46 protein-coding genes, 7 tRNA genes and 1 pseudogene are annotated in these 46,492 nt (G+C 60.2%); 30 read left to right on the top strand and 24 right to left on the bottom strand.

The window, feature by feature from the left end; translation table 11 throughout:
- Window positions 1-210 (bottom strand): annotated as a pseudogene (locus B097_RS13690) (IS256 family transposase); the annotation flags it as partial.
- Here B097_RS13690 and B097_RS12485 point away from each other — a divergent pair.
- From B097_RS12485 to B097_RS0104390, 3 genes are all read left to right on the top strand, one after another.
- Entirely contained in the window at window positions 136-537 is a 402-nt protein-coding gene (locus B097_RS12485; RefSeq protein ID WP_280523389.1) for an ATP-binding cassette domain-containing protein, read from the top strand. The pseudogene B097_RS13690 and the gene B097_RS12485 sit on opposite strands and share 75 nt — an antisense overlap.
- A gap of 147 nt (window positions 538-684) precedes the next feature.
- A complete protein-coding gene (locus tag B097_RS0104395; RefSeq protein ID WP_147287136.1) occupies window positions 685-1,164 on the top strand; it encodes a hypothetical protein in 480 nt (159 codons plus the stop codon).
- Between the two features lie 102 nt (window positions 1,165-1,266).
- Window positions 1,267-2,682, top strand: coding sequence for a hypothetical protein (locus B097_RS0104390; protein WP_018581329.1), 1,416 nt, complete (start codon window positions 1,267-1,269; stop codon window positions 2,680-2,682).
- 13 nt (window positions 2,683-2,695) lie between these two features.
- On the opposite strand, the gene B097_RS0104385 is transcribed toward B097_RS0104390, so the two are convergent.
- Both B097_RS0104385 and B097_RS0104380 read right to left on the bottom strand, forming a co-directional pair.
- Window positions 2,696-5,242, bottom strand: coding sequence for a DEAD/DEAH box helicase (locus tag B097_RS0104385; protein ID WP_026254302.1), 2,547 nt, complete (start codon window positions 5,240-5,242; stop codon window positions 2,696-2,698).
- A gap of 35 nt (window positions 5,243-5,277) precedes the next feature.
- On the bottom strand, window positions 5,278-6,351 hold the full coding sequence (locus B097_RS0104380; RefSeq protein ID WP_018581327.1) for a PAC2 family protein: 1,074 nt from the start codon (window positions 6,349-6,351) through the stop codon (window positions 5,278-5,280).
- Window positions 6,352-6,597: 246 nt separating this feature from the next.
- Here B097_RS0104380 and B097_RS0104370 point away from each other — a divergent pair, with 246 nt between their 5' ends.
- The gene (locus B097_RS0104370) at window positions 6,598-7,722 is read left to right on the top strand and encodes a DUF4192 domain-containing protein (protein ID WP_081618003.1); all 1,125 of its coding nucleotides are present in this window, start codon (window positions 6,598-6,600) and stop codon (window positions 7,720-7,722) included.
- An 18-nt stretch (window positions 7,723-7,740) separates the two neighbouring features.
- On the opposite strand, the gene galE is transcribed toward B097_RS0104370, so the two are convergent.
- The 6 genes from galE to B097_RS0104340 form a co-directional block, all read right to left on the bottom strand.
- Window positions 7,741-8,736, bottom strand: a complete 996-nt coding sequence (galE, locus tag B097_RS0104365) for a UDP-glucose 4-epimerase GalE (protein WP_018581324.1) — start codon at window positions 8,734-8,736, stop codon at window positions 7,741-7,743.
- Between the two features lie 59 nt (window positions 8,737-8,795).
- Window positions 8,796-9,482, bottom strand: a complete 687-nt coding sequence (locus tag B097_RS0104360; protein ID WP_018581323.1) for a metal-dependent transcriptional regulator — start codon at window positions 9,480-9,482, stop codon at window positions 8,796-8,798.
- Between the two features lie 187 nt (window positions 9,483-9,669).
- The gene (locus B097_RS0104355; protein ID WP_018581322.1) at window positions 9,670-10,659 is read right to left on the bottom strand and encodes a sigma-70 family RNA polymerase sigma factor; all 990 of its coding nucleotides are present in this window, start codon (window positions 10,657-10,659) and stop codon (window positions 9,670-9,672) included.
- 91 nt (window positions 10,660-10,750) lie between these two features.
- Window positions 10,751-11,185: a D-aminoacyl-tRNA deacylase gene (gene dtd, locus B097_RS0104350; RefSeq protein WP_026254300.1), complete on the bottom strand. Its 435-nt coding sequence runs from the start codon at window positions 11,183-11,185 to the stop codon at window positions 10,751-10,753.
- Window positions 11,182-12,705, bottom strand: coding sequence for a DUF7782 domain-containing protein (locus B097_RS0104345; RefSeq protein ID WP_018581320.1), 1,524 nt, complete (start codon window positions 12,703-12,705; stop codon window positions 11,182-11,184). Before B097_RS0104345 ends, dtd begins: the two co-directional genes overlap by 4 nt.
- A 25-nt stretch (window positions 12,706-12,730) precedes the next feature.
- Window positions 12,731-13,207: a DUF3099 domain-containing protein gene (locus tag B097_RS0104340; RefSeq protein WP_018581319.1), complete on the bottom strand. Its 477-nt coding sequence runs from the start codon at window positions 13,205-13,207 to the stop codon at window positions 12,731-12,733.
- A gap of 48 nt (window positions 13,208-13,255) precedes the next feature.
- Here B097_RS0104340 and B097_RS0104335 point away from each other — a divergent pair, with 48 nt between their 5' ends.
- From B097_RS0104335 to B097_RS12475, 4 genes are all read left to right on the top strand, one after another.
- Window positions 13,256-13,507 (top strand): DUF3039 domain-containing protein, encoded by a 252-nt coding sequence (locus B097_RS0104335; RefSeq protein ID WP_040429364.1) that lies wholly within the window; start codon window positions 13,256-13,258, stop codon window positions 13,505-13,507.
- Window positions 13,508-13,511: 4 nt separating this feature from the next.
- Complete coding sequence (locus B097_RS0104330; RefSeq protein WP_018581317.1) at window positions 13,512-15,266, top strand: DEAD/DEAH box helicase; 1,755 nt, start codon at window positions 13,512-13,514, stop codon at window positions 15,264-15,266.
- A 134-nt stretch (window positions 15,267-15,400) separates the two neighbouring features.
- A complete protein-coding gene (locus B097_RS13105) occupies window positions 15,401-16,009 on the top strand; it encodes a DUF4190 domain-containing protein (RefSeq protein WP_018581316.1) in 609 nt (202 codons plus the stop codon).
- Between the two features lie 10 nt (window positions 16,010-16,019).
- The gene (locus tag B097_RS12475; protein ID WP_040429363.1) at window positions 16,020-17,279 is read left to right on the top strand and encodes a DUF418 domain-containing protein; all 1,260 of its coding nucleotides are present in this window, start codon (window positions 16,020-16,022) and stop codon (window positions 17,277-17,279) included.
- A 76-nt stretch (window positions 17,280-17,355) separates the two neighbouring features.
- Here the strand turns inward: B097_RS12475 and B097_RS0104315 are convergent, their stop codons facing one another.
- Together B097_RS0104315 and ppgK are read right to left on the bottom strand one after the other, a co-directional pair.
- The gene (locus B097_RS0104315; protein ID WP_018581314.1) at window positions 17,356-18,816 is read right to left on the bottom strand and encodes an RNA polymerase sigma factor; all 1,461 of its coding nucleotides are present in this window, start codon (window positions 18,814-18,816) and stop codon (window positions 17,356-17,358) included.
- A gap of 224 nt (window positions 18,817-19,040) precedes the next feature.
- A complete protein-coding gene (gene ppgK / locus B097_RS0104310; RefSeq protein WP_018581313.1) occupies window positions 19,041-19,799 on the bottom strand; it encodes a polyphosphate--glucose phosphotransferase in 759 nt (252 codons plus the stop codon).
- 50 nt (window positions 19,800-19,849) lie between these two features.
- Between ppgK and B097_RS0104305 the strand changes: the two genes are divergently transcribed.
- Together B097_RS0104305 and B097_RS0104300 are read left to right on the top strand one after the other, a co-directional pair.
- Window positions 19,850-20,743, top strand: a complete 894-nt coding sequence (locus tag B097_RS0104305; protein WP_018581312.1) for an inositol monophosphatase family protein — start codon at window positions 19,850-19,852, stop codon at window positions 20,741-20,743.
- Between the two features lie 115 nt (window positions 20,744-20,858).
- A complete protein-coding gene (locus B097_RS0104300; protein ID WP_018581311.1) occupies window positions 20,859-21,152 on the top strand; it encodes a DUF4193 domain-containing protein in 294 nt (97 codons plus the stop codon).
- A gap of 75 nt (window positions 21,153-21,227) precedes the next feature.
- Here the strand turns inward: B097_RS0104300 and B097_RS0104295 are convergent, their stop codons facing one another.
- A complete protein-coding gene (locus tag B097_RS0104295) occupies window positions 21,228-21,737 on the bottom strand; it encodes a DUF3093 domain-containing protein (RefSeq protein ID WP_018581310.1) in 510 nt (169 codons plus the stop codon).
- A gap of 76 nt (window positions 21,738-21,813) precedes the next feature.
- Between B097_RS0104295 and dut the strand changes: the two genes are divergently transcribed.
- From dut to dxs, 4 genes are all read left to right on the top strand, one after another.
- Window positions 21,814-22,272: a dUTP diphosphatase gene (gene dut, locus B097_RS0104290; protein ID WP_419761033.1), complete on the top strand. Its 459-nt coding sequence runs from the start codon at window positions 21,814-21,816 to the stop codon at window positions 22,270-22,272.
- Window positions 22,273-22,313: 41 nt separating this feature from the next.
- Window positions 22,314-23,240 (top strand): DUF3710 domain-containing protein, encoded by a 927-nt coding sequence (locus B097_RS0104285; protein WP_018581308.1) that lies wholly within the window; start codon window positions 22,314-22,316, stop codon window positions 23,238-23,240.
- A complete protein-coding gene (locus B097_RS0104280) occupies window positions 23,240-24,520 on the top strand; it encodes a class I SAM-dependent RNA methyltransferase (protein WP_018581307.1) in 1,281 nt (426 codons plus the stop codon). Before B097_RS0104285 ends, B097_RS0104280 begins: the two co-directional genes overlap by 1 nt.
- A gap of 102 nt (window positions 24,521-24,622) precedes the next feature.
- Window positions 24,623-26,539, top strand: a complete 1,917-nt coding sequence (gene dxs / locus B097_RS0104275) for a 1-deoxy-D-xylulose-5-phosphate synthase (protein ID WP_018581306.1) — start codon at window positions 24,623-24,625, stop codon at window positions 26,537-26,539.
- Here dxs and B097_RS12470 read toward each other — a convergent pair.
- Both B097_RS12470 and B097_RS0104265 read right to left on the bottom strand, forming a co-directional pair.
- Window positions 26,536-27,747: an HRDC domain-containing protein gene (locus tag B097_RS12470; protein ID WP_018581305.1), complete on the bottom strand. Its 1,212-nt coding sequence runs from the start codon at window positions 27,745-27,747 to the stop codon at window positions 26,536-26,538. The two genes, dxs and B097_RS12470, sit on opposite strands and share 4 nt — an antisense overlap.
- A 1-nt stretch (window position 27,748) precedes the next feature.
- Complete coding sequence (locus B097_RS0104265; RefSeq protein ID WP_237559397.1) at window positions 27,749-28,348, bottom strand: DUF3000 domain-containing protein; 600 nt, start codon at window positions 28,346-28,348, stop codon at window positions 27,749-27,751.
- A 207-nt stretch (window positions 28,349-28,555) separates the two neighbouring features.
- Between B097_RS0104265 and hemQ the strand changes: the two genes are divergently transcribed.
- Complete coding sequence (hemQ, locus tag B097_RS0104260; RefSeq protein ID WP_048403029.1) at window positions 28,556-29,224, top strand: hydrogen peroxide-dependent heme synthase; 669 nt, start codon at window positions 28,556-28,558, stop codon at window positions 29,222-29,224.
- A 101-nt stretch (window positions 29,225-29,325) separates the two neighbouring features.
- Here hemQ and msrB read toward each other — a convergent pair whose 3' ends face one another.
- The 9 genes from msrB to B097_RS0104215 form a co-directional block, all read right to left on the bottom strand.
- Window positions 29,326-29,727: a peptide-methionine (R)-S-oxide reductase MsrB gene (gene msrB, locus B097_RS0104255; RefSeq protein ID WP_018581302.1), complete on the bottom strand. Its 402-nt coding sequence runs from the start codon at window positions 29,725-29,727 to the stop codon at window positions 29,326-29,328.
- Window positions 29,720-30,952, bottom strand: a complete 1,233-nt coding sequence (locus B097_RS0104250) for a glycosyltransferase family 87 protein (RefSeq protein WP_018581301.1) — start codon at window positions 30,950-30,952, stop codon at window positions 29,720-29,722. Before B097_RS0104250 ends, msrB begins: the two co-directional genes overlap by 8 nt.
- A 5-nt stretch (window positions 30,953-30,957) precedes the next feature.
- The gene (locus B097_RS0104245) at window positions 30,958-31,647 is read right to left on the bottom strand and encodes a pyrimidine reductase family protein (RefSeq protein ID WP_018581300.1); all 690 of its coding nucleotides are present in this window, start codon (window positions 31,645-31,647) and stop codon (window positions 30,958-30,960) included.
- A gap of 48 nt (window positions 31,648-31,695) precedes the next feature.
- Window positions 31,696-31,771: transfer RNA gene (locus tag B097_RS0104240), tRNA-Gly, on the bottom strand.
- A gap of 38 nt (window positions 31,772-31,809) precedes the next feature.
- Window positions 31,810-31,881 (bottom strand) — tRNA-Val (locus B097_RS0104235).
- 7 nt (window positions 31,882-31,888) lie between these two features.
- A tRNA-Cys gene (locus B097_RS0104230) sits at window positions 31,889-31,962 on the bottom strand.
- Between the two features lie 33 nt (window positions 31,963-31,995).
- A tRNA-Gly gene (locus B097_RS0104225) sits at window positions 31,996-32,071 on the bottom strand.
- A 38-nt stretch (window positions 32,072-32,109) separates the two neighbouring features.
- Window positions 32,110-32,184 (bottom strand) — tRNA-Val (locus B097_RS0104220).
- Window position 32,185: 1 nt separating this feature from the next.
- Window positions 32,186-32,258, bottom strand: a tRNA-Gly gene (locus B097_RS0104215).
- Window positions 32,259-32,525: 267 nt separating this feature from the next.
- Between B097_RS0104215 and B097_RS0104210 the strand changes: the two genes are divergently transcribed.
- The 10 genes from B097_RS0104210 (at window position 32,526) to B097_RS0104165 (ending at window position 41,404) form a co-directional block, all read left to right on the top strand.
- Window positions 32,526-32,600: transfer RNA gene (locus B097_RS0104210), tRNA-Val, on the top strand.
- 365 nt (window positions 32,601-32,965) lie between these two features.
- Window positions 32,966-33,505, top strand: coding sequence for a copper resistance CopC family protein (locus B097_RS0104205; protein ID WP_018581299.1), 540 nt, complete (start codon window positions 32,966-32,968; stop codon window positions 33,503-33,505).
- Window positions 33,506-33,550: 45 nt separating this feature from the next.
- Window positions 33,551-34,207 (top strand): copper chaperone PCu(A)C, encoded by a 657-nt coding sequence (locus tag B097_RS0104200; RefSeq protein ID WP_018581298.1) that lies wholly within the window; start codon window positions 33,551-33,553, stop codon window positions 34,205-34,207.
- Window positions 34,208-34,243: 36 nt separating this feature from the next.
- Complete coding sequence (locus tag B097_RS0104195; RefSeq protein WP_018581297.1) at window positions 34,244-35,491, top strand: Dyp-type peroxidase; 1,248 nt, start codon at window positions 34,244-34,246, stop codon at window positions 35,489-35,491.
- Between the two features lie 152 nt (window positions 35,492-35,643).
- The gene (gene thrS / locus B097_RS0104190; RefSeq protein ID WP_018581296.1) at window positions 35,644-37,710 is read left to right on the top strand and encodes a threonine--tRNA ligase; all 2,067 of its coding nucleotides are present in this window, start codon (window positions 35,644-35,646) and stop codon (window positions 37,708-37,710) included.
- Window positions 37,667-38,284: an HIT family protein gene (locus B097_RS0104185; RefSeq protein WP_048402980.1), complete on the top strand. Its 618-nt coding sequence runs from the start codon at window positions 37,667-37,669 to the stop codon at window positions 38,282-38,284. The genes thrS and B097_RS0104185 overlap by 44 nt, the downstream gene beginning before the upstream one ends.
- Window positions 38,277-38,927 carry a phosphatidylinositol phosphate synthase gene (pgsA, locus tag B097_RS12465; protein ID WP_040429359.1) on the top strand — a complete coding sequence of 217 codons (651 nt, stop codon included), beginning with the start codon at window positions 38,277-38,279 and terminating at the stop codon, window positions 38,925-38,927. Before B097_RS0104185 ends, pgsA begins: the two co-directional genes overlap by 8 nt.
- A gap of 5 nt (window positions 38,928-38,932) precedes the next feature.
- Window positions 38,933-39,853 carry a phosphatidylinositol mannoside acyltransferase gene (locus B097_RS0104175; protein ID WP_018581293.1) on the top strand — a complete coding sequence of 307 codons (921 nt, stop codon included), beginning with the start codon at window positions 38,933-38,935 and terminating at the stop codon, window positions 39,851-39,853.
- A 2-nt stretch (window positions 39,854-39,855) separates the two neighbouring features.
- The gene (locus B097_RS0104170) at window positions 39,856-40,944 is read left to right on the top strand and encodes a glycosyltransferase family 4 protein (RefSeq protein ID WP_018581292.1); all 1,089 of its coding nucleotides are present in this window, start codon (window positions 39,856-39,858) and stop codon (window positions 40,942-40,944) included.
- A gap of 4 nt (window positions 40,945-40,948) precedes the next feature.
- Complete coding sequence (locus tag B097_RS0104165) at window positions 40,949-41,404, top strand: hypothetical protein (protein ID WP_018581291.1); 456 nt, start codon at window positions 40,949-40,951, stop codon at window positions 41,402-41,404.
- Here B097_RS0104165 and B097_RS0104160 read toward each other — a convergent pair.
- A complete protein-coding gene (locus B097_RS0104160) occupies window positions 41,401-41,889 on the bottom strand; it encodes a DUF3817 domain-containing protein (RefSeq protein ID WP_018581290.1) in 489 nt (162 codons plus the stop codon). The genes B097_RS0104165 and B097_RS0104160 overlap by 4 nt on opposite strands.
- Window positions 41,890-41,940: 51 nt before the next feature.
- Between B097_RS0104160 and B097_RS0104155 the strand changes: the two genes are divergently transcribed.
- From B097_RS0104155 to B097_RS0104135, 5 genes are all read left to right on the top strand, one after another.
- Window positions 41,941-42,819: an acyl-CoA thioesterase gene (locus B097_RS0104155; RefSeq protein ID WP_018581289.1), complete on the top strand. Its 879-nt coding sequence runs from the start codon at window positions 41,941-41,943 to the stop codon at window positions 42,817-42,819.
- 127 nt (window positions 42,820-42,946) lie between these two features.
- On the top strand, window positions 42,947-43,699 hold the full coding sequence (locus B097_RS0104150) for a YebC/PmpR family DNA-binding transcriptional regulator (protein WP_018581288.1): 753 nt from the start codon (window positions 42,947-42,949) through the stop codon (window positions 43,697-43,699).
- A gap of 73 nt (window positions 43,700-43,772) precedes the next feature.
- Window positions 43,773-44,678 (top strand): DUF2268 domain-containing putative Zn-dependent protease, encoded by a 906-nt coding sequence (locus B097_RS0104145; RefSeq protein WP_040429357.1) that lies wholly within the window; start codon window positions 43,773-43,775, stop codon window positions 44,676-44,678.
- Between the two features lie 13 nt (window positions 44,679-44,691).
- The gene (locus B097_RS0104140; protein WP_018581286.1) at window positions 44,692-45,459 is read left to right on the top strand and encodes a MerR family transcriptional regulator; all 768 of its coding nucleotides are present in this window, start codon (window positions 44,692-44,694) and stop codon (window positions 45,457-45,459) included.
- Window positions 45,460-45,510: 51 nt separating this feature from the next.
- Window positions 45,511-46,492, top strand: a 982-nt coding sequence (locus tag B097_RS0104135; RefSeq protein ID WP_018581285.1) for an IS481 family transposase, incomplete at its 3' end; no start/stop codon positions are given.

Here is a 46,492-nt window from a genome sequence, read left to right as displayed (position 1 = left end):
GTGCTGGTAGCCGAGGTGGGCATCCATCTCGGCGTTGAGGCCCCGGTTGATCGAGGCCTGGAGCAGGCCCCGGACGAGATCGTTGGCATCCGTGGTGGAGGTGCCGAGCTCGTCGATCAGCTTCGCCATCTCAGGATTGGCGAGGAGCTTTTCCTCGATCGCTTTGATCTTTGCGGAGTCCTCTGGGTTTCGTCGTGCCACGGTAGTCATTCTGGTTCATCTCCTTGGTGTGAGGGGAATCCCTCACACACAAACCATCTGACACCCTCATTGGAGGAAGTGGGTCTTAGCGGGACGGAGAAACGGACGGTCAGTGAACTTTCAGGCGGCGAGCAACAGCGCATTGCGTTGACCCGACTGATTATCACGGAACCGAAGATTGTGCTGGCCGACGAGCCAACGGGCGCTCTCGATGACACGAATTCTCAGATCGTCTTGATGAACTTGCGCCGATTCGCGGAAAACGGTGCTGTCGTTGTGGTGGCCACCCATTCCGCATACATAGCTGAAAATGTTGACGAGGTTGTGAAGCTTTAGTCCGGCAGACAGATATTGCTGTGCGCTCGTCCAGCACCGCGAGTCCGTCGGCTGCGACTAATCCGACAGGATTCCCATGAGAGACTCGCGTCTCCCTCGTGTGCTCTGTATTACACTCGACGGGACAAGGAGTAAAGGAGAGCCCGCATGAGCACGAGAGACATGACAGCTCCGGAAGCACGTGAGCTGGTCGAGGAGGCCAAAACTGTTGTCGGCGGGCTCATGCGCAGCCAGAAGCAACGGGTCGCCCGCGAAAGCGCAGAAATGTATGCCTCCTTGGTGCGCGGTGAGGACAAGTTCCACCACCAGGCACGCTTGGCCCTACACGTGCTGTGGCTGGCCGTGCTGCGCAAGCAACACCGCTACGCTGACACCGAGCGGCCCCTGGAGTTTCTCGTGGACGCGGGATACTTTGACTACGCTCTGGTAGACGGGATCAACATGTCGGACCACTACCTGGCTGACATGCTCGAGGCGCACGGCGAGTTCGAGAAGGCTGCTGGCCATCGGGAGGCTTTTGCAGCCCAAGCCCAGCAGCGCTTCGGTGCTGAATCTGAACGCACCCGCATGTCGGCACTTCGTGCAGAAGCAACGCGTGCGCGCGCCGACGCGGCTACCCGCTCCTGAGACTGCAGCACTTGGCGAGACAACTTGGTGTTTTCACGCTACGGTTCTACATGGACACGAAATAACGTCCATCGAAAACATCGGGGACATATCGGGGGATACATGTCATCAGACAACCTAGCTTTAGTTTCTTTAGATCCGTGGCGCAGCTACAAGGGAGCTTTCGAGGTCGGCGGGGATCCAAACAAAGTCCGTAGCACTAGCGATAACTGGGAGAACTACGCCAACGCAATCGGTGCTGTCATCGAGGCTCTTAGCAGCGCGGATGTGTCTTTTTATCGCGGCGATGGGGGTTACCTGTTTAGGAAGTTGATTCACGTTTTCTATCCGAAGCACTTCAAAGTAGTGGAGTCGGCTCACCGTCGCGTCGCGGGAATCGTCGATAATTACGCCACCGACCTTATCACCGCGCGCCACGAATTGAGCACGCTTTCCGACGAGGCCCACGCTCAGTGGAAAAGCGCCATCCAGTGGGAAGATGATGGCCTTGACCTGGCGAAGAGGCACAACTGGGCGATAAATAATGGGGACCCAGACACGGCCAGGCGCTATCGTGCTGACTACGACATAGCTTTAAGGAAAAACCACCGCGCAGCTGCTGGTTTCGAGAACACCTTGGCAGAAGCCGACAAGGTCGTCGAATGGCTAAGACAAAGAGTCGCTTTTCACGTGCGTGCTGTCAATGAGGTTCCCATCAGCTACGCAGATACTGATGCGGGTGCGCGGAACTTCGCCGAGGAGCTTCCCGACGACTACCAGGGCAGCGTGCCACAGGAGCTCGATGTAGAAGTTGACGCATTGGCCGAATTCCGCACCACACTCATGGAGATTGCCGGTAGTGCCCGCGCCGCGCGTGGTGATCTGGCTGCCTTAGCGGGCTACGATGACCGCTCAGGTGGAAATCTCTATGGTGTTACCGAGGAATTCCGCGCTCTCTGGGACAATGAGACAGCGTTGCTGGCACAGAAACTGGAATTCACTGGGGGCTTGTGCAGGTATTGGGCGAAGGAGATTCGCTATGGCGACCAATCCATGGGAGTGCAGCTGGTCTCTTCCATGGAGGACGCCGGTGCCACTGAATCGATGATCGCTCTGAGTGTGTTTGCAACCGAATTTTATTACAGCATGGCCAGAGACGTGTTGGAAACTTCCCTCGAATCCGATGAGCTTGCCACCAGAATTGCTGGACAGGTGGGGCTCGGTGGATTGAATCTTTTGGCGACGCCAGCTGCGACGGTGATGGGAGTCTATACCGACGTGAAAACCGGGGTGGATCGAGACATCTCCCTGATGTCTGCCGGTGCCGGTGCAGCTGCCAGTTTCGGGCTGGGCCGCGGGGCTAAGGTTGCGCAGGCCGGGGCTCGGGGCGTGAAGAACGCAGCAGCCCGCGGGGCAGTCAAACACGGCAGCGAAGCCACGGCCACCACAGTAAGTGACATCGCCGACGTGAAAGGGCATACTGCCGAGAAACTGGAAGAAGGTCGCTACGGCGGGGGACTTAAGAACGTGGCCCCATAAGCGGCCGGCTCGCTTAGACCTGCTTCATCTCAAGGTGGCTCAGGCGTACCTCGCCGGCGGCGTCGGAGGCATCCAAGTCAACGACTCCGTGGAGCTGGAAGGAGTTATCACCCTCTGGGTCTTGCAGGATCTGGCGCACATCCCAGCTGCGTCCTGAGGTGTCGCCGAGGCTGAAGAACTCCTTGCCGCGGGCTTCTTGATCAGTGCCGATGTCGTCATATTCATCGAAGTAATCGTCCATGGCGGCACCCCAATCCGGTTTGTCGTCACGGTCCAAATAGTCCAGCATGTCGGCCAGGCGGTCTTCCTTCTCATAGGCGAAGAGTTCGACAAGGCGGAAGAAGTAGTTGCGCACCATGATGGTGAACGCGCGGCGGTTCGCGGTCAACGCGGAAGGGTCCTCGACACCGAAGGCGAGCTCGCGTTCGACAGTGGCCTGGTCGACAGGTGTGTCTTCGTCCGCCATGTGAGCCCACTCGTCGATCAGCGAAGAGTCCACCTGGCGGATCAGCTCGCCGAGCCAGGTGATCACGTCGTCAAGCTCCTCGGTCATGTACTGCGCCGGCGCAGACTTCGACAGGGTCCGCCACGCATCAGTCAGGTAACGCAGCACAACACCCTCGCTGCGGGCCAGGCCGTACGTGGCGATGAGGTCCGAAAAGGTCATGGCGTGCTCAATCATGTCGCGCACAACGGACTTTGGCGACAGCTCAAATTCCTTGGCCCACGGGTTGCCCTCGCGGAAAGTCTCAAAGGCGTCGTCCAGCTCGTCCTTCAGCGGCATGGGGTAGGTGACCTCTTCCAAAAGCGCCATGCGCTCGGTGTAATCCACCCCCTCGGCCTTCAGCGCTGCCAATTCCTCGCCGCGTTCAGCTGATTGCTGCGCTTGGAGTAGCTGGCGTGGATCATCCAGAATGGCCTCAAACGTGGAGATCACATCCAGGGTGTACGTCTCCGATTCTGGGTCGAGCAGCGTCAGAAACGCTAAAGCGAAAGGGGACAGGGGTTGGTTAAGCGCGAAGTCGCGGTCCAGTTCTTCCACCAGCGTGTAGGGACGAGAAGCCAGCGAATCCGGCGTGCGCTCCACGATGCCGGCGTTGATCAGACCGCGGAAGAGCTCCACGGCGGTCAAAATGTCACGGTTTTGCTTTGAACGCGTGTCATGGTTGGTCCGCAGCAGGTGCTTCATGTGCTCATAACCGTCACCTGGGCGGGCAACAACGTTGAGCAGCATCGAGTTGGAGATCTTGAACTGGCTGGTCAATTCCTCAGGCTCCGCGACCGTTAACCGCTCAAAGGTGTTTTCTGACCACGAAATTTCGCCATCGCGTGGGGCCTTCTTGCGCAGCTTCCGCTTCTTCGCCGGGTCATCGCCGGCCTTGCGCCGCAGCTTCACGTTTTCAATTTCGTGTTCGGGCGCCTCGACGACGACGGTGCCCTCGGTGTCATAACCGGCGCGTCCCGCACGGCCCGCAATCTGGTGGAACTCGCGCGACTTCACGATGCGCTGGCGCACGCCGTCATACTTTGCCAGGCCCGTCATCAGCACGGTACGGATCGGCACATTGATGCCCACGCCCAAGGTGTCGGTACCACAGATGACCTTGAGCAACCCGGTCTGGGACAGCTTTTCGACGAGGCGCCGATACTTCGGCAACATGCCCGCATGGTGCACACCGATCCCACGCCGAACCAGCTTGGACAGAGTCTTGCCAAAAGTCGTCGTAAAGCGAAAATCACCGATCTCTGCGGCAATCTGCTGCTTCTCCTCCGGGGTCAGGATGCTACCCATGCTGGTCAAAGCCTGGGCGCGCTCGGTGGCCTCGCGTTGGGAGAAGTGCACCACATAGATCGGGGCCTTGCCATCTTTGAGCAATTCCTCAATGGTCTCGTGGATGGGGGTGAATACATAGTGGAAGTCCAGCGGTACCGGGCGTTCGGTGCCGGAGACCAAGGTGGTGGTCCGGCCGGTGCGCTCGGTTAAATCCTTCTCCAGCCGGGATGTGTCGCCTAGGGTGGCGGACATCAGCAAGAACTGGGCCTTCGGCAACTCCAACAGCGGGACCTGCCAGGCCCAACCGCGGTCCGGGTCAGAGTAGTAGTGGAACTCATCCATCACCACCTGGTCGATATTGGCGTGCTTGCCGTCGCGCAGCGCAATATTGGCGACGATCTCCGCCGTTGCAGCAATGATGGGCGCATTCCCGTTGACGGTGGCATCGCCCGTCATCATGCCAACGTTTTCCGCACCAAAAATCTCACACAGGGCGAAGAACTTCTCACTCACCAGCGCTTTAATGGGGGCGGTATAAAAGCTGCGCTGGCCGCGCGCCATCGCGATGAAGTGGGCGGCGTTGGCCACCATGGACTTACCGGATCCCGTGGGGGTAGCCAAGATAACGTTGTCTTCGGCTAGGACAGCAAGCGACGCTTCTTCCTGGGCGGGGTATAAAGTGATCCCGCGTTCGCGCGTCCAGGCAATGAAGGAATCCCAAATCGCCTCCTCGTAGAGGGACTCGGGTACATCGGACAAATCGGGCAGCATCTCGCTTAAGTTCACAGTTCTACCGTAGCGGAGATGCTGCCCGAGCAGTCCTAAACGTCATCCTCCGGGGCGTCAGGATCTTCAGGCGTGTCGGGTTCTTCGTCGTCACGCGCAGGCTCCCCGAAGTGGAAGAGTGGGGGAGCCTCAGGCAACTCATTGCGCGGCGCGTCGCGATCGTCGAGGGCCGCTAGGTAATTCTCGAAGGCTTGGCCAATCTCCTCACTGGAGGGGACCTGTGCCTCACCCGGCATCAGCACGTCGGGGTGGTGCTTGCGGTACTTTTCCAGCTCAGAGTCATAGTGCTCCTCCAGCTGGGACACCACGTGCATGATCTCCTCAGAGCCACCGACTTGCTCCGTCAGCTGGCGGGCAACCCGGGCCATGTCGTGCTCGAGGCTCTTCAACGGCAGATCAAGGCCCGAGGAGTCGCTGACGGACTGCAGCAGCTGGTACGTGGCCTCTGGGTACGGGGACTGCGCCAGATAATGCGGCACGTGAGCCGTGAACCCGGAGACCTTCCGGCCGCGCTTCAGCAATTCGCGCTCGATCATCAGCTGCGCAGCACCTGGAATATTCCACTTCGAGTTCAGGGTGAACATGCGGCTAATCACGGCTTCATCATTCCCGTGCGCAGACACCATCAGCGGGCGTGTGTGCGGAACTGCCATGGGCGCGCCATAGAGGCAGATCGTGCGCGAGACATCGAACTTGTCCGCGAGGTCCGCCACCGCCTCACTAAAGGCATTCCACCGCAAATCCGGCTCAGGCCCAGACAGCAGCAGGAAGGACTTTCCCTTCGTGTCGCGCAGCACGCGGATGTCTAAATCGAGCTTCTCAAAATGCGTGAGCTCATCATTGTCCATCATCACCGCCGGACGCCGCGCCCGGTAATCGATCAGCTCATCAGTATTAAATGTTGCGAGCTGCTTATTTTCTAAAGCCGCCTTCAGGTGCATCGCGGCGCTTTCAACGCCGTGACCCGCGTCGGCATAGCCCTGCATCGCCACCACCATGGTGGGGCCGGCTGGTTCGCCAGGCTCGGTGGATTCGCCGTGGGAACCCTCGCTAGTAATGGCGGGGGCGGGGTACTCCATTTCGTACATCTGCCGATTGTCATCAGCCATGGTGATCCTCCCTGATCCTAAAGTTCAATTCATTCTCATTATTTAAAGGTTGTACTAGTTACAACGATGTAGGACGGAGAATGATTCCCAAGCGGTAGCCCTACAGTATGCACGACAACTCCTCACCGCGCAGGGTTCGCTGTAACGGGGGTAGAAATCTGTGGATAACAATGTTGTTTTCCACAGGTTTCGGACATCAAGAAAAGTTGCCCAGCGCACCCCCGGCCACCGTCGGATGATCAGTCCATGACCAGTACACGAGATTTTCCATACTCATCCGATCTTACCGACCACCTCAACGCCCCAGGCGATCTCATGGCCGCAGTGCCAGGAGTTCTGGGCTTCTACCCACACGAATCCCTCATCATCGTCGGCCTGCACGCCGACCCAGGAACCCATGAACTATGCCTCGGCCCTGTCATGCGCGCCGACTTGCCACACTGGGCCGAGATCACCTCTGGCTTCACCACACCGACGATGGCCGCCTGCGACGTCTACTTCGCCTTCATCATCACCCGATCACCCGACACCCCCACAGTCCGCGAACTCGTCGACACCCTGTATTCGCTTCACGACGACACCGGCGACGCACTTATCGACGCCTGCTGGGTCCTCTCTGAAATCGCGACCGGAAGCCACTACGAACTGTCCTTTGGCTCTGTACCTGCCGCCTGGGAAAGCGGGGCAGTACCCTGCATCGCCCTATCGCCTGCCATGCAGCCACTATTGGACAATGGCGGACTGCCCGCGCTGTCCAGAGACGACACCGTAGAATTCTTCGCACGAATCGCGCTTGACGGCGACACCCGCGACACCATCGACGGGGCAACACAATTGGCCTACCACCGCGGCCAAGACCTCCACGAGCGCATCGAAAGGTGCCTCCCAGGGCCTGCAGAAGCCGTCGCCGACGCCGACAGGGCACTAACCAACGCGCCCGCTCTGCCGCTTGTCGCTCCCTATGACGAAGCGTTATCACTCAGCGCTGCGGGCGGGGAAGACAGCGATCCCATCGGTGATGACGTGATGGCTGTCATGACGTGCCTGTCTAGGTCGCGGCTACGTGATGCCATCGTGGCCACCGCCCTCGACGAACCCCAATGTGCCGCAACAATGCTGCTCTATATCGCACGAGTCACCTCGGGGGTGATTCGTGCCAACGCACTCAGCATCTGGGCGATCGTCGCAATCTCCACCGGCCTTAACTCCTGGGCCACGGCTGCGCTCAAAGCAGCTAGCGCCGAACTTGAAGGCCACGGACTCTCCACAGCATTACTCGAAGCGTTGACGCTCGGATGCTCTGACGGGTTGGTCATGGCTGTTCTTGCAGGAAGCGAGGAACAACGCGCCCAGCTCCGCGAACAGGTTTAAACCGGCGGCGGGGCTGAGCTAGTTACCGCCAACCCGCTTCGCCGAGTGCGCCTTGTCACCCAAGTGGGACGTAAACGCCCATGCGTCCTCGACGATACGCTGCAGATCCGTGCGAGTCGGGTTCCAGCCCAGCTCTGCCTTGATCTTCTCGCTGGAAGCAATCAAGGTTGCTGGGTCTCCGGCGCGCCGGGCAGCGACCTCAGCCGGAATCGGGTGGCCGGTGACCTCCCGGCAGGTCTCGATGACTTCGCGCACCGAGTAGCCATCGCCGGAGCCTAGGTTATAAATCCGGTGTTCGCCAGGCAGATTGGTTTCAAGGGCGAGTAGGTGAGCATCAGCAAGATCGCGGATATGAATATAGTCGCGCACCGCGGTGCCGTCCTTGGTCGGCCAATCATCGCCGAACATGTAAATCTTGTCGCGGTGCCCCAGCGCTACCTGCAGAACGAGGGGGATCAGGTGGGTTTCTACCTCGCGGTTCTCACCGATTGATCCGTAGGCACCCGCCACATTGAAATAGCGCAAACTGGTGGCAGCCATGCCGTGGGCCTGGCAATAAGAGGTGATCGCGTAGTCAATCGCCAATTTGGTTGCGCCGTAAGGGTTTGTTGGTGCGGTCGGCATGTCCTCGGTGATCGGGACAACCTCAGGCTCGCCATAGGTCGCCGCAGTCGAGGAGAACACGAGAGATGGAACGTGGTGGGCGCGCATTGCATCCAGCAACGCCAAGGTAGCCACCATGTTGTCCTGCCAGTACTCTTCAGGAATTTCCATGGATTCGCCGACCAGCGAACGAGCAGCAAAGTGCAGCACGCCGTCGAAACCGCCTTCGGCGAGCACGCCATCGACAGTGTCGAGCAGATCACCTTCGACGAATCGGGCACCGTCGACGACGGCCTCACGATTTCCCGTTGACAGATTGTCGAGCACAGTGACATCGTGACCTGCCTCAACTAAGACCGCAGTACACACACTGCCTACGTAGCCAGCTCCGCCAGTGACCAACAGTTTCATCGTTGACTCCATCCTGATAAGTAGGCGATATACCTCACTAACACTAGCGGAGAATCACGCTAAGAAAGCGGCCGAACCCGAAAAGCGTGCGCCAAATCGTCGTGAAGCACGACCATCTGCCCATCGTCGGTGGTCAACTGGATGACGCCATCAACTTCCGCCACAGTAACCTTGGTGCCGACCTTGATGTTGGCATTCGACAGCGCAGAGAACTGCTGCGGATCCAACTGCAAAATCTCGTGTACCTGGATAACCTCAGCACGAATGGGCTCCGAGAGGTTTAGATCAACAACTCGCTCGCCCCAGTCAGTCTGTTCGTCCACCTCGACACCCAGTTCAGCCAAGCCTGGGATGGGGTTGCCGAACGGAGAGCGGGATGGATTATCTAAAACGTCGACGACGCGGCTTTCGACTTCCTCGCTCATGACATGTTCCCAACGGCAGGCCTCATCGTGCACCTTGGCAATATCTAAGCCGAGCTTGTCTACCAGTAAACGTTCCGCCAGGCGGTGTTTACGCATCACGCGAGTCGCGCGCGAGCGGCCCTCCTCGGTGAGCCGCAGGCTGCGATTATCTTCAACAACAAGGAGGCCATCGCGCTCCATGCGTGCCACGGTTTGCGACACGGTGGGGCCCGATTGGTCTAGGCGCTCGGCAATGCGCGCGCGAAGGGGGATGATGCCCTCTTCCTCTAGTTCAAAGACCGTCCGCAGGTACATCTCAGTGGTATCGACTAAATCACGCATGCTAAAACCTCTAACTTTCAGAGAAGAATTCCCCGGATCACGATCGGCAGAACTCGTACGAGTTAAAGGTGGTAGAGCACATGGTGAATGCCTGCGAGATCCGGAGATAAGAATGACCACATGATACCTCATATTGGCAACATGTGGTCGAACGCCTCTTTTTATAGGAAGAGGCTATTGTGTTGGATTATTGTGCGTACTCGCGCAGCTTGTCGGCTCGGTCGCCAACACGCAGTTTGGCCATGACTTCGCGCTCGATCTGGCGGACGCGCTCACGCGATAACCCGAACTTACGGCCAATCTGGTCCAAAGTACGCGGCACGCCATCGTCGAGGCCGTAGCGCAGGCGGATCACATCTTGCTCGCGCTGCTCCAGGGAGTTAATCACCCGCTGGATGTCGTCGTGACGCAAGGTAGCGACGACTGAGGTCTCCGCATCCGTGGCATCTTCATCCTCGATGAAGTCACCCAATGGAGCCTCTTCGTCGGCGCCCACGGGCATGTCAAGGCTGACCGGGTCGCGCGACTGGCGCAGCAACATCTCGATCTTGTCCTCGTCGATACCGGACTCGTCCGAGAGTTCCTCATTGGTTGGCTCACGGCCGAGGGACTGGTACATCTCACGCTTGATGCGGGAGAGCTTGTTGACCTGCTCCACCAAGTGGACTGGGAGGCGGATGGTGCGCGACTGGTCTGCCATGCCGCGGGTAATCGCCTGGCGAATCCACCACGTGGCGTAGGTGGAGAACTTGAAGCCCTTCGCGTAATCGAACTTCTCCATCGCGCGGATGAGTCCCAGGTTGCCCTCTTGGATCAGATCCAGCAGTGGCATGCCACGGCCGGTGTAGCGCTTTGCGAGGGACACCACGAGGCGGAGGTTGGCCTCCAGCAGGTGAGCGCGGGCTTTGCGGCCGTCCTTTGCAAGAATTTTCAGATCGCGCTTCATTGCGCGGGTGAGTTTCGCATTGGGGTCATCGAGGCGGTGCTGCGCGTACAGGCCTACTTCGATGCGCTGGGCGAGATCCACCTCTTCTTCAGCATCCAGCAGGGCAGTTTTACCGATGCCGTTGAGGTATACACGAACCAGATCGGCGGAAGGATTGTCATTGGTTTGATTGCGGCGGCTCCCACGGTCAACCTTTTGTTCCTTCTCGCCCTTAGACGACGGTTGCGTCATTCACTGCCTCCTTGTAGAAATGCCAATCTATAACGTCAACGCCGTGACACTGTGAATAGTTCCCAATTCAGGAAACTGGCATATTCCGAGGTCAAGCCTCCACAATAACTGTGAAAGGTCCATCGTTGACGCTGTTGACCTTCATCATAGCCCCAAAACGGCCTTCTTCAACCCTTAAACCGCGTTTACGCAGCTCGGATGCGATCTTATTAATGATTTCTTCGGCCTGTGGGCCAGGAGCAGCTTCAGACCACGAAGGGCGCCGGCCTTTCGCCGTCTTGCCCATCAACGTGAACTGGCTGACCAGCAACACGGGTGCCCCCGCATTAACCGCAGACACTTCACCGTCCAGGATGCGCAGCTCCGCGATCTTGCGGGCCACCGTCTCCCAGGCGGAGGGATCGTCGTTACGCCCCACGCCCACAAGCGCGAGAATGCCACCGGTCTCGGGGCAATCGATCGCGCCGACGACCTCACCGTCGACGGTCACGCTGGCCTCAGTCACGCGCGTTAATACTGCTCTCAAACCAACACCTCAGCAATCTCTGCGGGCAGCACCAGTCCGTGGCGCACCAAGTCCACCACGGCACGCACTGCCGCCTCAACAAGTTCAGATTCGTCCTCAATGCCCTGAGACGCAGCCCACAAGCCCACCGTTTCCTCCAGGCTCAACCCCTGGGGATGCAGACCGGCGATCACAGAAGCCAGTGATTCGTCGACTTCGTGGGAGAAACGCGGACCATCGGTACGGGTCAGGCGAATCACCGCGGACTCGAACCCCATGCCGGTCTCTGCATCGGCGACCTCGACGTTCTCGCGCGCAACACCTGGGCGCACCATAAACCTGGCCTGAGCGATCTCCTCGCCACTCTTCCCGCGCAGCCATGCGGTCCGGCGGAAGTACTCGTCCACTTCAGGGCCCAGCGGATCACTAAAAGGCTGCAGAACCTCCTCCGCGGTGACCTCGGTCGGGGCATCACCGATGTCACGGAGGAAAATCCAACCAAAGCCAATACCAATCACATCGTTATCGCGCAGATGCTCCAACCACTGGCCGGTTCTCTCGATGCCGGCGCGTGAGCGCGGATCAATGGACTCATCCTTCAGCCAGGTACTCACATACATGCCGGGATCCGCCACATCGCGTTGGATCACCCACGCGGAGACACCGCGCTTCGGCAACCAGGATGCCACGCGCGCCGCCCAAGACTGAGTGCGCGTGTGCACCCAGGACCCCAACATATACGCCGTGCCGTTGTCGGTAAGGTGGCCTGGCGCCGTCCCGGCTACCAGTTCCGTAGCGCCGTCCAAATCCAGGCCAGAGTCCCGGTAGACATGGCCGACTTCGGGCAGGCCCACGACGAACGGGGGATTGGCCACGATCCGGTCAAAACGCTCACCCGCCACAGGCTCGAACCACGAGCCCTGGCGCAGCTCCACATTGTCTACGCCGGCGCCGGCCAGCGTCGCTTCCGCCAGGTCGAGGGCACGCTGGTGCACGTCAGTAGCCACAACGTTCACAGCAGCGCCCGATTGCGCCAAAGCCTGGACACCCGAACCGGTACCAAGGTCCAACACCGAGTCCACCGGGGTCAGCGGGGTAGCAGACAACAGTGACAAGGATGCAGCGCCTACGCCCAGCACATGGTCGGGTCCCGGAACGTGCTCAGTCATCGATGCGTCTAGGTCTGAAAATACGATCTGGTTAGCACCTGCAATGGTGTGCGGGCGGGCCTCAATGGCTACAGCCAGTTCGCCCGCTGGTGTCAGCGCCACAAAGTTTTCGTCGATAAGCGAGGTGACTAAACGCGCCCCAAGCAAATCCCCGAGCTCAGAGCCGGACATCGGGCGGCGCAGGAGGAAAAAGCGAATCAGCCCGGAAAGACGCGATCCATCATTGGTGGCGTGCATAACCACGCCGGGTTCGCCGCGGTACAACGCCTCGGTGACGTCGGGGCCGAGGTGGGCGGGGATGCCGTCAGCGGTAAAGCCGGCGGCGGTAAGCGTATCGACGAGAGACCGCGCAACAGCGGGGCGTTGTGACACTAGAACTCCTTAGATCAAGGCGGGTTTAGGGCTGACCGTCGGGGTCAATGTGATCGATGGTAGCGGGAAGGTTCTCGCCAGTTGCTTGCGACGATGTCCCCGGGCCGAGCTGTGCGCGTTTTTCTGCTTCCATCTGCGCATAACGGGCAACGGCGGGTTTGTACACGTTTTTCGAACGCTTGTCGCGGGGCTCGCCCTGGCCGTTGGCGATCACCACCGAAATCCACGGCAGCGGCACAGAAATGAGGAAGAACACCGTGGCCAGCCACCAGTTGCCAAGCACCGCCAGAAGGATGCTGATGAGAATGAAGGGGATACGGGCGAGCTGCAAGATTAAATAGATCCGTTCACGCGAGTGCCGATTCTGTTCCGGCGACCTCTTCGCATCGGTAATCAGAAAACTCTTCGGCGAACGCAGTCGAAAGCGGCGTTTCAGTGAGGGCGAGGCCGAGGCATCTTCGGCCTCGACATCGACCCAATCTTGATTTGAAGAGTGCTCCATAGCCACTAAGGGTAGCTACCCGGCTTAGATTTTTTGCAAAAGTGGGGCATGATGGGAGGCGTGAGTACGACGACGAAGACGATTCAGCGCCCCGATATCCGTGAAGACACCACCACCGATGACGGCACCCCGAAGTTCTTCCACTACGTAAAGAAGGACCAGATCGTCAACTCTGCCGTCAGCGGAAAAATGGTTGTGGCTCTCTGCGGAGAAACCTTCCCCGTCACCAAGCAGGCTAAGCCTGGGTCCCCGGTGTGCCCGGACTGCGAACGCATCTACAAGGGCCTCCGCAAGAGGTAAGCGGGTGACCTCAGGCACCTCAGGGCCTTCGCTGCGCGTCTGGCAGCAGGAGGCCCTTGATAAATTCTTAAGCACGAAGCCGAAGGACTTTCTTGCCGTCGCAACACCGGGCTCCGGTAAGACCACCTTCGCGCTCACCCTCGCATCCACCCTGGTGGCCGATAAAACGGTCCAGCGTGTGATCGTCGTGGTCCCCACTGAGCACCTCAAGTTCCAGTGGAGCGATGCCGCGAAGCGCTTCGGCCTGGCCTTGGACCCTAAGTTCACTAACTCCTCGGCGGTGAACCCAGCCTATGACGGCATCGTGGTCACGTATGCCCAGGTAGGCATGCACCCCTTCAAGCACCACGCGGTGACCTCAGCGCGCAAGACCCTGGTGATCATGGATGAGATCCACCACGCCGGCGACGCGAAGAGCTGGGGCGACGGGGTCTACGAGGCCTATAACGACGCGGAGCACCGCCTAGCGTTGACGGGTACGCCTTTTCGTTCCGACGATGCCGCCATCCCATTCGTGCGCTATGTCGAGGACAACGAGGGCCACCAGATCTCGGAGGCCGACTACACCTATGGCTATGCCGAGGCGCTCAAAGATGGTGTGGTGCGCCCGGTTGTCTTCCTGGCGTATTCAGGGGAGGCCCAGTGGCGCGATTCCGCAGGCGAGGAGTATTCAGCGCGCCTGGGAGAACCGCTGAACGCGGAGCAAACCGCGCGTGCGTGGAAAACCGCCCTTGATCCGAAAGGAGACTGGATCTCCTCGGTGCTGCGGGCGGCTCATACCCGTCTGATGAAGATTCGCACAAATATGCCTGACGCCGGCGGTTTGGTCTTGGCAACAGATACCACCACGGCGCGCGCGTATGCCAAGATACTTGAGAAAATTTCGTCGACACCCGTGTCCGTGATCCTGTCGGATGACCCTGGATCTTCGGAGCGTATCGACGAGTTCTCTGCCAGCCAAGACGAGTGGATGGTGGCGGTTCGCATGGTGTCCGAGGGCGTGGACGTGCCTCGCCTTGCCGTGGGGGTGTACGCCACGTCGTCGGCAACGCCACTGTTTTTCGCCCAGGCCATCGGCCGTTTCGTGCGCTCCCGCATGCCGGGAGAGTCCGCGTCCGTCTTCCTGCCTTCTGTCCCCGTGTTGCTGAAACTGGCCGAAGAGATGGAGGTCTCCCGTGACCACGTGCTGGGGAAACCGGATCGCGAAAAGTTGGGGTGGGATGATGATCTGCTTGCCGTAGCTAACCAACAAGAAGATGAGCCGGACGAACTGGGAACCTACGAATCGCTTGGCGCTTCCGCAGAGCTTGATTCGCTGATCTTCGACGGCTCTACCTACGGCACGCCGACCTTGGCGGGTTCAGCGGAAGAACGTGAATACCTCGGTCTTCCTGGGCTGCTTGATGCAGAGCAGGTGAAGACTTTGCTGCGCAAACGGCAGTCCGACCAGCTCGACGCGCGTGAGGCCGAAGAACGTGCACGCAAGGCAGAAGAGCGCGCCCAAAGAGAGCGTGAGGAAATCCTCGGGACATCGACGAAGAAGAAGGCGGAGGCTTCGTCGACAAGCGGTGTTGCCTCCGACGAAATCCCTGCCCTGCGTAAGGAGCTGAACACCTTGGTGTCCATCCGTGCGGGCAAGACGGGAAGGCCTCATGGTGCGATCCATACCGAGGTCCGCAAAGCGTGCGGTGGCCCGCCGACTGCGCTGTGCACGGCTGAGCAACTCCGTGACCGCATCGCGTACCTGCGAGACTGGTGAGCGGCACAATGCGCAGGTAGTGAAGTAACAGTAGCGTCACATCTCTGAGAGCAGGGGCTGTGGCTCATGCGCTTAAAGTAAGCCAATGGTAACCTTGGTCCGTATTCTGTTTTTAGCGAAGGAGCCTTCCAGAAGTGTCAAATAAATTCTCCCCACAGGAGCCCGAAGACAACCACCCAGAGAACTACCACCCTGAAAACGAGCAGCCGAGCAGTCAGCCTGAGCCGTTAGAGGCGTTCCCGGGGGACTCAGCCTACGGCCATGCAGCCGACGCCACCTACGGGGCCACCGGCTACCAGACCACCGGCGGCTACCCAGGCAGTGAATATGCTGCGGCTGGCTACCCGGGTGCGATGTACCCAGGTGAGGTCCAAGAGAAAAACAACATGGCCCTGTGGGCGATGATTCTGGGCATCGTCGGGTTTGTGCTCACCGTGTCGATTGTGGGGGCGGTGATCGGTATCGGGATCTTGCTGGGCATCGTCGCTATCGTCTTGGGCATCTTGGGCATTCGTCGCGCAGGCAGGATGGAGGGTCCAAATCGTCGCAAAGGAATGGCGATCAGTGGCATCGTGCTGGGTGCGCTATCCATCGTCGCGTCGATCGCCATCTTTCTGGGCCTGTTCAGCATGTTGAGCTGGTTCGCTGACACAGGAATTATGGAAACCTGTGCCCCGTTCCAGGAGGACCAAGAAGCGTACCGGCAGTGCATCGAAGAAGAAACCGCAAAGCTCGCTCAGTAATCCAATAACTATGGCGTCACAGACTCTACTACGCCGCGGGACAACGTCTGCGAGAATCCTCTCGCCGGACGCCGCCCGCGGTTTTGCATTATTAGGTATCGCGCTTGCAAATATCCCCACGGCCTGGGTGGGCTATGAACTCATCGATCAGGGAAGAATGCTCGGTGGCATCCAACCCGGGGCGGAGGGGGCGCACCGTTTCTTCGACCAGCTGATGATGGTGCTGGGGGCGATGTTCGCCCACGTCCGTGGGTTGCCGATGTTTTCCACGCTGCTGGGATTCGGTGTAGGGCTGATCTCCATGAGTTTGGCTCGGCGCGGATTCCCGCTTCAATCCGCCTGGAAAGTGCTGATCCGCCGCTACGGTTTCCTTGCGCTTTTTGGGTTCCTCCACGCCGTGTTCCTGTTTTATGGGGACATCATGCTGATGTACGGGCTCATGGCCATTGTTCTCGCGCTAATGATCGGCTTTTCCAACAAGGTGCTGAAGTGGATCGCAGTGGGCCTCTACGCGCTGAACGGTTTGGTCTTCACGACGATATTCGCCAGCACCTTCTTCGTCGACGCGTCCGATCTAGACCTCTCCGGGTACGTGGACAACCCAGAGACCTACCTGGGCTGGATGGGCCTTGGGCTGGTGACGGCCATCGGGGCAGTACCGATGACCTTGTTCTCTGGACTATGCCTGTTTCCCATGATCATCGTCGGGTTTATCTTCGCCCGCTCCGGCGTGCTGCACAGGCCCGACGAGCACCTCACAACATTGCGGACATGGGCGGGCGTTGCGGCAGCGGTCATCCTGTTGATTGGCCTGCCGTGGGGGCTGGCGGAGATCGGAGTGCTTAACGACGAGTGGGCCAGCCGGTTCATGATCTTGAACCAGATCTTCGGTTACCTTACGGGCCCCGGCATCGTTGCTTTCTTCGCGCTAGTGCTCCGTGGTGCACAAAAGCGTTACGAAGCCACCGGTGTCGTCCCGGTGTTGTTGCGCGCACCCGTGGCTTTAGGCAAACGCTCTATGAGTGGCTACCTCATGCAGTCCGTCATCTTGTTCATCCTGACGTTGCCTTTCACGCTGGGGTTGTTCGTCGATGCGGGAGCAACCGTCCTGACACTGGTCGGCGTAGGCACCTGGTTGATTACGTTGGCCCTGGCCTGGATTCTGGAGGCTGCCCGGCTGCCAGGGCCGTTCGAGTGGTTGCACCGCCGACTGTCCTACGGCAAGAACGGACTGCCCGAACAATGGGCGCCGCCACAGCGGCAGTCTTAAGCAATAAAGAATCCCGCCACACCCACAACAAGAGAATCTGGGGGAGTGGCGGGATTTTTCGTCGTCAAGTGAAGACCTAGTCGAGGTAGTCGCGCAACACCTGGGAGCGCGATGGGTGGCGCAGCTTGGACATCGTCTTCGACTCAATCTGGCGGATGCGCTCACGCGTCACGCCGTAGACCTGGCCGATCTCGTCCAAGGTGCGTGGCATGCCATCGGTCAGGCCGAAGCGCAGGCGAACAACGCCGGCCTCACGCTCGGAGAGGGTGTGCAGCACGTCTTGGAGCTGGTCCTGCAGCAGGGTGAAGGACACCGCGTCGACAGCGATGACGGCCTCAGAGTCCTCAATGAAGTCGCCCAGCTGCGAGTCGCCTTCGTCGCCAATAGTCTGGTCCAGGGAAATTGGCTCACGTGCGTACTGCTGGATCTCGAGGACCTTCTCCTCGGTGATGTCCATCTCCTTCGCCAGCTCCTGTGGCGTCGGCTCGCGGCCGAGGTCCTGCAGGAGCTCTCGCTGGATACGCCCCAGCTTGTTGATGACCTCAACCATGTGCACCGGGATACGAATGGTGCGTGCCTGGTCGGCCATCGCGCGGGTAATTGCCTGGCGGATCCACCACGTTGCGTACGTGGAGAACTTGTAGCCCTTGGAGTAGTCGAACTTCTCCACGGCGCGGATCAGGCCAAGGTTGCCCTCTTGGATCAGGTCCAAAAACGCCATGCCGCGGCCGGTGTAGCGCTTTGCTAGGGAGACCACGAGGCGCAGGTTCGCTTCCAGCAGGTGGTTCTTTGCCTTGCGGCCATCGCGGGCCACGGCGCGCAGGTCGCGCTTGACGGCAGGGGTGAGTTTGGCATCCTTGTCGCCTTCTTCGGCGGCGCGGGCCATCTCATCGAGGCGGTGCTGAGCGTAGAGGCCGGCCTCAATGCGCTTTGCTAGGGAGACCTCTTGCTCGGCGTCGAGAAGCGCGACCTTACCGATCTGCTTCAGGTAAGCGCGAACAGAGTCGGCCGAAGCAGTAAGCTGCGCATCCTTGCGGGCTTGACGCAACGCCGCAGACTCTTCGACGTCCCAGACGGAGGAGCTGTCGTCTTCTTCCTCTTCTTCCTCCTCGTCGTCGGCAAGTTCATCTTCGCCGGCGAATTCTTCATCGTCTTCACCTGCGAGTTCAGGGTCGAAGTCGGCCTCTTCATCGTCCTGAGCATCCTCAGTGTCGAGAAGCTCGTCCTCATCTGCTGAACCCTCAGGGGATTCATGCTTCGACGTTGCCTTCTTGGCAGTGGTCTTCTTGGTGGTTTTCTTGTTTGTCTTCTTTGTCGACTTTTTCTTGGCCGCCTTCTTCGCGGTCTTCTTCGTCGACTTTTTAGCCGTCTTCTTTGCGGTCTTCTTCGCAGTTTTCTTGGCGGTTTTCTTCGCCGTCTTCTTTGCAGTGGTCGGCGCTGCCGGGGTTTGCGTACCGTCGTCGGAGGAACCGCCGGTGCTGGTATCCCCGTCCTGTGCGGTTGCCTTGGTGGAAGATTCGCTGGCTGCCACGTACACCCTTTCGCCTTGTGATCGTGCCGTTTCTTGCGATAGAGCGCCGACAAATCTTCGTCGCCCCCCGCTTAACGGAAACTCAAAACTGGTTTCCTATCCTACTGAAGTGGAACACGAACCCTGCGGGAAGTATTCCAACTCTTGCGGAATTTACTTGATTAACTGTACAGTATATCGGTTATCCACCGAGTATTACACCAAGTTATTACATCAAGTGATTCGCGTGATTATGGCGCGACGCTTCCGTCCAACGCCATCGCCGCGCCCACAATACCAGCAGTGTTAAGAAGCTGGGCCGGCTTTACCGGCGTTTTGATAGTGAGGCGCGGAACCCACTTCTCATGATCCCGCGAAATTCCCCCACCAACCACGAACAGCGATGGGTTAAAGAGCTTCTCGTATTCGTGCAGCACGGTGTCAATCCGCTTGGACCACTTCTTAAAGCTCAATTCCTCTTTATCTTTCACCGCAGAAGACGCCTGGTGTTCCGCTTCTTTCTTTCCGACGATCAGGTGCCCGATCTCCGTGTTTGGGAAGAGCTGCCCGTCGATGAAGAACGCGGAACCGATACCGGTGCCGATGGTCAAAAAGATCACGGCGCCCTCACGGGATTCTGGTAAACCGTGGCGGACTTCGGCGAGTCCGGCAGCATCGGCGTCGTTAAGCACCGTGACCTCGCGGCCCTCAAGGCGGCTGGAGAAAAGTTCGCGCGCGTTGACGCCGATCCACGACTTGTCGATGTTCGCGGCTGACAGTGCCGTCTGGTTGCGAATCACCGAGGGCATGCAGATGCCCACGGGCCCATCCCATTCCTTCTGATGCACGATGTCCGCGACACAGTCCGCGATAGCCTCTGGGGTGGCTGGCTGAGGCGTCTTCATCTTCAGACGCTTGCCGATGAATTCGCCAGTGCCCAAGTCAACATGAGCACCTTTGATTCCCGATCCGCCGATATCGATGCCAAAACCCTGCTTCTTTTCACTCATACAGCCATAGTACAAAACGATGTCCAGGTAGGTCGGGCACAATGGGAGCTATGTCCACACACTTTGAATCCACTCCCACCTCCACATCAACTCCAGCGCCGACGCCCCCTGAACTGCGCGATCTGGCCGTGGAAATCGCGCGCGAGGCCGGAGAGCTTGTTCGCACACGCCGCGCCGAGCTTGTCGACGATACTTCCGCTGCAGGGCTGCAAGCAACAACGACGACAAAATCCTCCGCCGTTGACCCAGTCACAGTGGTCGACCAAGCCAGTGAGGCATTCATCGTCGACCGGATTAACCGCACGCGCCCCGGCGACGGCATCATCGGTGAAGAAGGCGCCAACAAAGAATCGACCACCGGTGTGGAATGGATCGTTGATCCCATCGATGGGACCGTCAATTTTCTTTACGGCATCCCCGTCTACGCCGTCTCTATTGGCGTGGCCGTCGACGAGGAACTAGTGGCAGGCGCTGTGCTGAACGTTGCCACCCGCGAACTGTATTACGCCGCCAAGGGACACGGCGCCTTTCATAACCACGAGGGAACGACAGCCCAGCTCCGGGCCAATACCCTCAACGACACGCAAGAAGCAATGGTGGCCACCGGGTTTGGCTACACGTCCCCTCGTCGTAAAGCCCAAGCGCAGATCTTGACCCACGTCCTACCTCAGGTGCGTGATATCCGCCGGATGGGGGCGGCCGCCCTAGACTTCTGCCACCTTGCAGCGGGACGCATTGATGCCTATTACGAGCACGGCCTTCACCCATGGGACTATGCGGCAGGCGCCGTAATCGCGCGGGAAGCGGCGGCCCACGTTCAGGTGCCCGGCCTTCGAGCCTCCGGCGACGATGGGGAAGTGGTTATTGCCTGCGCACAGGGCATTTCCGTGGCATTCGATACGCTTCTCGACGAGGCCGGTGCAAAAAAGAATGTCCCCATGTGAACGGCGAAGATGACAGAACGCCAACCATGATCTAGTATCCGTTCAAAAGTTCCATAAATTGGTTGCCGAAAGTTTAGGGCAAGCATACGAATTGACGATCATGAAAGGCGCACATATGGCGACTGACTATGACGCACCGCGTCGCCGTCTCGACGACGAGCTAGAGACCGACTCGCTCGAAGGTCTCAAGGCAGCAGAGGTAGCGGGCAGCAGCATGGACGACGAGGGGGAAATCGTCGACTCCTTCGAAATTCCGCAGGCCGACCTGTCTGGTGAAGAGTTGAACGTGACCGTCGTTCCGCGCAAGGAAAACGAATTCACATGCTCTTCCTGCTTCTTGGTGCAGAAGAATAACCGCCTCGCCTACGAAGAGGCGGACGGTTCCAAGATCTGTCTCGACTGCGAGTAAACGCCGCAAGTCAAAAACAAAGGCCACCCAGAAGGAACCTGGGTGGCCTTTGTTCTGCGCGTGCGTTAACGCGCGCTAACTGTTGTGCGCCGCGACCGTGCTCGGAGCATAGGCCTCCAGCAAAGCCTCGGGATTCTTGCTAGAGATCAACCAGTAGGGCGTGGGATCTTCCGGATCATCCAGCACGATCAGCGCCAACTCTTTAATCCATCCCTTGGACATAACGAAGGCCGCCGGATCCAGCTGCCGGCCAAGCGCATTACGCTTCGCAGACTCCGGGACCACCATCGAGCGATCCACCACCGTCGCCGGCAGGCTTGCCTGGTCCACGATCAACCACCGGGAGCCATCCGGGTCCGCCTCCACCGTGATCGTGGTGCGCGACATCCACACCAACACCCAACCACCAACAACGAAGGTGCCGATCAACCACACCCAGGTCCAGATTGGCGCACGGTTAAGCCCGAATTGGAAACCGACCAATGCAGAGAAAGCCGCAAGCAGCAGCCACCAGTACCACGGCACCCACTGACGTTCCTTGTACAGCGTGCGCGGCGTGCCTTGAGAAGATGTCGATTCAGTCACGCCTCATACTTTAGGTGAGGGTCCGACGAAAGTGCCATTCCCGCGCCCGCCGAACGCCTGCCGTAGTGTGGAGAGCGTGACTAACTACGATTCAAGTATCGGACCAATTCCGCTGCAGCGACTCGACAAGGATCTGCCCATGCCCCGGCGTGCACACCGCGGCGACGCAGGCGTTGACCTCTACGCTGCAGAAGACGTCACCCTAGCCCCGTTCCAGCGCAGCCTGGTCGGCACGGGCGTGGCTCTGGCGCTGCCGTTGGGAACAGTGGGATTAGTCCACCCGCGCTCAGGCCTCGCCGCAAAGCAGGGACTCTCCATCGTCAACTCGCCAGGCACCATCGATGCCGACTATCGTGGCGAGATCAAGGTCAGCCTGATCAACCTAGACCCAGAGACACCCATCGAGATCACCCGCGGAATGCGCATCGCCCAACTGCTCGTGCAGAAGGTAGAGTTGTGCGATTTCACGGAAGTTGAAGAACTCGACGAGACAGAGCGTGGCACGGGCGGGCACGGCTCGACCGGAACGCACTAGCTCGCTTATCGACGAAATACCTAAAGGAAGGACCCAAATTCATGGCACTGTGGCCGTTTGGCAAGAAGAAAGACCAAGACAAAGACCAAGATCAGAGCAAGGACACCGCACAGGAGCAGGCTCCAGTCGAGCCGACGCCGGCTGAAACAACCGAAGCCACGGATGCTCCTGAGGCCCCTGAGCCAGCTACGCAAGAAGCTGCGGATCTCCCCGTCGCGCCGGGAGCTACCGGCAGGATCGAGCATGACCCGGTCAACGGCAACGTTGGACCGTTTGATGGCGACTCTGTGGATATCAATGATTTTGATTTTTCGGACTTCTCCGCTTCCGTACTGAATCTGGGTTCGATGCGTCTGCCGCTTCCGAAGGAATCGCAGGTGCAGGTAGAGATGAATGATCAGGGGCCCCGGATGCTGCACATTGTCACGCACCATGGGCGGATGACCCCGGTCGCTTTTGCCGCTCCTAGCTCGGGTGGACAGTGGGAAAACGCCATCGAGGAGATCGCTGCTGGTATGCGTGAACAGGGTTTGCCCGTCACGTTTGAGATGGGCCCGTGGGGCCGGGAGGTCGTCGGCCACGGCGGCAATGGCGCCATCCGGATCATGGGTATGGACGGCCCCCGTTGGATGCTGCGCATCACGTGCGTTGCTCCTTCTGGCAAAGAGGAACAGTTGGCCACGCTGGCCCGTGAGATGGCTGCCCGCGCCTTTGTTTACCGTGGTGATGATCCCATCTTGGCGGGTAACTCCCTCCCAGTGATGCTGCCGCAGCAGTTAGCCGAGCAGGTGCAGGAGGCAGTCCAGCAGCGCGCCCAGCAGCAGAAGCAGGCTCAGGCAGGCCAGGCTCAGCACGAGCAACCACAACAACCGCAACAGCCTCAGCAGCCAGGCGCGAGCGAGAACCAGATGCATGAGGCGATGCAGCGCCTGATGAATAACCAGAACCCGAACGGGAAGCAGAACTAGTGGACAACTACACAACCGGTGACACCCTGACATTGACGATCACCGGCATGGCCCATGGTGGAGAGGGCATCGCGCGTGCCGACGATGGCCGCGTTGTCTTCGTCGCAGGCGCACTTCCCGACGAGACCGTGAGCGCTACCGTGGTGAAGGCGAAAAAGCGGTGGGCGCGCGCCACCCTCGATTCGGTGATTGAGGCATCGAGCAAACGCCAGGAGCCTTTCTGTGAGGCCTTCAAAGCGGGCGCAGGTTGCTGCGACCTTTCCTATTACGCCTGGCCAGAATTATCGGTGGCTAAACACCAGATCTTAGATGGCCAGATTGCAGCGTTGGCGGGGCGTTCCCACGTGATGGAGGAATTCGTCGATAAACACGATGACAAACGCGTTCTCTCCTTGAACGATGAGGCCGATGAGGGCCGTGGGTACCCGCTACCGTGGCGCACACGTGTCCGCTTTGGTGTCAATGACGAGGGCGTGGCCGGGGTGCGCAAGGCGAAGTCCACGGACATCGTCACGGCGCGTTGCGCACAGGTGATCCCGGCGATTTATGACGAGCTGGAGAAGCACCGTTTCACCCCTGGTGCGGAGGTTGTCGCCGTCTATGACGGTGAAGGCAACGTCCACGTTGTGGAGACACAGCGGGGGCCGCGCGGTAAGCGGATGGAGGCCATCGAGAAGGTCGTGGCCGGTTCAGGAACCGTGACCGAAAAGATCGGTGACTACACCTTCAAGTTTCCCGCTACCGCGTTTTGGCAAGCGCACGCCCAAGCGCCGGTCCTCTATGACCGTGTGATTCGGCAGTGGGCCGCTGGTGACTATGACCGCCAGGTGGGGTGGGACCTGTATGGGGGAGTGGGCGCTTTCGTGCCCGCCGTTGCAGAATCGCTGAGCCCTGAGGCCCCCGACGCTACGGTGTATTCGGTCGATTATTCTCCGGCTGCCAACGCTACGGGGCAGGATAGTTTGCGGGGCCTGCGCGTGGAATCGGTGGCCGGGAAGGTCGAGTCGGTCGTCGATAAGCTACCTGATCCAGGCCTTGTCGTGCTGGACCCGCCACGCACCGGGGCGGGGGAGGACGTTGTCGCGGCGATCGCGGCGAAGTGTCCGGAGCGTGTCATCCATATCGGTTGTGACCCAGCCACCTTCGCGCGCGACCTTGCGGCCTGGGGCACTAGCGGATACCGCGTGAAACGTTATGCCAGCGCTGATGCGTTCCCGGGCACCCACCACTTCGAGGCATTGGCGTTGCTGGAGCCGGCGCAGGAAAACAGGGCCGGATAACACCATTCGTTTGAGGGCCAATCTCACGTGTAAGATAGCGCTCTAACGCATTAACGGATAATCCAGCGCTAAAGGGCAAGTCAAAGGAGAGTCGGAGCACAGATGACCATCTTGAGCGGAATCTCGTCGCCAGCAGATGTCAAGGCGCTGACTGAAGCGGAACTTGAGACGCTTGCCGACGAAATCCGCCAGTTTCTCATCGACAAGGTGTCCGCCACCGGTGGACACCTAGGACCGAACCTTGGCGTGGTGGAGCTGACTATTGCGCTGCACCGGGAATTCTCTTCCCCGCGGGAACCGATCATTTTTGATACCTCCCACCAGTCCTATGTGCACAAGATCCTGACCGGGCGCGCCGACCAGTTCGATACGCTGCGCCAGAAAGATGGCCTGTCGGGCTACACCGACCGTGGCGAAAGCGAACACGACTGGACGGAATCCTCGCACGCGTCGGCGGCGTTGTCCTATGCCGACGGCATGGCGAAAGCTTTTGAACTGTCGGGCCAAGGGCACCGCAATGTGGTCGCCGTCGTGGGCGATGGCGCGCTGACCGGCGGCATGTGCTGGGAGGCGCTGAACAATATTGCCGCTGGTGACCGCAACGTGGTCGTGGTGGTCAATGACAACGGGCGTTCCTACTCGCCGACCATCGGTGGTTTTGCCAACAACCTGGAGAGCTTGCGCTCCCAGCTGGCGAATCTGCGCATCCAACCGGGCTATGACGAAGTCATGGAACATGGCAAGAAGACTCTGAAGTCGATGGGGTGGGTAGGCGAGCGGACCTTCGATGCTTTGCACGCGCTGAAGGAAGGCGTTAAATACCAGGTCCTGCCCACGGAGATGTTCCCCGAGCTGGACATGAAATATGTCGGGCCGGTCGAAGGCCACGATATTGGGGCACTGTGCCAGGCGCTGGATTATGCCTCCAAGTATGAAGGCCCGGTGATCGTCCATGTGGCGACGGAAAAGGGCCACGGATTCGCCCCGGCAGTCAACGATATCGCTGAGCAGATGCACTCCACCGGCGTGATTGACCCGGTGACCGGGGAGCCGATGAAGAAGGCCCGCCCCGGCTGGACATCTGTGTTCTCTGAGGAGTTGGTCAAGGCAGGGGAGAAGCGCGATGACATCGTGGCGCTCACTGCCGCCATGGCCGGGCCCACGGGGCTGACTCCTTTCGCGGAGAAATTCACTTCGCGCTTCTTTGACGTGGGCATCGCCGAACAGCACGCGGTCACGTCTGCAGCGGGTTTGGCCCTGGGTGGTTACCATCCTGTGGTCGCGCTGTACTCGACGTTTTTGAACCGTGCCTTTGATCAAATGCTGATGGACGTCGGCCTGCTGCATTTGCCCGTGACATTCGTGTTGGACCGGGCCGGCGTCACAGGTTCGGACGGCGCCTCCCACAACGGCGTGTGGGATATGGCGATCGCCTCGATCGTGCCTGGCATGCGTATCGCCGCCCCGCGTGATGCCACCCGCCTGATCGAAGAGTTCAACGAGGCCATCGACTATAAGCAGGGCCCGACGATCGTCCGTTTCGCGAAGGGGGATGTCGGTCCTGATATCGAGGCCGTGTGCCGACTGGACTCTGGCGTGGATGTTCTCTTTGATCCTGAGCGTGACGACGATACGCCCCACGTTCTGCTCGTCGCTGTCGGAGCCTTCTGCGAGGCTGCTGTGAAGGTAGCTACAGAGCTTGCCGACGAGGGCGTGGCTGTCACCGTGGTCGACCCGCGGTGGGTGGTGCCGGTATCTCCTGAGATCGTGGAGTTGGCAACCGATGCGGACCTCGTCGTTGTCTATGAAGACGGGATTCTCCGAGGCGGGGTCGGTTCTGCCATTTCTGAAGCTTTGGATACAGCCCAGGTGGATACCCCGGTACGCCATCTCGCGTTCCCGTCGGTGTTCCCGAAGCATGCCTCGCGCGGCGAAATCCTTGCCGAATACGGTTTGGATGCCGATTCGGCCCGCGACTCGATCCGCGCGTGGGTGGAGTTTCTCGCAGAACGCGACTAGTTTCCGCGCTCAGGCCCCGCGCCCACGTGGCCGGCGATGATGGGCGCGGTCTGCTCCACCTGCCATGGCCGGGCCCCCGCCCGGCTCAGCGCTGTGGCCACGCGGTGAGTTGTCCACGCCCCTGACACAGTGGTTGTCTTCCACACCATTTCGCGCAGCAAAGCCGGCGCTAGGAGGTCTGCGGTAGGCACGCTGAGCTCGTCGGCACGCTCGGCAATATCTTCCCGGATCTGCTGAAGCACCTCGTAGGACTCGGGGTATTCGCGCTGCCACAGTGATTTGCCCGGAACAAAGCCATAGGTCTGCGTGACTGCTGGGTAGGTGGCGGGTGAGGCCTCGCGCGCCTCGACGATGGCCGGCCAGGGATCGAATGCGCGGCGCACACCACGGGTGCGTAGAGCGTCACGACGACTCCGCGGGGCCGAGTACGCCAACTCCACCAGCGCCTTGTTCGACAGCAAAGCACCCGGTGCTGTGTCGGTGTCGCGGGCCTGCTCTTCGCGCTTCGTCCACAGGGCGCGCGCAGTGTTCAGAGCCTTCGGGGAGCGCAGTTTGCCCAGCCCCTTGGTGTCGCGCCAGTGACGGGTGGGTGGCTCGCGGTCGTCGGCATGCTTCTCGACGATCGCCTCGCACTCTTGCTCCAGCCAGCCCAACTTGCCTTGAGCGTCGAGCATTTCGGCCTGTGATTCGGCTAGTGAAGGGAGATAGATGACGTCGAGGGCAGCGTAGTCGAGCCAATCGTCGGGAAGCGGCGTGGTGGACCAGTCTTCGCGGCCGTGGCCCTTTTCGAGTGTGACGCCGCAGAATTCTTCGACCATGGCGGCAAGGTTCGGGCGCTCGAAACCGGCAAGGCGGCCTGCGAGTTCTGTATCGAAGAGGCTGCCGGGGTAGAGACCGAGCCAGCCCAAGCTGGGGAGATCTTCACCAGCGGCGTGGACGATCCACTGTTGCCCGCCCACCACTGGGGCGAGGCTGTCTTCCAACTCTGCGCGTAGGCCCTCTGGTGCGAACAGGAATGTGCCGGCGCCGCGGCGGTAGATCTGTACCAGAAAGGCGCGGTCGTCATACCGGTACGCGGAGGCGCGTTCAGTATCGATGGCAAAGGGGCCGCGGCCGCCCGCTAAAGCCTGCGCGGCGTGCGTGAAGCTCTCGGGGGTGGTGACTAATTCGTAGTTCAGGTCCTGCGTGCCGACGTTGGGGGTGGCCATCCTAACGGCCAGGAAGCTCTGTCACCCCGACCGGTGGCAGACCAGCGACGAGCGCGAGCACGGCAGAAAAAGCCTCCACGTGCGAGGATAGGTCGATACCATCGGCGGTCCAGGAGGCACGCATTTCCAGCTGGTAGGCCCGTGGGGGCCCGCCGATCTCGCCGAAGCGCACGCTCGCCGTGGACGTCACTGTGCCGCCGAGGTTTGTGAACCCGGCCCCGGCTTCCGCCAGCGACTCGTTGAGCCATTGCCACGCAACATCAGGCAAGAGGGGATCATTGGCCACCGCGTCATCCATATCCGCCTGGATATAGGCCACGAGCCGCATCGACCCTTCCCACGCTTCCTCCGCTTCGGGGGAATGCAGGAGGATCAGGCGACCAAAAGCGTCACCGTCGGTGCGGTTGGTGGCCGCGTCGTCGTTGCCTTTGGAAACTTCGAGCCCGATCGCATGGCTGTACGGGGCGGGGCGCTGCGGAGGGCGAATCGTGCCCAGCGTGATCTCGGGGCGCAGGTTGACGTCATGCATCGATTCCACTGCGGCGGAGAACTCGCTCGGGATGGAGGGGGAGTCACCACTCGAGGGCGAGCCTGCATGCACAGCCGGATCGTTGTGTGCTGCAGGGGACTGGGGGGTCGAGTCGGAATTCGTCACGACCTTCAACGTAATGAGAACGTCCACCTTTTCGGTGGAGGCGCGCCGTTGACCATAAGTGGCGGACTGATAGGGTGGATACTACTTTCGTTTGATTGACCCTGTGAAAGGACACAACAAGTGGCAAAACTTGATTTCGAAAAGCTCAACAGCATGCAGCGCTACACCCAGTGGATCACCCTGCGCGCCCTACCTGGAGCCCTGGGTGATGATCGCGAGCAGGTCATCGAAGAGGCACGCACGTTCTTCCACACCCTGGAGGACGAGGGCGACCTCATCGTGCGCGGAATCTACAACATCTCCGGCTCCCGTGCTGAAGCAGATGTGATGATCTGGTGGCACGCAGAGGAATTCTCCACCCTGCAGGATGCCTACAACCGCTTCCGCCGCGACACTGCTTTGGGCCGCGCCCTTGAACCTTTCTGGATCGGCAACGGCTTGCACCGTCCAGCGGAATTCAACAAGTCCCACCTGCCATCCTTCATCATGGACGAAGAGCCCAACGACTGGATCACTGTCTACCCATTCGTGCGCTCCTACGAGTGGTACATCATGGATGAGCAGAAGCGTCGCAAGATCCTTACCGAGCACGGCCAGGCTGCCCGCGACTACGCAGACGTGCGCGCCAACACCGTTCCTGCTTTCGCACTTGGCGACTACGAGTGGCTGCTGGCATTCGAGGCACCGACCTTGGACCGCATCGTGGACCTGATGTACCAGATGCGTTACACCGAGGCACGCCTCCACGTGCGTGAAGAGATCCCATTCTTCACCGGTCGCCGTGTGAAGGACGTCTCTGAGATCGTCACCATGCTGCCGTAGCGCACACAGCGTGGCTGCGGAAACAGCAGAGTTGCCAACACCCCATTTCCTGTGGAAGGAAATGGGGTGTTGCTTTTGGCGCCGGCGGTGCTACTTCAGCGCTACTTCGGTTCGAAAGTCATCGAAATCGAGTTGATGCAGTAGCGCAGGTCGGTAGGTGTTGGGAAGCCTTCACCTTCAAAGACGTGGCCAAGATGCGAGTGGCAGTTCGCACACAGCACCTCGGTGCGCACCATCCCGTGGGAGGTGTCGCGGCGCTCAATCACCTTGTCGCTATTGGCTGGTTCGTAGAAAGCGGGCCATCCACAGCGGGCATCAAACTTCTCGGCGGAGCGGAAGATTTCTTCGCCACATGCGCGGCAGTAGTAGATTCCCTCGTCGGTTGTATCGGTGTACTCGCCAACGCCTGGTGGCTCTGTGCCGGCCTCACGCAGGACGAAGTACTCCTTCTCATTGAGCTTCTCGCGCCACTGCTGGTCGGACCAGTCGAGGTAGTTAACCATGGGTGCGCACTTCCTTCCATTCTGATGTGCGTTGTCGTGACACCAACACTACCCACGTTGCCGCCGCGATGATGAACACCGCCCAGCCCAGCGTGGGCAGGAAGGTGGTTAACCAGCGGCCCGTCAAGACGAAGTCCGGTGAATACCATTCCAGCGGAGCCAAACACAGGACCGCTCCAACCCACGCCATGGGGTTGTGAAAAAAGCTCACGCGCTGAACCACCGTGAACATGGCGGGGAAGATCATCATGGAGTAGTACGCCTGACCTAACGACGACAAAATGAACACCCCAACCAGCAGCACCGCAGCGGTCGTGGTCGCCCACAGCAGCGGGTCCGTTGAGCGGAAACGCAGCAGACCCAACACCGCAACCGCAACAGCGGCGGCTAGGAGCAGCCAGAGCACGGCCTCCATCCAGCTAGGCATGCCGAAATACACCGCGAACCCAGCCAGTGAAGAATTGGCATAGTCGCGTGTCTGGCCCAAATAGGGCACGAGCTTGTCCACATAGTCGCTGGCTCCGGGAGTGAGCGGCCACGCGATCACATTGAGCAACACAGGTACCGCGATACCGGTGCCCAACGCCTTCCAGTCCAGCTTCGCCAGGGGGAGAAAGAGGAGCGGGAGGAACATGGGCTTCACGAGAATCGCCAGCCCCAAGACCAGCCCGGCAGCCCAGGATTTCTGCCGCAAAAACAGCCAGAAGAACCCGACAAGGGCCAGGAGCAACACACCGTTGATATTGGAAAATACCAAGGTGTTCGTCACCGACTCCGTAGCAAATGCCGCCGCGATGGAGACCGGCAGCAACCAGGAGCGCCACGTGTGGCCGACCATGTACGTCATCACCGCAAGCGCAGCAATGATCGCCAGCGCATTAGCGCCAATGAACCAGGGCCGGATCGCCGCAGTATCGGCCGTGAGCCCCAAGGGGGAGAGCAGCAACGTCGCCCCCGGATTGTAGAGGTAGTGCGGGTTCACATGGTGGTAGACCTCGTTGTACACCGGTACGCGCTCGACGAAACGGCGCGCGGCAGTCTGAACAGTGGTGAAGTCATCGGTGATGCTGCCTGTGCGCGCGAGCACCAGCAGCCGGTGCAGCACCAGCAGGATCGCTAGCGGCCAGGCGATCGCGTTTCCAATAGCGTTCGCCTTGCGTGGGGCTGCTGTTTCAGACAGGGGCGCTGGTGCCACCCATGCGTTTTCCAGACGTTGTACAAACACGCCCTTTACCGTACCCGGCGATACCTGAGAAACAGCACCGAATCGTCGGTCGCGCGCAGATCTTCCAACTCCATGCGGTACTCAAACGCGGTGCCGTCCGGCCGCGGTGCCAGAAGATGCTTCTCTACCGGGCCGTGCATCAACGGGTCGATCGTCAGGTGGAACACGTCGACCAGGTCCGCATTGAACATCATCGAGTAGATCCCGGGCCCGCCCTCACACGTGACGCGGTGATACCCCCGGTTCCTCACAGCCTCCACCATCTCCTCTGCGCTTCCACTACTGGTATCCACGAGCGTTGCGCCGGCCGCCTCCAACGCATCACGCTTATCGACGAGAGACTCGTCGTAAAGCGAACTGTGCGGGCACAGGATGAGCGGGCTGTGCTGAGCCGCGGTGAAGAATGGGGAAGTGGTGTCGAAGTCGAGGCTGCGCGAGACGACTGCGATGGGGGTGGCTGGGGCGCCGTAGCTTTCGGCGCGGATTGTGTTGGCCCCGACGAGGATGCATTGGGCCCAGTCGCGCAGGCCGAGGAGCAAGGCTTCATCGGTGGGGTTGCCCAGGTCATGGGAGGAGCCATCCCAGGCCGAGGCGCCGCTCAGGGTGGTGATGGCGACCGCGCGGAGTTCTGGTGTGGCGGCCGGCAACGTGGGGCCGACCAGATCGGCGGCGGTGAACGAGGATGCGATAGTCATAGCGATAACAGTACAGCCCGGCACTGATGATCAGTGCCGGGCTGCAAATGGAGCGGATGACGAGACTCGAACTCGCGACCCTCACCTTGGCAAGGTGATGCGCTACCAACTGCGCTACATCCGCGGGTCGTTCGCAGGATCATGGTGAACCTACAAACTGCGTGCGCGATACTGGGATTGAACCAGTGACCCCTACCGTGTCGAGGTAGTGCTCTACCGCTGAGCTAATCGCGCGAGGGGGTGGAGGTGGATACGGGAATCGAACCCGTGTACACGGTTTTGCAGACCGTTGCCTAACCACTCGACCAATCCACCATGGGTTAACCCCCAAAGTACCCGAAAAGTACTTGGAGCGGATGACGAGACTCGAACTCGCGACCCTCACCTTGGCAAGGTGATGCGCTACCAACTGCGCTACATCCGCATTCGCTATTCGTTTATAGAGTCAAGGTACTGAAACCTTGGTGCGCGATACTGGGATTGAACCAGTGACCCCTACCGTGTCGAGGTAGTGCTCTACCGCTGAGCTAATCGCGCGAGCGGATGACGAGACTCGAACTCGCGACCCTCACCTTGGCAAGGTGATGCGCTACCAACTGCGCTACATCCGCGTGCATTAATCCAGCGCCTCGGTGGTGTAAGCCATCGTGGCGTGGTGCGAATCAAAACTTTAGCGTGGCAAGTGTCAGTTATACAAATCGACAGGTCACACCCCCTGCCCGGCACCTCTTCGGGCGTGTAAATTACAGTCATGTTGTTCAGTGGTGGCTGGGGCGCGGGCTCCAGGGCTCGTGTTCTGTCCTGATGGTCGCTGACCAGCAGATTAGGTGGTTTGACCGTCTTCGGACTATTGTTTGTTTACGCCCGCAAGGCGTTACGGTCCTATGGCTCAGTGGAAGAGCGTTCCGTTCACACCGGAAAGGTCGCTGGTTCGATCCCAGCTAGGACCACCAATCTTTAAGCCCCAGTTCAGTCTGAACTGGGGATTCTTGCGTTCACAGCTGGCGTCGGCTGTTCGCGAACCCCTCAAATGCTGTAACTGAAATGTTGGAACAGGGCGGTTTGGTCCCGCTGGACGGCGGAAATGCCCCTAATCCAATAGTTGAGGTCCAACAGTTTGGCACGAGGGTGGGAACTTTTGCCCATAGTTGGCCGACTACTTGAATGACGCCGCCCGCAGTCACTGCGGTTCGGTGTCACACGTTCATCAGCTGCCACACAGCGGTCGTCGCTAAGGCACGTCCTATTTCGAGGAATGTCCATATCCGCCGTAAGGTTGATACCCAGAGAACAGTCCTCGGTTTACAAGGAGACATCATTGTTGCGTTCTACCCGCCGCGCGCTCGCGGCCACCAGTACTGGCATGCTTCTAGCAGCCTCCGCACTGTGTGGCCCTGTTGCCGTTGCGCATGATTCGGTGATCGGCGGAAGCCCGCACAATGAGGAAGTCGTCGATACGTTCCCTGACACCATCACTTTGGAATTTTCGGGCTACGTCAAAGACGATTTCAACACGTTCGCTATCTCTGATGCGGACACGCAGGAAGTGCTGTTTTCCGGCGAACCCACAGTCGAGGGGCGCGACGTGTCGCTTGAGGTCCCCGAAGATATCGATCCAGGCCCGGGTAATTACCGCATTGGGTTCCAAATCACGTCTTCGGACGGGCACGCCACACGCGGAATGACAACCTTCACCGTCGCCGGTGAACCGCAAAACGATGCTGCCCAGGAAAGTAGCCCCGAGGCGGATGAGACCCAAGAGTCTTCGTCGACACCGTGCGGTTGGATTATCGGCGGAGGGCTTGTGGCAATTGTCATCATCGGCGCGCTCATAGCTGTAGCTGGTAAGCGTTCTTAACCAAGAAAATATCCCCGAGTCACATCGGAAAAGGAGAGTATTCCCATGAATCGCCGTCTTGCTGCTGGTGCAGCCCTGATCGCTGCATCTTTGACTATCGCTGCCTGTGGTGATTCTGCAGACAACACTGCGGAAGATACCACTGCTGTTGAGACCTCCACGGCAGTAGAAACCACCACTGAGGTGGAAACGTCCACCGAGGATGCCGAGGATGCTGAAGCCCAGGATGTCACTCTGGAGGATCCAGTCATTCGCGCTATGGAAGCAGGCAAGGGGATGACCGGGGTGTTCGGCACTCTGGTCAACCACACGGACCAAGACATCAACATCGTTGAGTTCTCCACCGACCTTGGCGCAGAAATCTACGAACTGCACGAGGTTGCCGACGGCGTCATGCGTGAGATCGAGGGCGGCTTCGTCGTTCCGGCCAACGGCAGCTATGACCTGGAGCCAGGCGCCGATCACTTTATGATCATGGGCTACGACGAGGCCATCGAGGCTGGCGATACCGTCAACGTGACCTTCAAGGACTCGGAGGGTAACGAATACACCGCGAACGACGTCCCCGTACGCACCCTGCTGCCGGGTGAAGAAAACTATGGCGCGGACGGCGAGCTACAGGGACATGACCCACATGCGGGCCACGACATGGGCCACGATATGGGGGACATGGGTGAGCACATCGACGCTCCAGCACACTAGCGGGACTTTCAAGATCTGAGGAAGGGTTTAACGATCATGTCTATCTCTCGTCGTGGTTTCATCGCCGGCGCAGCCGTGACCGCAGGGTCCGCGGCCGCGCTGTGGAGCAGCCATAGGGCGCACGCCGGGGCAAAGATGCCCGCGCCGGAGCCCGACGACGCCGGCGTTGAGGTGGACTATCGTTTGACCGAGGCCACCGTCGATTTTGACGGGCCACACCAGGCAGGCATTTCCACAGCGCCGCAGGCGTATCTGAATCTGCTCGCTTTCACCGTCAAAGACGGGGTAGACCGCGGCGGGCTTACCCGGCTCATGCGCCTGTGGACCGAAGATGCTCGTGCCCTGTGCTCCGGCGAAACACCGCTTGGTTCGCTAGAGCCTGAAATGGTGCAAATCCCCGCCAACCTCACGATCACTTGCGGGTTCGGCCCCCGCGTATTTGAGATCGCGGGGCTTAACGACGAAAAACCCGACTGGCTGGAACCACTGCCGGAATTCTCCCGCGATGAACTGGATGAAAAGTGGGGGCAGTCTGACCTGGTCCTGCAGATCTGTTCCGATGATCCTGTGATGGCCAGCCATGCGATGCGCCATATGGTGCGCGCCGGCATGGACTATGTGGATACCAGCTGGCTGCAGCAGGGATTTTTGCACGCCGACGGCTCGATGCCTGATACGAGTACTCCGCGTAACCTGTTCGGCCAGGTCGACGGCACCGTCAACCCGCGTACCGACGAAGAATATGACGTGCAGGTGTGGATTGATGAGGGGGCGGACTTTGAGATCGGCGGCACCTCGATGGTGGTGCGCCGCATCAACATGAACCTGGACACCTGGGAGATGTTGGACCGTGTGTCGCGTGAGGAGTCGGTCGGCCGCAAACTTTCGAACGGCGCCCCGCTGACCGGCGAGGAAGAATTTGACGACCCGGACTATGAGGCCACGGACCAGTACGGACTGCCGGTGATTGACCGCAACTCGCACATCGCTCGTTCTCAACCACCCGCCGACCACCCAGAGCAACGCATCAGGCGCCGCCCCTACAACTATGACATCCAGCCGGATCCCGCCCTAGGCCAGTTATCCAATGCCGGCTTGGTGTTCATCACTTTCCAAAAGGACCCGGTGACACAGTACGTTCCGATTCAACAGCGTCTCGACGAGTCCGACCGTCTTAATGAATGGATCACCCATATCGGTTCGGCAGTGTATTGGATCCCGCCGGGAGTGTCCGCTTCCGGAGAGCGCGATAAGTTCTGGGCACAGAGTTTATTAGAAGAGTAGAGGGCACCTGTCCCATGTTTTCTTTGCGCGAGGAGTAGACTGGCTCCGGTGACCCCGAGCTGATTTTTTCTTCAAGGGTCTTACTTGCTAGCACAGTGCTCGCGGCCAGGTATGCCGCGGGCACACGAGCGCAAAGGAGCGCATCAGTCAACATGGCTAATGAATCTGCAGTGGCGCCAGCCAACTACGCACCATTTACTGTTCCTGCCGGCACTGCCGTGGGTGCAGCTATGCGTGAACTTGAACTGCCGAATAAGGGTCCAGACGCTGTTGTCGTCGTCAAGGATGCCGAAGGCAATTTGAAGGACCTCTCGCACGTCCCCGAGGCGGACGGTGAATTTACGCCCGTGGCGGCGTCGAGCGAGGAAGGCCGTGGCGTCATTCGTCACTCGTGCGCGCACGTGCTGGCGCAGGCTGTCCAGACGGAGTTCCCTGGCACGAAGCTGGGCATCGGTCCAGCCATCGAGAACGGCTTCTACTATGACTTCGATGTGGCCGAGCCGTTTACGCCGGAAGACTTGAAGACGATCGAGCGCCGGATGAAGAAGATCATCAAGTCCGGCCAGAAATTTGAACGAGGCGTCTATGCCTCCAACGAGGACGCTATCGAGCGGCTGAAGGATGAGCCATACAAGCTCGAGCTCGTTGAGGATAAGGGCAACGTTGATCCCAATTCGGATGAAGCCACCGAGGTGGGCGCTGGCGAGCTGACCTTCTACGACAACGTGAACCCACGCTCCGGCGAGGTTGAGTGGTCCGATCTCTGCCGTGGCCCTCACGTGCCGACGACGAAGTACATTCCGGCGTTCGCGCTCACCCGCGCGTCGGCAGCGTACTGGCGTGGTGACCAGTCCAATGCTGGCCTGCAGCGTGTGTACGGCACTGCGTGGGAGTCCAAGGAGAAGCTCGAGGAATACCAGATGATGCTGGAGGAAGCGGAAAAGCGCGACCACCGCCGTCTAGGTTCTGAGCTTGACCTGTTCTCCTTTCCGGATGATATCGGCTCCGGCTTCCCAGTGTTCCACCCCAATGGTGGCATCGTGCGCTTGGAGATGGAGGAGCACTCACGTCGTCGCCACATTGAATCCGGCTACTCGTTTGTGAACACTCCGCACATCACCAAGGGCGATCTTTTTAAGAAGTCGGGCCACCTCGACTGGTATGCCGACGGCATGTTCCCGCCGATGCAGTTGGACGGCGAAACGGACGATGAGGGCAACGTGACCAAGCCGGCGCAGGATTACTACGCCAAGCCGATGAACTGCCCGATGCACAACCTGATCTATGCTTCTCGCGGCCGTTCCTACCGTGAGCTTCCGCTGCGCCTGTTCGAATTCGGTACCGTCTACCGCTACGAGAAGTCCGGCGTCGTTCATGGCTTGACCCGCGCCCGCGGCTTCACCCAGGATGATGCGCACATTTACTGCACGGAGGACCAGCTGGAAGAGGAGCTGACCAGCGTCCTCGAGTTCATCCTGTCCCTGTTGCGGGACTACGGTCTTGATGATTTCTACCTGGAGCTGTCCACCAAGGACCCAGAGAAGTTCATCGGCGATGACGAGGTGTGGGAGCGTTCGACGAATATCCTGCAGGCCGTGGCGGAGAAGTCCGGCCTCGAGTTGGTGCCGGATCCTGAGGGCGCAGCCTTCTATGGCCCGAAGATTTCGGTGCAGGCACGCGACGCCATTGGCCGGACCTGGCAAATGTCCACGGTGCAGTTGGACTTCAACCTGCCGGAGCGCTTCGACTTGGAGTACACGGCGTCGGATGGCGCAAAGCACCGCCCGATCATGATTCACCGCGCACTCTTCGGATCCATCGAGCGTTTCTTCGGCGTCCTGCTGGAGCACTATGCTGGTGCGTTCCCGGCATGGTTGGCGCCACATCAGGTCATGGGTATTCCCGTGGCTGAGGATTTCTCCCCTCACCTGGAGAAGGTGACGGCGGAACTGCGTCGTCGTGGCATCCGCGCAGACGTGGACACCTCCGATGACAGGATGCAGAAGAAGATCCGCAACCACACGCAAGGACGCGTGCCGTTTATGCTGTTGGCCGGTGGCCGAGATGTCGAAGCGGACGCTGTCAGCTTCCGATTCCTTGACGGCACGCAGGTGAATGGCGTTCCAGTCGATGAAGCTATCGGTATCATCGAGACGTGGATCCGTGAGCGGAATAATGAACAACCCAGCGAGAAAGCGATTGCCGCGCGACGTGCATAACAACGCAGAGCACCCAGAGGTGTTCACAGACACTGGTGTCGGTGAGGATGACCGGCTCCAGCGCCTGTGGGCGCCTTATCGGGCTGCGTATATTGCAGACGTTCCTAAGAAGGATGAGGAGCAGGGCCCCTTTGTCGCCGCTGCGCAAATGGCCGATGAGGATGCGCTGATCGTCGCGCGTGGCGAGAGCGTGTACGCGCTGCTTAACCTCTACCCCTATAACTCGGGCCACCTGATGGTGGTGCCTTACCGCAAGGTGGCCAATCTTGAGGAACTTAGCGACGAAGAAACCGCGGAGCTTATGGAATTCGCCAAGCTCGCGGTGCGCACCCTGAAGCGCGTATCGTCTCCGGAGTCCATCAACATCGGCCTGAACCTGGGCCGCGCAGCCGGGGGTTCTGTCGGCGATCACCTGCACCTGCACATCGTTCCGCGGTGGACAGGTGATGCGAACTTTATGACAGTGCTGGGCGAAACGAAGGTCCTACCTGAGCTTTTGCGCGACACTCGTGCATTGCTGGCTGAGGGCTGGCAGGAGCTTATCGACGAGGACTCGGAGCGTGACAATGCTTAGTGTGCACGGTAGGAAACCTGCCGCTGTGGTTGTAGAACCCATCGCTCAAGGGTTTCTGCGAGCGGGCCTAACACCCAACACGGTCACCGTTGTCGGCGCCGTTGTTACGGTGGCGATCGCCGTCGTCCTCATTCCGGCTGATCACCTCGTGTGGGCGGCGATCCTGTCCGCCATCTTCTCAGCTTTTGACATGGTGGATGGCACGATGGCTCGGCTGCGAGGTGGCGGAACCGCCTTCGGTGCCACATTGGATGCCAGCTGTGACCGCATCACCGATGGTGCCTTGTTCGGCGCGATCACCTATTGGTTAGTGTTTGTCGATGAAGCCCATCCGTCCACGGTGGCAGTGTCTCTGGTGGTCGTTGTAACGTCCCAGATCATTAGCTACGTCAAGGCGCGCGGGGAGGCCGGCGGACTACGCATGGTCGGCGGCCTGATCGAGAGGCCGGAGCGGCTCATCTTGGGGCTCGGCGGCCTGGCTCTTGAAGGTTGGGGAGTGCCCTATGCCATTGAGGTGGCCTTGTGGGTGCTGGCTGTCGGGTCTGTCTTTACGGTGATTCAGCGTTTGGTCATGGCTTCGCGCGATGAGAATTCTCAAGCACCTGTAGCAGCGCCGACTGGAACCGTCACGGACGAGGAGTAATACGAGTGGCCTTTCGATTGCCAACTTCCGAAGACCTATCTGCCGTAGGCTACTTAGCCGGGTGGAAGATTATTGGGCGCTTGCCCCATTCGTGGGCCAGCGCGCTGTTCAATTGGGGCGCGGACAAGGCGTCGAAAAATGGGGCGGGCATGGAGATGCTGCGCCGCAACCTCACTCGCGTGGTGGGGGCGCCGAATGTGACGCGTGATCTTGTGCGGGCCTCGGTCCGGTCGTATGCCCGCTACTGGCGCGAGGCCTTTCGCCTCCCACGTCTGGCGGGGGATCCTCAGCTGATCGCGCGTATCAGCGAGGGCATCGTTGGGCGTGAGCTTCTCGACGAATCACTCGCCAAAGGCAAGGGTGTCATCTTGACGTTGCCGCACTCTGGCAACTGGGACATGGCTGGGATGTGGCTCAATACCAACTACGGCCAGTTCACCACTGTGGCTGAGCGGGTTAAACCCGCGGTGCTATTCGACGCGTTTGTGGAATTCCGCGAGTCCTTGGGCTTTGAGGTGCTCGCTTTAACTGGATCGGACACCCCGCCCTTTCAAAGGTTGAAGGAAGTCCTCGAGTCTGGCGGAATCGTGTGCCTGCTCGGCGAGCGAGACCTGACTAAGCGCGGCGTTCCCGTGGAGTTCTTCGGCGAAGCTACCACGATGCCGGCCGGGCCCGCGCAGCTAGCAATCGAAACGGGTGCTGCATTGCACGCGGTCCACTGTTGGTTTACCGGTACCGATAAGAATCCCGGTTGGGGTCTGTCTGCTTCAGCGCCGGTGGAGGTCACCACCCTGGAGGAGACAACGCAGCGTGTTGCGGACCTATTCGCTGCCAATATTGCAGCCCACCCGGAGGATTGGCATATGTTGCAGCCGCAGTGGCCGGTGGACAAGAAGAAGCGAAAATCGACCAGCACGGGGAAGTAATCATGCGGATCGGAATGGTGTGCCCGTACTCTTTCGACGAACCCGGCGGTGTTCAAGCCCACATACTTGATTTGGCGGAGGTTTTTCGGGCGCAGGGCCATGAGGTTGGCGTGTTGGGCCCAGCATCCGCTGACACGCAGCTACCGGACTATGTCACCAAGGGTGGTGGATCGGTGCCCATCCGCTACAACGGATCCGTTGCCCGCCTGGCGATCGGCCCGCAGGTGTTCCGCAACACCCGCGCATTCATCACTGAAGGCCAGTTCGATGTTCTGCACATCCATGAGCCAAATTCTCCCAGCTACTCAATGGTGTCGCTGTTCTTAGGTGAGGGGCCGATCGTCGCTACGTACCACGCTTCAGCCACTTCCTCCTGGATCTTGCGGATGGCGCGTCCAATCCTCCAACCTAGATTGGAAAAGATTGGTGGCGGCATCGCCGTGTCCGAAATGGCCCGTCGCTGGCAGGTGGAAAAGCTTGGCGGGGACCCCGTTCTCATTCCCAACGGCGTGGACACGTCGCGTTTTGTCGCGGCCAGGCGCACTCGGAACGAAAATGAACCGGTCGAAATTGTGTTCTTGGGCAGGCTGGATGAATCGCGCAAGGGTCTCGATATTCTCTTGCGTGCGCTGACTAAGCTCAACCGCGAAGTCAACGTGACGATCATCGGCGGTGGCCGACCCCGCGAGATCCCTGGCATCAATTTTGTGGGACGCGTGAGCGATGAGGAGAAAGCCGAGATTTTGGGCCGCGCCGATATTTACGTTGCGCCGAACACAGGCGGGGAGTCCTTCGGCATCGTGCTGGTGGAGGCAATGGCGGCCGGTTGTGCGGTCGTCGCTAGTAACCTCGAGGCTTTCGCCGCGGTATGCGATGCGGAAAGCGAGAACCCTGCCGGCGTCTTGTTCCCCGTCGGCGATGATCAGGCGCTTGCGGCCGCTTTACGTTCGCTTATCGACGATGCCTCCGCTCGCACGCAGTTGGTGGACAATGGCAGCCGGCGTGCGAAACTTTATGACTGGGACACGGTGGCCGCCAAGGTCATGGCGGTGTATGAAACTGTCGCTGATGGATCGACGGTAAAGGTATAAGCAGATGAACACTGTGGTCTGGGTCATCGTGGCAGTGCTTGTCACGGTGTTTTTGACGTGGGCATACTCCACGGCACAGCGGCTTGACCGCCTGCACGTGCGGGTCGATCGGGCTCGGAATTCTTTGGAGGCGGCCCTTGATCGTCGTGCGGCAGTGGTGGCGGTGGCTCACCCGAGTGTTGCACCGGCAGCCCGGCGGGCAGAGGAAGCGGGCTTGGTGCCGGGGGATTTCGCTTCGAGGATTGAGCGCGAGCGTGACCTTGGTGCGCGTTTAGCGGAAGTGGGGGCGTCGGAAAGCGCCGAGATGGCGGATGCTGACGCCCGAGTCATGCTGGCGCTGCGTTTTTATAACGATGCTGTGGCGGACACCCGTGCGGTGCGTCTTCAGCCTCTGGTCAGGATTCTGCGACTGGGTGGGACCGCGCGGCTGCCCGAGTTTTTCGAATTCGCAGACAGCTAGTTCGTGACTTGGTCGGCGATGGCGTCTGGGTCATAAGGCTGGCCGATCGTCAACAGGACTGTGAAGACGATGGCGATGACCACCAGCGCGATAACCAGGCAGCGCCATGGGTGACGCACGCACTGAGCCAGCACCTTGTCGGGGAATGTCTGAGGCTCTTCGTTCGGATCTGCAAAGCGCCAGCCGCCGTCGAGAGCTCCGCGACGGTCGGCCCAGATGGAAAAGGGTAGCGCAGCCCAGGGGATCAGCGAAACTACCAGACCGGCAATGCCCATTCCTGCCGACCAGCGGTTGTTCACCCACACGATGACCGTCAACACGATGAAGCAGAGGAAGCCGAAGCCGTGGACACCACCGGCGATGGGCACTACTGCTTCTGTTACCCCGGTGTATTTCAACACCATGGCGAAGATGAGGAACGTCCAGGTGAAAAATTCGAGGATGGCTGCAGCTAAGTGCAATTTTTGGGGTGTAACACGAGTCATAGGCACCAACGGTACCTGGTGAGGTGAAGAAACCGTGTACCGTTTCGGGGTATGACGGAGAAGCGTTCCTCTATAAGCACCATCTTGAATTTGGAGACCATAGACACAGACATTTACCGCGCACCCGCGGTGGAGTCAGAGCTTGAGCGCACTTTTGGCGGGCAAGTAGCGGCACAAGCACTCGTCGCGGCGACCCGCACCGTCGGCGACGATAAATTTGTGCACTCTCTACACGGTTACTTCATGCGACCAGGAGTTGCCGCCCAGGACACCGTCTTCCTGGTGAATCGGATGCGAGACGGAAAGTCATTTGCAACCCGTCACGTGGAGGCCGTGCAGAACGGTGAAACCATCTTCGCCATGCAGGCGAGTTTCCACCGCGCGGGTGACCCTGGCCCGGAGCATTCGGATATCATGCGCTCTGTCCCGCTGCCGGAAGAGATCCCGGCGGAACGGGAAGTCATCCCGGCTTCGCGGCGTGCGCTGCTTGAGGAATGGTCGGACTGGGACATCCGGGTTGTCCCGTCGGATCTGTACGAGCACAACAAGTACACGCCTTCGCAGCAGGTGGTGTGGTTTCGCTCGAAGCAGGAGCTTCCCGACGACGACACTTTCCACGTCTGCACCCTGGCATATATGTCGGACATGACGTTGTTGCACTCTGCTCTGGTGCCGCATCCGGGACATCGGGTACAGATGGCTTCTCTTGACCACGCGATGTGGTTTTTAAGGCCGTTTCGTGCCGACGAGTGGCTGCTCTATGACCAGGTGTCGCCGTCCGCGCACGGTGGGAGAGCGCTGACCCATGGGCGGATTTTTGACCAGGCCGGAAACTTGGTGGCCATGGTGACCCAGGAGGGCCTGACACGCACTCTGCGCGAGGGCGCAAAGACGCTTCCAATGAAAAACTTGACACAAAACGATGGCTAGAACGCCCCCTTTATGCCCGCAGCAACGATCGAGGGCATGGTGTGCGTATACTTGATCGAGGCAATGAGGCAGATGTGAGCGTAGCTTGCTGAAGCCTCTGCATCAACGAAAGGATGGGGACTAGGTTATGGCTGGCCACTCAAAGTGGGCTACTACCAAGCACAAGAAGGCAGCGAATGACGCGAAGCGTTCGAAGCTGTGGGCGAAGATGATTAAGGACATCGAAGTCGCAGCGCGCACCGGCGGTGGCGACCCCGCAGGCAACCCCACGTTGGATGACATGATCAGGAAGGCCAAGAAGGCCTCCGTTCCGAACGATAATATTGAACGTGCTCGCAAGCGCGGCTCCGGCGAAGAAGCTGGCGGCGCTGATTATGAGGCCATCATGTATGAGGGCTACGGCCCCAATGGTGTTGCGATTTTGATTGAGTGTCTGACGGATAACCGCAACCGTGCCGCCACTGAGGTACGCACCGCGATGACGCGCAACAACGGCAACCTGGGTGAGTCCGGTTCCGTCGCTTATATGTTCACTCGTACCGGGGTCGTCCAGGTGAAGAAGGGCGAGCTGACTGAGGACGACGTGCTGATGGCCGTTCTCGAAGCAGGTGCCGAGGAGGTCAACGACCTGGGCGAGGAGTTCGAGGTCATTTGCGCCCCAACTGACCTGCAAGAGGTAAAGACCGCCCTGAATGACGCCGGAATTGAGGTTGAGGTTGCAGAGCAGGATTTCCGCGCCTCGGTCGACGTAGAGCTGGATGAAGCGGACGCGAAGAAGCTACTCAACCTCGTGGACGCGCTCGAAGAGTCGGATGATGTGCAGAACGTGTACACGAATGCAGATATCTCCGATGAGATCATGGAGTCGCTCGACATCTAGATGTACTGACCGGAGACGTTGATCGAAGCGAGAGATTGACCTTGCCGTGACGTCAACGTGTACAGTCGTGGGCATGACAGTCTCGATGATCGACAGCCTCGCTGGCATGCGGCGCTTGGCTCAAGCACAGCCGGGCGAATGGGATGAGGCGGCCCGTGCCCTGTGGGCGCCGATGGCCGGCATGTACTTATTCATCCCGGGCGGCCCGGACCTGGCCCAGGTACATGCCCAGAACTTCGGTTTCGGACCTGAAGCCCCACGCGACCTGGTCCTCGAAGGCCTGGAGGCCTTGGAAGCAGCCGATGCGTGGGGTCGGGTCGAGCGCGCCGTGCAGGACGGCTTGGAGCGGTTGGCAGCAGCCAACCCGAGTATGTCCATGCCTGACCTTCGCGTGCTACTCGTCCTGGGCGACCCCGACAACAAGCACTTCATGGACGAGATCCGTGGACTGTCGGCCTTCGGCGGGATCAGCGGCTTCATCGCAATCACCGTCTGGCCCACCTCGCAGGTACTGGACCGTTTGGAGGCCATCGCACTGCATGAGCTCCACCACAACGTGCGCTACTCGCCCGGCGGCGTGGTGTGGGACCCCAGGACCGTCACCGTCGGTGAGCACGTCGTGGCTGAGGGCCTGGCGGACCTGTTCGCTGCCGAGACCTACGGTGCGCGGGGATTCACCCACTTCGTCAGCGATCAGACCCGAACCAGTGACCCGGTGCTGGCGCGGGTCGTCGAGGGGCTGGGGGTGACCGGGATGCGGGACTTCAGTGCCTGGGTTCTGGGCGATGCCAGCGCGCGCCTGTTCGGCGGGACCCCGGTGGGCCTGCCCACCGGGGCGGGTTATGCAGCGGGTGCCCGAATCGCCAACGCCTACCTGTCCGCGACCGGTCGCAGTGCAGCCGACTGCGTGACGGTCCCCGCAGCCGACATCCTGGCCGTGGCCCTGCCACAGTTGGGTCTGGCAACGACTGGACAGTGAAGGAGGGTGGGTCGTGGTGGAGTGGACCGTCCAGCAACTGGCGCAACGTGCCGGGATCAGTGGCCGAGCCCTGCGGCACTACCACCAGATCGGCCTGCTGACCCCTGACCGGATCGGCGCCAACGGCTATCGCTACTACGGCCCAACCTCCGTGGCCCGCCTCCAACGCATCCTGCTGCTGCGCGACGCCGGGGTGTCGCTCGACGAGATCGCCACAGTCCTCGACTCCGAACACGATCAGGCCGACGAGGTAGCTGCCCTGGAGAAGCACCTCGTCAGACTCCGTCGTGACCGTGAAGCTCTGGTCCGGCGCATAGCCTCTGTCGAGAACACCATCGCCATGCGCCGCCAGGGGCGTCTGCCCCGCATGGACATGATGCTCGAGGGCTTCAACGACCGCTACAAGACCGAGGTGGTCTCCCGCTGGGGGCAAGAAGCTTTCGACGCCTCCAACCAGTGGTGGCACGCCAAGACGTTGGCACAACAGCAGCAGTTCCAGGCCGATGCCGAGCAGCTACTTGCCCGCTGGGGCGAGCTGCACGCCGCCGGCCATGGGCCATCGAGCCCCGAGGCACAGGCCCATGCAGCTGCGCATGTCGCCTGGTTCGCCCAGATCCCCGGCACCCCCACCCATGCCAACGACCCGGCCAACGCGACCGCCATGGTGCTCGGCATGGCCAACCTCTACGTCACCAATCCCGACTTCCATCCCGCCTTCGGAAGCTCCGAAGCCGCCGACTTCGCGGCCCAAGCACTACGGATCCACGTCAGCCCAACCTGACACTCATCCAGGTCCCACTGCGCGCCGCCCGGCGTAGCACGAAAGGTCCTCATGTCACATCCGAACGCTGCCCTCACGCCGCGCCACCGCTTGATCGTCGCCCAGCTCGTGGTCGACCAAGGCTGGCCGATTAGCGAGGTCGCCGCCAGGTTTCAGGTCTCCTGGCCCACCGTGAAGCGCTGGGCCGACCGCTACCGCACAGGCCAGTCCATGCAGGACCGGACCTCGCGGCCGCACCGGTCACCGAACAAGACCAACCACGCCACCGCGAAGCGCTGCGTCCAGCTCCGCCTCCGACTGCGCGAAGGCCCAGTCCAACTCGCCTGCCGGCTGGGGATCGCACCGTCCACGGTCCACCGGATCCTGGTCGACGCGCACCTGAACCGGCTGTCGCACGTCGATCGCGCCACCGGGGAGCCAGTGCGCCGCTACGAGCACGACCACCCCGGGGCAATGCTGCACGTCGACGTGAAGAAGCTCGGCAACATCCCCGACGGCGGCGGCTGGCGCTACGTCGGCCGACAACAAGGCGACCGCAACCGAGCCGCCACACCCGACAAGCCCCGCAACAAGTGGCGGGATCCGCTCATGGGCAAGGCCTACGTCCACACCGTCATCGACGACCACTCCCGCGTCGCCTATGCCGAGATCCACGACGACGAGACCTCCCTCACCGCCGCCGCCGTGCTCGTTCGGGCTGTCGAGTGGTTCAACGCCCGCGGTGTCACGGTCGAGCAGATCCTGTCCGACAACGGCGGCGCCTACCGTTCACACCTGTGGCGAGACACCTGCGCCGAGCTGGGCATCCGGCACAAGCGCACGAGGCCGTATCGGCCGCAGACCAACGGGAAGGTCGAGCGTTTCCACCGCACCCTGGCCGATGGCTGGGCCTACGCTCGCTGCTACACCTCCGAGGCTGAGCGGCGCGGTGAGCTCGAGGGCTGGCTGCACTACTACAACCACCATCGGCCCCACACGGCCTGTGGGAACCAACCGCCGTTCTCACGATTGATCAACGTTCCCGGTCAGTACA

The sequence above is a fragment of the Corynebacterium pilosum DSM 20521 = CIP 103422 genome, assembly GCF_000373805.1.
Classification (GTDB): domain Bacteria; phylum Actinomycetota; class Actinomycetes; order Mycobacteriales; family Mycobacteriaceae; genus Corynebacterium; species Corynebacterium pilosum.
This window is presented reverse-complemented; position numbering and strand designations above follow the sequence as displayed.

What these genes read in the sequence shown, in the direction of transcription:
- B097_RS0104395 (WP_147287136.1), top strand. Translation starts at nt 685, where the DNA reads ATGAGCACGAGAGACATGACAGCTCCGGAAGCACGTGAGCTGGTCGAG.
- B097_RS0104390 (WP_018581329.1), top strand. Translation starts at nt 1,267, where the DNA reads ATGTCATCAGACAACCTAGCTTTAGTTTCTTTAGATCCGTGGCGCAGC.
- B097_RS0104380 (WP_018581327.1), bottom strand. Translation starts at nt 6,351, where the DNA reads ATGGCTGATGACAATCGGCAGATGTACGAAATGGAGTACCCCGCCCCC.
- B097_RS0104370 (WP_081618003.1), top strand. Translation starts at nt 6,598, where the DNA reads ATGACCAGTACACGAGATTTTCCATACTCATCCGATCTTACCGACCAC.
- galE (WP_018581324.1), bottom strand. Translation starts at nt 8,736, where the DNA reads ATGAAACTGTTGGTCACTGGCGGAGCTGGCTACGTAGGCAGTGTGTGT.
- B097_RS0104360 (WP_018581323.1), bottom strand. Translation starts at nt 9,482, where the DNA reads ATGCGTGATTTAGTCGATACCACTGAGATGTACCTGCGGACGGTCTTT.
- B097_RS0104355 (WP_018581322.1), bottom strand. Translation starts at nt 10,659, where the DNA reads ATGACGCAACCGTCGTCTAAGGGCGAGAAGGAACAAAAGGTTGACCGT.
- B097_RS0104340 (WP_018581319.1), bottom strand. Translation starts at nt 13,207, where the DNA reads ATGGAGCACTCTTCAAATCAAGATTGGGTCGATGTCGAGGCCGAAGAT.
- B097_RS0104335 (WP_040429364.1), top strand. Translation starts at nt 13,256, where the DNA reads ATGATGGGAGGCGTGAGTACGACGACGAAGACGATTCAGCGCCCCGAT.
- B097_RS12475 (WP_040429363.1), top strand. Translation starts at nt 16,020, where the DNA reads ATGGCGTCACAGACTCTACTACGCCGCGGGACAACGTCTGCGAGAATC.
- ppgK (WP_018581313.1), bottom strand. Translation starts at nt 19,799, where the DNA reads ATGAGTGAAAAGAAGCAGGGTTTTGGCATCGATATCGGCGGATCGGGA.
- B097_RS0104305 (WP_018581312.1), top strand. Translation starts at nt 19,850, where the DNA reads ATGTCCACACACTTTGAATCCACTCCCACCTCCACATCAACTCCAGCG.
- B097_RS0104300 (WP_018581311.1), top strand. Translation starts at nt 20,859, where the DNA reads ATGGCGACTGACTATGACGCACCGCGTCGCCGTCTCGACGACGAGCTA.
- B097_RS0104285 (WP_018581308.1), top strand. Translation starts at nt 22,314, where the DNA reads ATGGCACTGTGGCCGTTTGGCAAGAAGAAAGACCAAGACAAAGACCAA.
- dxs (WP_018581306.1), top strand. Translation starts at nt 24,623, where the DNA reads ATGACCATCTTGAGCGGAATCTCGTCGCCAGCAGATGTCAAGGCGCTG.
- B097_RS12470 (WP_018581305.1), bottom strand. Translation starts at nt 27,747, where the DNA reads ATGGCCACCCCCAACGTCGGCACGCAGGACCTGAACTACGAATTAGTC.
- hemQ (WP_048403029.1), top strand. Translation starts at nt 28,556, where the DNA reads ATGCAGCGCTACACCCAGTGGATCACCCTGCGCGCCCTACCTGGAGCC.
- msrB (WP_018581302.1), bottom strand. Translation starts at nt 29,727, where the DNA reads ATGGTTAACTACCTCGACTGGTCCGACCAGCAGTGGCGCGAGAAGCTC.
- B097_RS0104245 (WP_018581300.1), bottom strand. Translation starts at nt 31,647, where the DNA reads ATGACTATCGCATCCTCGTTCACCGCCGCCGATCTGGTCGGCCCCACG.
- B097_RS0104200 (WP_018581298.1), top strand. Translation starts at nt 33,551, where the DNA reads ATGAATCGCCGTCTTGCTGCTGGTGCAGCCCTGATCGCTGCATCTTTG.
- B097_RS0104195 (WP_018581297.1), top strand. Translation starts at nt 34,244, where the DNA reads ATGTCTATCTCTCGTCGTGGTTTCATCGCCGGCGCAGCCGTGACCGCA.
- thrS (WP_018581296.1), top strand. Translation starts at nt 35,644, where the DNA reads ATGGCTAATGAATCTGCAGTGGCGCCAGCCAACTACGCACCATTTACT.
- B097_RS0104185 (WP_048402980.1), top strand. Translation starts at nt 37,667, where the DNA reads ATGAACAACCCAGCGAGAAAGCGATTGCCGCGCGACGTGCATAACAAC.
- pgsA (WP_040429359.1), top strand. Translation starts at nt 38,277, where the DNA reads ATGCTTAGTGTGCACGGTAGGAAACCTGCCGCTGTGGTTGTAGAACCC.
- B097_RS0104170 (WP_018581292.1), top strand. Translation starts at nt 39,856, where the DNA reads ATGCGGATCGGAATGGTGTGCCCGTACTCTTTCGACGAACCCGGCGGT.
- B097_RS0104165 (WP_018581291.1), top strand. Translation starts at nt 40,949, where the DNA reads ATGAACACTGTGGTCTGGGTCATCGTGGCAGTGCTTGTCACGGTGTTT.
- B097_RS0104160 (WP_018581290.1), bottom strand. Translation starts at nt 41,889, where the DNA reads ATGACTCGTGTTACACCCCAAAAATTGCACTTAGCTGCAGCCATCCTC.
- B097_RS0104155 (WP_018581289.1), top strand. Translation starts at nt 41,941, where the DNA reads ATGACGGAGAAGCGTTCCTCTATAAGCACCATCTTGAATTTGGAGACC.
- B097_RS0104150 (WP_018581288.1), top strand. Translation starts at nt 42,947, where the DNA reads ATGGCTGGCCACTCAAAGTGGGCTACTACCAAGCACAAGAAGGCAGCG.
- B097_RS0104145 (WP_040429357.1), top strand. Translation starts at nt 43,773, where the DNA reads ATGACAGTCTCGATGATCGACAGCCTCGCTGGCATGCGGCGCTTGGCT.